The sequence below is a fragment of the Streptococcus phocae genome (assembly GCF_001302265.1).
In the GTDB taxonomy this organism is placed as follows: Bacteria; Bacillota; Bacilli; order Lactobacillales; family Streptococcaceae; genus Streptococcus; species Streptococcus phocae.
Genome location: NZ_LHQM01000015.1, coordinates 1 through 48,425, shown reverse-complemented (window position 1 = coordinate 48,425; position 48,425 = coordinate 1). Strand labels below are relative to the sequence as shown.

43 protein-coding genes are annotated in these 48,425 nt (G+C 44.9%); 35 read left to right on the top strand and 8 right to left on the bottom strand.

Annotation, left to right across the window (positions count from 1 at the left end; genetic code table 11):
- Nucleotides 1-28 precede the first annotated feature (28 nt).
- The 3 genes from AKK44_RS04850 to AKK44_RS08675 are packed head-to-tail and all read left to right on the top strand — an operon-like array spanning nucleotide 29 to nucleotide 1,393.
- Nucleotides 29-223: a helix-turn-helix transcriptional regulator gene (locus AKK44_RS04850; protein WP_037595395.1), complete on the top strand. Its 195-nt coding sequence runs from the start codon at nucleotides 29-31 to the stop codon at nucleotides 221-223.
- Between the two features lie 47 nt (nucleotides 224-270).
- Entirely contained in the window at nucleotides 271-960 is a 690-nt protein-coding gene (locus AKK44_RS04845) for a CPBP family intramembrane glutamic endopeptidase (RefSeq protein WP_054278755.1), read from the top strand.
- 16 nt (nucleotides 961-976) lie between these two features.
- The gene (locus AKK44_RS08675; RefSeq protein WP_082385561.1) at nucleotides 977-1,393 is read left to right on the top strand and encodes a hypothetical protein; all 417 of its coding nucleotides are present in this window, start codon (nucleotides 977-979) and stop codon (nucleotides 1,391-1,393) included.
- Nucleotides 1,394-1,427: 34 nt separating this feature from the next.
- On the opposite strand, the gene proC is transcribed toward AKK44_RS08675, so the two are convergent.
- Together proC and pepA are read right to left on the bottom strand one after the other, a co-directional pair.
- A complete protein-coding gene (gene proC, locus AKK44_RS04835) occupies nucleotides 1,428-2,198 on the bottom strand; it encodes a pyrroline-5-carboxylate reductase (RefSeq protein ID WP_054278754.1) in 771 nt (256 codons plus the stop codon).
- Nucleotides 2,199-2,231: 33 nt separating this feature from the next.
- Nucleotides 2,232-3,299 (bottom strand): glutamyl aminopeptidase, encoded by a 1,068-nt coding sequence (gene pepA / locus AKK44_RS04830; RefSeq protein WP_054278753.1) that lies wholly within the window; start codon nucleotides 3,297-3,299, stop codon nucleotides 2,232-2,234.
- A gap of 497 nt (nucleotides 3,300-3,796) precedes the next feature.
- Here pepA and AKK44_RS04825 point away from each other — a divergent pair, with 497 nt between their 5' ends.
- The 4 genes from AKK44_RS04825 (at nucleotide 3,797) to AKK44_RS04810 (ending at nucleotide 5,548) form a co-directional block, all read left to right on the top strand.
- Nucleotides 3,797-4,084: a DUF4651 domain-containing protein gene (locus tag AKK44_RS04825; protein ID WP_201777503.1), complete on the top strand. Its 288-nt coding sequence runs from the start codon at nucleotides 3,797-3,799 to the stop codon at nucleotides 4,082-4,084.
- Nucleotides 4,078-4,395 carry a thioredoxin family protein gene (locus AKK44_RS04820; protein WP_054278751.1) on the top strand — a complete coding sequence of 106 codons (318 nt, stop codon included), beginning with the start codon at nucleotides 4,078-4,080 and terminating at the stop codon, nucleotides 4,393-4,395. Before AKK44_RS04825 ends, AKK44_RS04820 begins: the two co-directional genes overlap by 7 nt.
- A 19-nt stretch (nucleotides 4,396-4,414) precedes the next feature.
- Nucleotides 4,415-5,047, top strand: coding sequence for a YtpR family tRNA-binding protein (gene ytpR / locus AKK44_RS04815; protein WP_054278750.1), 633 nt, complete (start codon nucleotides 4,415-4,417; stop codon nucleotides 5,045-5,047).
- A 105-nt stretch (nucleotides 5,048-5,152) separates the two neighbouring features.
- Nucleotides 5,153-5,548, top strand: coding sequence for a single-stranded DNA-binding protein (locus tag AKK44_RS04810; RefSeq protein WP_037595411.1), 396 nt, complete (start codon nucleotides 5,153-5,155; stop codon nucleotides 5,546-5,548).
- Between the two features lie 135 nt (nucleotides 5,549-5,683).
- Here AKK44_RS04810 and AKK44_RS04805 read toward each other — a convergent pair whose 3' ends face one another.
- The 3 genes from AKK44_RS04805 to hslO are packed head-to-tail and all read right to left on the bottom strand — an operon-like array spanning nucleotide 5,684 to nucleotide 8,185.
- Nucleotides 5,684-6,325, bottom strand: a complete 642-nt coding sequence (locus AKK44_RS04805; RefSeq protein ID WP_054278749.1) for a deoxynucleoside kinase — start codon at nucleotides 6,323-6,325, stop codon at nucleotides 5,684-5,686.
- Between the two features lie 23 nt (nucleotides 6,326-6,348).
- Nucleotides 6,349-7,326 (bottom strand): tRNA dihydrouridine synthase DusB, encoded by a 978-nt coding sequence (dusB, locus tag AKK44_RS04800; RefSeq protein ID WP_054278748.1) that lies wholly within the window; start codon nucleotides 7,324-7,326, stop codon nucleotides 6,349-6,351.
- Nucleotides 7,313-8,185, bottom strand: a complete 873-nt coding sequence (gene hslO / locus AKK44_RS04795) for an Hsp33 family molecular chaperone HslO (RefSeq protein WP_054278747.1) — start codon at nucleotides 8,183-8,185, stop codon at nucleotides 7,313-7,315. The genes dusB and hslO overlap by 14 nt, the downstream gene beginning before the upstream one ends.
- 226 nt (nucleotides 8,186-8,411) lie before the next feature.
- On the opposite strand from hslO, the gene AKK44_RS04790 reads away from it, so the two are divergent.
- A complete protein-coding gene (locus tag AKK44_RS04790; protein ID WP_054278746.1) occupies nucleotides 8,412-11,531 on the top strand; it encodes a DUF7604 domain-containing protein in 3,120 nt (1,039 codons plus the stop codon).
- Nucleotides 11,532-11,638: 107 nt separating this feature from the next.
- Here AKK44_RS04790 and AKK44_RS04785 read toward each other — a convergent pair whose 3' ends face one another.
- A complete protein-coding gene (locus AKK44_RS04785; protein WP_054278745.1) occupies nucleotides 11,639-12,844 on the bottom strand; it encodes a YSIRK-targeted surface antigen transcriptional regulator in 1,206 nt (401 codons plus the stop codon).
- Nucleotides 12,845-13,204: 360 nt separating this feature from the next.
- Between AKK44_RS04785 and AKK44_RS04780 the strand changes: the two genes are divergently transcribed.
- The 7 genes from AKK44_RS04780 to AKK44_RS04750 all read left to right on the top strand — a co-directional run bounded on the left by AKK44_RS04780 (nucleotide 13,205) and on the right by AKK44_RS04750 (nucleotide 24,621).
- Nucleotides 13,205-16,786 (top strand): DUF7604 domain-containing protein, encoded by a 3,582-nt coding sequence (locus AKK44_RS04780; RefSeq protein ID WP_054278744.1) that lies wholly within the window; start codon nucleotides 13,205-13,207, stop codon nucleotides 16,784-16,786.
- A gap of 266 nt (nucleotides 16,787-17,052) precedes the next feature.
- Nucleotides 17,053-19,311 (top strand): pilin N-terminal domain-containing protein, encoded by a 2,259-nt coding sequence (locus tag AKK44_RS04775; RefSeq protein ID WP_054278743.1) that lies wholly within the window; start codon nucleotides 17,053-17,055, stop codon nucleotides 19,309-19,311.
- Between the two features lie 33 nt (nucleotides 19,312-19,344).
- Nucleotides 19,345-20,193 carry an MSCRAMM family protein gene (locus AKK44_RS04770; protein WP_236686657.1) on the top strand — a complete coding sequence of 283 codons (849 nt, stop codon included), beginning with the start codon at nucleotides 19,345-19,347 and terminating at the stop codon, nucleotides 20,191-20,193.
- Between the two features lie 90 nt (nucleotides 20,194-20,283).
- Nucleotides 20,284-21,177: a class C sortase gene (locus AKK44_RS04765; RefSeq protein ID WP_054278741.1), complete on the top strand. Its 894-nt coding sequence runs from the start codon at nucleotides 20,284-20,286 to the stop codon at nucleotides 21,175-21,177.
- A complete protein-coding gene (locus tag AKK44_RS04760; protein WP_054278740.1) occupies nucleotides 21,164-22,024 on the top strand; it encodes a class C sortase in 861 nt (286 codons plus the stop codon). Before AKK44_RS04765 ends, AKK44_RS04760 begins: the two co-directional genes overlap by 14 nt.
- A complete protein-coding gene (locus AKK44_RS04755; protein ID WP_054278739.1) occupies nucleotides 22,017-22,853 on the top strand; it encodes a class C sortase in 837 nt (278 codons plus the stop codon). Before AKK44_RS04760 ends, AKK44_RS04755 begins: the two co-directional genes overlap by 8 nt.
- A gap of 361 nt (nucleotides 22,854-23,214) precedes the next feature.
- Entirely contained in the window at nucleotides 23,215-24,621 is a 1,407-nt protein-coding gene (locus tag AKK44_RS04750; RefSeq protein ID WP_054278738.1) for a short-chain fatty acid transporter, read from the top strand.
- Between the two features lie 73 nt (nucleotides 24,622-24,694).
- On the opposite strand, the gene AKK44_RS04745 is transcribed toward AKK44_RS04750, so the two are convergent.
- Nucleotides 24,695-25,606 carry a LysR family transcriptional regulator gene (locus AKK44_RS04745; RefSeq protein WP_054278737.1) on the bottom strand — a complete coding sequence of 304 codons (912 nt, stop codon included), beginning with the start codon at nucleotides 25,604-25,606 and terminating at the stop codon, nucleotides 24,695-24,697.
- A gap of 120 nt (nucleotides 25,607-25,726) precedes the next feature.
- Here AKK44_RS04745 and AKK44_RS04740 point away from each other — a divergent pair, with 120 nt between their 5' ends.
- The 16 genes from AKK44_RS04740 (at nucleotide 25,727) to AKK44_RS04665 (ending at nucleotide 42,331) form a co-directional block, all read left to right on the top strand.
- Nucleotides 25,727-26,911 (top strand): acetyl-CoA C-acetyltransferase, encoded by a 1,185-nt coding sequence (locus AKK44_RS04740; RefSeq protein ID WP_054278736.1) that lies wholly within the window; start codon nucleotides 25,727-25,729, stop codon nucleotides 26,909-26,911.
- 11 nt (nucleotides 26,912-26,922) lie between these two features.
- Complete coding sequence (locus AKK44_RS04735; protein ID WP_037595431.1) at nucleotides 26,923-27,582, top strand: CoA transferase subunit A; 660 nt, start codon at nucleotides 26,923-26,925, stop codon at nucleotides 27,580-27,582.
- A gap of 2 nt (nucleotides 27,583-27,584) precedes the next feature.
- Nucleotides 27,585-28,226, top strand: a complete 642-nt coding sequence (locus AKK44_RS04730) for a 3-oxoacid CoA-transferase subunit B (protein WP_054278735.1) — start codon at nucleotides 27,585-27,587, stop codon at nucleotides 28,224-28,226.
- A 686-nt stretch (nucleotides 28,227-28,912) separates the two neighbouring features.
- On the top strand, nucleotides 28,913-29,284 hold the full coding sequence (locus tag AKK44_RS04725; protein ID WP_054278734.1) for a RidA family protein: 372 nt from the start codon (nucleotides 28,913-28,915) through the stop codon (nucleotides 29,282-29,284).
- Between the two features lie 16 nt (nucleotides 29,285-29,300).
- Complete coding sequence (locus AKK44_RS04720) at nucleotides 29,301-30,323, top strand: PTS fructose transporter subunit IIC (RefSeq protein WP_037595437.1); 1,023 nt, start codon at nucleotides 29,301-29,303, stop codon at nucleotides 30,321-30,323.
- A 410-nt stretch (nucleotides 30,324-30,733) separates the two neighbouring features.
- The gene (locus AKK44_RS04715) at nucleotides 30,734-31,057 is read left to right on the top strand and encodes a hypothetical protein (protein WP_054278733.1); all 324 of its coding nucleotides are present in this window, start codon (nucleotides 30,734-30,736) and stop codon (nucleotides 31,055-31,057) included.
- Nucleotides 31,047-33,047 (top strand): V-type ATP synthase subunit I, encoded by a 2,001-nt coding sequence (locus tag AKK44_RS04710; protein ID WP_054278732.1) that lies wholly within the window; start codon nucleotides 31,047-31,049, stop codon nucleotides 33,045-33,047. Before AKK44_RS04715 ends, AKK44_RS04710 begins: the two co-directional genes overlap by 11 nt.
- A gap of 1 nt (nucleotide 33,048) precedes the next feature.
- Nucleotides 33,049-33,528, top strand: coding sequence for a V-type ATP synthase subunit K (locus AKK44_RS04705; protein WP_037595440.1), 480 nt, complete (start codon nucleotides 33,049-33,051; stop codon nucleotides 33,526-33,528).
- Between the two features lie 71 nt (nucleotides 33,529-33,599).
- Nucleotides 33,600-34,184 carry a hypothetical protein gene (locus tag AKK44_RS04700; RefSeq protein ID WP_054278731.1) on the top strand — a complete coding sequence of 195 codons (585 nt, stop codon included), beginning with the start codon at nucleotides 33,600-33,602 and terminating at the stop codon, nucleotides 34,182-34,184.
- An 11-nt stretch (nucleotides 34,185-34,195) separates the two neighbouring features.
- Nucleotides 34,196-35,206 carry a V-type ATPase subunit gene (locus tag AKK44_RS04695; RefSeq protein ID WP_054278730.1) on the top strand — a complete coding sequence of 337 codons (1,011 nt, stop codon included), beginning with the start codon at nucleotides 34,196-34,198 and terminating at the stop codon, nucleotides 35,204-35,206.
- Nucleotides 35,196-35,516: a V-type ATP synthase subunit F gene (locus tag AKK44_RS04690; protein ID WP_037595443.1), complete on the top strand. Its 321-nt coding sequence runs from the start codon at nucleotides 35,196-35,198 to the stop codon at nucleotides 35,514-35,516. The genes AKK44_RS04695 and AKK44_RS04690 overlap by 11 nt, the downstream gene beginning before the upstream one ends.
- A 109-nt stretch (nucleotides 35,517-35,625) precedes the next feature.
- Entirely contained in the window at nucleotides 35,626-37,401 is a 1,776-nt protein-coding gene (locus tag AKK44_RS04685; protein WP_054278729.1) for a V-type ATP synthase subunit A, read from the top strand.
- Nucleotide 37,402: 1 nt separating this feature from the next.
- On the top strand, nucleotides 37,403-38,782 hold the full coding sequence (locus AKK44_RS04680; RefSeq protein WP_037594935.1) for a V-type ATP synthase subunit B: 1,380 nt from the start codon (nucleotides 37,403-37,405) through the stop codon (nucleotides 38,780-38,782).
- 28 nt (nucleotides 38,783-38,810) lie between these two features.
- Nucleotides 38,811-39,434, top strand: a complete 624-nt coding sequence (locus tag AKK44_RS04675; protein WP_054278728.1) for a V-type ATP synthase subunit D — start codon at nucleotides 38,811-38,813, stop codon at nucleotides 39,432-39,434.
- A 302-nt stretch (nucleotides 39,435-39,736) separates the two neighbouring features.
- Nucleotides 39,737-41,029 carry an adenylosuccinate synthase gene (locus AKK44_RS04670; RefSeq protein ID WP_037594938.1) on the top strand — a complete coding sequence of 431 codons (1,293 nt, stop codon included), beginning with the start codon at nucleotides 39,737-39,739 and terminating at the stop codon, nucleotides 41,027-41,029.
- 258 nt (nucleotides 41,030-41,287) lie between these two features.
- Nucleotides 41,288-42,331, top strand: a complete 1,044-nt coding sequence (locus tag AKK44_RS04665; protein WP_054278727.1) for a BMP family lipoprotein — start codon at nucleotides 41,288-41,290, stop codon at nucleotides 42,329-42,331.
- 107 nt (nucleotides 42,332-42,438) lie between these two features.
- On the opposite strand, the gene AKK44_RS04660 is transcribed toward AKK44_RS04665, so the two are convergent.
- Nucleotides 42,439-43,212 (bottom strand): glycyl-radical enzyme activating protein, encoded by a 774-nt coding sequence (locus tag AKK44_RS04660; RefSeq protein WP_054278726.1) that lies wholly within the window; start codon nucleotides 43,210-43,212, stop codon nucleotides 42,439-42,441.
- 127 nt (nucleotides 43,213-43,339) lie between these two features.
- Here AKK44_RS04660 and AKK44_RS04655 point away from each other — a divergent pair, with 127 nt between their 5' ends.
- The 4 genes from AKK44_RS04655 to AKK44_RS04640 all read left to right on the top strand — a co-directional run bounded on the left by AKK44_RS04655 (nucleotide 43,340) and on the right by AKK44_RS04640 (nucleotide 48,384).
- Nucleotides 43,340-44,086: a DeoR/GlpR family DNA-binding transcription regulator gene (locus AKK44_RS04655; protein WP_054278725.1), complete on the top strand. Its 747-nt coding sequence runs from the start codon at nucleotides 43,340-43,342 to the stop codon at nucleotides 44,084-44,086.
- 18 nt (nucleotides 44,087-44,104) lie between these two features.
- On the top strand, nucleotides 44,105-45,061 hold the full coding sequence (locus AKK44_RS04650; RefSeq protein ID WP_054278724.1) for a sugar-binding transcriptional regulator: 957 nt from the start codon (nucleotides 44,105-44,107) through the stop codon (nucleotides 45,059-45,061).
- Between the two features lie 203 nt (nucleotides 45,062-45,264).
- Complete coding sequence (locus AKK44_RS04645; RefSeq protein WP_054278723.1) at nucleotides 45,265-47,682, top strand: glycyl radical protein; 2,418 nt, start codon at nucleotides 45,265-45,267, stop codon at nucleotides 47,680-47,682.
- A gap of 33 nt (nucleotides 47,683-47,715) precedes the next feature.
- Nucleotides 47,716-48,384 carry a fructose-6-phosphate aldolase gene (locus AKK44_RS04640; protein WP_054278722.1) on the top strand — a complete coding sequence of 223 codons (669 nt, stop codon included), beginning with the start codon at nucleotides 47,716-47,718 and terminating at the stop codon, nucleotides 48,382-48,384.
- The last annotated feature ends 41 nt before the right edge of the window (nucleotides 48,385-48,425 follow it).

Here is a 48,425-nt window from a genome sequence, read left to right as displayed (position 1 = left end):
ATAGTTTACTTTACGTTTTGGAGGCAATATGAAAAATCGTATTCAAGAACTTCGGAAATTGAGACGAATTAGCCAAGAAGAGCTTGCGGTTGCGATGAATGTTACCCGGCAGACCATTATTTCATTGGAAAAAGGTCGGTATAGCCCATCCATCGATTTGGCTTATAGGCTTTCTGTTTTTTTTGGAATGACGATTGAGGAACTTTTCTTGTTTGAAGATTAGTTAATGGTTGTGACCATCACTAAACGCACTTGATTGAGGAGAAACGAATGAAAAATGAACAATCCCTTGTGACAAGAGTCATCCGCAAACTCAAATGGTTTTTTTTAGCCTTACTGATTTTTATTGTGGAGCAGCTACCCTTGCTGTTCATTCGAAAGAATCAGCCACTTTGGCAAATCTTACTCTTGGCTAGCATCATCATAGTCATGGTTGGTGGGGTATATTACCTAGCACGCCGAATAAACCTGCTGGGGAATCGCTTATTGCCAAAAGATGAGAATCGTTTTTTATGGATTATGGTCGGAACCTTAGCCCTTTTTGTCGTAAAACTGATTGGAGGATTCTTATTAGTGCTTGAGAACGGTCAAAATGCCAATACCGCTAATCAGGCCGCCATTGAAAATGCACAATTACACCCTGTTTTTATCGTTCTTATTTTAACGATCATGGCTCCTGTTGTTGAGGAGATTGTCTTTAGAGGCTTGCTTTATGGCAAGCTATTTGGAACGGAGTCTTATGTTGGATTGGTTTTTAGTAGCATCTTGTTTGGACTGATTCATATGCTGACTGATTTAAGCAGTTTAGGCAGCTGGTTTATTTATGGTGGTATGGGCTTGGTTCTTGGTTTCATTTACCATAAAACGAAAAAACTAGAATACACCATCCTTGTTCATTTTTTAAATAATGGGATTGCGGTGTTGTTAATGTGGTTGCTTCCATATCTTACAAAGCGTTAACAGTAGGAGGTTTGAGATGAAAAAAAAGGTTAGTCAATGGCAATACATTTATAAGATGCTTGGGCATATCTTTGTTGCTTTGGGACTTTTCTTGGGCGTGTTGGGATTTTTCTTACTCATACAACAAAAGCTAATAGGGGTTGTCTTGTTTTTAGGTGGAGCCATCTGCTTGATATTTGCTAGTCTCTGTTATTATGTGTTTTCAGAACCAATTTCCCTAAAAGAACACCTGATTCAAGTAAATGATGAGCGTAATCGTTTAATCAATCAACGAACAGCAGCCTACTGCTTTTACATTTTTTTCATCGTTTTTCTCTTAGCGCCCTTGCTATTCCCAAATCTCACTTTAAAAGAGGTTGTTTCTTATAAGGTTCCGATTATCTTTTGTTATATTTATTTACTTATCAGAAGTTGGTTACTGAATCGGATGTGAGCCCTTCTGAAACGAAAAAAACTTGTAGCACTTGCTACAAGTTTTTTGCTTTTTCGATCGTTTTGTCAATCGCAGAGCAAACAGAGTGAGTGAGCCCTGTTTTTTCTAACTCTAATAAGCCTGCAATAGTTGTGCCTCCAGGGCTACAGATTTTATCAATAAAATCGTGAGGGCTAGCGTCGCTCGCTAGCAAATGATTGGCACTGGCTGCGACGGTTTGAGCGACTATCTCAAGTGCTTTTTCCTTAGGCAATCCATGTTTTAGCCCTGCCTTTGCCATTGCTTCGATAAACAGATAAATATAAGCAGGACTAGAGCCAGCTAGCGCTGTAAAGGTGTCAAAGTCAGCCTCAGAAATGTCAAACGTTGTGCCAAAACTGTCGGTTAAGTGCCTGGCCATGTTTTTGAGGTCCTCATCCACCAAGTCGTTATAGGTCAAAGCAGTGGTGCTTTGAAGAATCTGAGCATTCATATTAGGCATGATGCGCAATAAGGGCAACTCACAACTAGTGAGCTGTCCTAGCCTCTCTAGGCTCACCCCAGCTGCCATGGACATGATGGGCTGATGAAAACGTAGTGGTTTAAGCACGCGCTCAAACTGCTGTGGCTTGATCCCTAAAATGACCAAGTCAACCTGGTCAATCAAGTCCTGATGAGAGGTCGCATAGGCAAGCCCGAGTTCTTCGGCGATTTCTTTTGAACGGCTCAGTGATGAGCCAGACACAATAATGTGGTGCGGTGTTTGTTTGAGTCCTTGGATAATGGCTGTAGCCATTTTGCCGACTCCGATAAATCCAATGTTCATAATAATCCTGCTAAAGCTTGCGCTTAGCCCTTCCTAGTAGTTCTTGATCAAATCAACCGTTGAGCGGTCAAGTCTTGTCACGATGGCCTGTAAGAAAGCTTGCGCTTCGACAAAGTCATCTAAGGCATAGAGGCTTTGATGCGAGTGAATATAGCGTGCGCAGACCCCAATAGTGGTCGAAGGCACACCACCGTTTTGGAGGTGGGCAGCACCTGCATCAGTCCCGCCTTTACCACAATAGTACTGGAAGCGAACACCAGCCTCCTCAGCAGTAGTCATCAAAAAATCACGCATGTCTTTGAGCATGACGTGGCCAGGATCATAGAAACGCAAGAGCGTCCCTCCACCAATCTTGCCAGGACTGCCATAGATGTCACCAGCAGGTGAACAGTCGACTGCAAAAAAGAGTTCTGGGTCAAATGCCGTGGTAGACACATGTGCGCCGCGCAGTCCGACCTCTTCTTGAACATTAGCACCAGCAATCAGGGTATTAGACAGCTGTTTTTCCTTCAGAGATTCGAGTAATTCCGTGACCATCAAACAGCCAAAGCGATTGTCCCATGCCTTTGAGATGATGTTTTTCTTGTTGGCAGTGAGGATTGTCTCTGATGTTGGCACGATAATATCCCCAGGAGTGATGCCAAAGCGCTCGGCTTCCGCCTTATCCGAAAAGCCACCGTCAAAAATCATGTCATCGATACTAGGAAGTGTGGCAGAGCCATTAGCCCCACGTAAAAAATGAGGGGGCACAGAGCCTGATATTACGGGAATTGCCACTCCAGTGCGCGTGTAGAGAGTATAGCGCTGAGAGCTCACCACGAGTGGGTTCCACCCTCCGATACCAACGACGCGCAAGCTACCGTCTGGCTTGATCTCGCTAACCATAAAGCCAACCTCGTCCATGTGAGCAGCCACCAAGACACGTGGTGCTTGCTCCTCTAGGCTATTTTTGATGCCAAAAATCCCTCCCAAGCCATCGGTTTCAACCTGGTCCACCAATGGTGTGATTTTTTGCCTCATGTAATCACGGACAGAATGCTCGTAACCAGCAATCCCATCGAGTTCTGTTATTTCTTTGATTTTCGAAAATAAGTCTGTCATTTCACTAGCTCCCCTTCGTTCTTGTAAGAATCATCTCTTTATTTTACCATGTTTTAGAAGAAAAAGGGCCAGCCAGTTATAAGGGCATAAAAAAAGCCTAAAGCTTTAGCAGTCTTTAGGCAGTGGGGTAATTGGTTTAGAGACAGGTTGAGTACGGGTGGGTTTGTGGAGAGAGCTAATCAAAAAAATCATCAAGCAAAAGCTGACCAACAAAAAGAGCGAAGCCGATACGATGCGAAAAGACTCCTGTTGCATGAAAAAAGATGATAGTAGTGTCTGGCTCATAGGAAAACCTCTTTTTTAACAAAATGTGTCGTGATTAGGCCTTGCTTAACGAAATAATAAAGCAGGATTAATCCCTTTGTAAGTCTATTGTAATCGCCTGATAGGCTCTTGTCAACCCCTTTAGCGTGCTTTTTATATTACATTATCTTTTATCGGAGATTGTTGGTGTTTACTCTAGCTTATTTCTGCCGTTTTGTGATAAAATGAAGGGTATGAATACGAAAAATACAGGAATACTCTCTGGGCTTTTAGGTTTGGGTTGTCTGATTGGTTTGGGGATGTTGGCCAAAGAAACCTATCAGGAAAGGCAGCGCCAAAAAATCCTATCAGAGTTGCGGGATTTTTTCACTAAAAAAGGCCCTATCGCCGTTTTATATGTCGATGCAGCAGCTTCAAGCTCAGAGACAACGACTGGTGGGGTCGTCATGACAGATGGTCAGGCCTATACCTACACCTATCACAAGGGACACATCAACACCGAGGAGGATACCACATGTTAACACCAGCGTCTTATGACGAACTTGCACAACTGATTGAAACAACGGACAAGATCGTCCTGTTTTTTACGGCGGATTGGTGCCCAGATTGCCAGTTTATTTATCCAGTGATGCCTGAGATTGAGGCTGAGCATGCGGAGATGACGTTTGTTCGAGTTAACCGTGACCAGTTTGGTGAGGTAGCTGAGCAGTGGGCTATTTTTGGCATTCCTAGTTTTATAGTGATTCACAAAGGCAAAGAAGTGGGTCGATTGGTCAATAAACTGAGAAAAATAAAGGCTGAAATCAATGCGTTTCTAGCAGCCTACGATTAAGAAAAAGAAGGACATAATAATGATTTTTGCATACAATAAAGAACAAGTTGGCGATGTTTTGATGGTTATCTTGCAGGATAAAAAAGACATCGCTCGTCAGGTCGAGCGTCGAGGTAGAGTAGCACGTGTCTTTGACACAAAGACTGGTAACACCCTAGCTTGGAACATTTTTGACGTTTCTGAACTCATGACAATCACAGGCAATGGTCAGGTCTTTTTGTCAGACCAGGAAGTGGCTATCTTAAACGAAGAGTTGGCTAAAGAAGGTTTTGACGAAAGGTTCGAGGCGAGTCAAGGTCCAGTATTTGTGGTTGGTCAGATTGTTGAGATGCTAGCCCATCCAGACAGCGACCACCTCAATATCTGTCAGGTGCAAATCGCTTCTGATAAGACCGTTCAAATTGTCGCAGGGGCTCCTAATGCCGCTGTTGGCTTAAAAACCATCGTAGCCCTTCCAGGTGCCATGATGCCGAATGGTAGTTTGATTTTTCCAGGAAAACTGCGTGGCGAAGATAGTTTTGGCATGATGTGCGCACCGCGCGAGCTTGCTTTGCCAAATGCGCCACAAAAGCGTGGCATCATCGAGCTATCTGAGACAGCTGTAATTGGCGAAGCCTTTGACCCAGCAAAACACTGGCAGGGTCAAGCCTAAGGAGCAAATCACCATAACACAAAAATAGCAGATTTACCTGCTATTTTTTTAGTTTTTTAACGATTTTGCCTCGCCTTTTCGAATAATAAGATGAGGGGGTAAGAAATGTATAATAAAGTAATTCTTATCGGGCGTTTGGTTAGTCAGCCTGAGCTAATCACAACAGCTACTGGAAAGTCTGTGTCACGGGTGTCTGTGGCGGTTAATCGCCGTTTTAAAAAGACAACGGGTGAACGCGAAGCAGACTTTATCAATCTAGTGGTTTGGGGGCGGCTAGCTGAGACCCTGGTTTCCTACGCCAGCAAGGGGAGTTTGCTGTCACTGGATGGGGAGTTGCGCACACGCAAGTATGATAAAGACGGCAAAAACCACTACGTCACAGAGGTTTTGTGCCAATCTTTCCAGCTTTTAGAGAGCCGAGCGCAGCGAGCCATGCGAGAAAATAGTGTCGCTAACGACCTGGTTGATCTAGTCCTAGAAGAAGACGAGCTTCCTTTTTAATCTCCTACCTTATCATGACGAATCGTCCAGAAACCTACCTTATCACTGGGCAAAAAGCAATATGCCTTGTCTTGGCTAAGGCTTAGATCACAAAAAAGACAAGACCAATAACGGTTTTGTCTTTTTTGATAGCTATCACAAGAGGTCTAGCTGTCTCAACTGTTCATCGACCATGTCAAGGACCTTGCTGAGGTCTTCTGGATTTTGAACAAAGTCAAGGCTGTCGCCGTCAATCTTGATTTTTGGAGAGATGTCATAGTTGTCATACCAGGTTGGGTACTCGCTGTGCACTTGCTTGTAGTAGGCATGGAGCTCTGGGTTGTCTTGGACTTGTTCGAAGCTACGGCCACGTTTTTCGATGCGCTCGAGCATCTTTTCAAAGGAAACGTCGATATAGACCAAGAGGTCAGGGCGTTTTTTAGGCATGCCATCTAGCTCTTCGAGCATATTGGCTAACAGTTCCTTGTAGATGTCAAGTTCTGTCTTTGTGACGTTGCCATTTTTGTAATTGATGGTCAAAAAGAGCTCATCTTCAAAAATAGAGCGATCCAAAATATTGTTATCCTCGCGGTAAGCCTCTTTGATGGACTTAAAGCGTTTGTTCAAAAAGAAAATTTGAAGCAAAAAAGCATATTTTTTAGGGTCTTGGTAATAAAGGTCAAGGACAGGGTTGTTATCAACCGCCTCATAAAAAACGTCCGTTCCCAAATGTTCTCCAAGTGCAGCAGCTAGTGAGCTTTTGCCTGCACCAATTGTTCCGGCTAGTACAATCAACATGTTTCTCCTTCTATTGTCTGTCGTTAGCGTACTTGTGCAAAAATGGCCTCAACTTCAGCTAAAGTATCGGCGCGTGAAACAGCCCCACGGACCTTGGCAGCACCTGCCGTGCCACGGAGGTAGTGAGGTGCCAGCCCGCGAAATTCACGGACGGCAATAGATTCCCCTTTGAGGGCAATCAAGCGCTTGAGGTGGTCCTCAGCGATGTCTAGTTTTTTGGTGAAAGGAAGGTCTGGCAATTCCTCACCCGTTTCAAAGAAATGGTTAATCTGGGTAAAGAGGTGAGGGTTGTTCATGGCTGCGCGGCCAATCATCACTGCATCCACACCGATTTCTTCGATCATGAACTTGGCGTCTTGGACAGAACGCACGTCTCCATTTCCGATAAAGGGAATGGTCGTGATGGCCTGTGATACGCGTGCTAGGGTATCGTGGTCACAGCTACCTGTGTACATCTGCTCACGAGTACGTCCGTGCATGGCAAGAGCTGAGACGCCTGCTGACTCAGCAGCTAGGGCGTTTTCGACAGCCAGTGAGCTATCCGACCAGCCAGTACGCATTTTGACGGTTAGCGGGATATCTAGCACTGAAGTGACTTCTTTGACGATGTGGTAGATTTTGTCTGGGTCTTTGAGCCATTTGGCGCCAGCTTCGTTTTTGACGACCTTGTTGACAGGGCAGCCCATATTGATGTCGACAATATCCGCCTTAGTGTTTTGTTGGATAAAGTCCGCAGCTCGTTTAAGCCCTTCGGCGTCGCCTCCAAATAATTGAATGGACACGGGGTGCTCATTGTCGTCGATATGGAGCATGTGCAGGGTTTTTTCATTGTTGTAGAGCAGGCCCTTTTCAGAGACCATCTCCATCACGACTAACCCAGCGCCAAATTCTTTGGCAATGGTACGAAAAGCGGAGTTGGTCACGCCAGCCATAGGGGCTAGCACGGTACGGTGAGGGATAAGCACCTCACCAATCTTGAAAGACGAATTAAGCTTTTTCATTGATGAGAGCCTCCAGGTCAGTGTCGTTAAAATAATAGGTTGTGCCACAAAATTGGCAAGTAATCTCGGCACCCTTGTCCTCGATGATCATCTCTTTTAGGTCTGAGACTGGCAGAGTCATCAACGCCGACTCAAAGCGCTCTCTTGAGCAGTCGCACTGAAAGCTCAGCTCATCTTCGGCTAGGCGTTTGTAGTCATCCTCACCGTAGATAGCGTTAAGGAGCGCCTCGACATGATCCTCAGAAGCCAGCAGGCTAGAGATGGCAGGCATGGTTTGCAGACGCTTTTCATAGCGAGCGATTTCCTCGTCAGAAGCCCCAGGTAAAGCCTGAAGCATAAAGCCACCAGCTACCTTGACCTTGTCGTCTTGGTCCAAGAGGACGTTGAGTCCGATAGCAGACGGGGTCTGCTCAGACTCGGTGAGGTAGTAGGCAAAGTCCTCGCCAATCTCTCCGGTAATCAAAGGGGTCGTCGAGGTATAAGGGTTTCCCGTACCATAGTCGATGATGGTTACAAAGTGACCATTCCCCATGAAAGGTCCGACCAAAACCTCGCCGGTAGAGGTTTTTTTGATGTCGACACCAGGGTTTTGGATGTAGCCTTTGACATGGCCCTTAGTATCGGCAACAGAGATGATGTGGCCAAAAGAAGAGTCTCCGATGACTTTGACGGTGATTTTACTGTCGCCTTTTTGATTCGCCGCTAAGATTTGATTGGCAATCAGGGTGCGGCCAAGAGCAACTGTCGAAGACGATAAGGTGTTGTGTTTTTCCTGAGCTGTTCTGACCGTCTCAGTGCTATCAAGAACATAAGCTCGAAAAGCACCAGACGCAGAAATTGATTTAATAATTTTATCCATAACTATGATTATACCATAAAGCGCAAAGAGCACTAGAAAAAAGCCCAGGTAAAAACCAGGATATGCTAGCGTGCCTTGATTTCAGGTTTTTTCCACATCAAAAGGGTAATAAAAGATTGCATGTTTGTATAATTCAATTCATTACAGTAAAAAAATCTTATTTCGGGAAAGAATAGGCTATAATGATTGTTTAACACGTTAACATTGTTAACTCTGAAAGAGAGCCATGCCAAAAAAAAACACCCATAAATTCATCAGTCTAGTAGTTACTGCAGGGCTTATTTTGTCTCAATTTGTACTTCCCTTAGGTCAGCTCAGTCTGCTAACAGGCTATTCTGATACTTCCGAGACTAATCTAGTCACTAAAAAAACGGTGCCAAAGACAGAAACGCTCGATTCAGACCGGAACGATGTGACCATCACAGCCAGTAGTGGCCAGACCGTTTTAGCAACTGAGTCAGTGATTGCTCGCCTTAACCAGCGCAAAACCCCTACAGACCTAGATCAATATTACAGAGCCTTTGCGGAGATGTCTCAAGCCTTAGCCGGCGAAAATCTCAGACTTGTTGACATCCAGGCCATCGAGACTGCTTATCCAGGGGATTCTGATCAGCTGGAAACCCAGCTTGCTTTTGAGCAGGGCCTTGCTCTCAACGGTTTGTCGGACAAAACGCTGAGATTAGGTATCCTCACTAGTGATGGGCAGCCGATAACGTTGATAGACACAGATAAAACCAATCAGACCCTGGTTACAGCAGATAAAAAACAGCTCCTATCTGGGTTAACCTACACGGCTCCGAAAGCTCATCAACTCATCATAGCCACCACCGAGCCGCTAGAAATAGCAACGACTCTTGAGCTATCAGACTATGGCAGTTTGACCTTGGACAGCACGGTTGCAATCAAGAACGTCAATCATCAACCCAATCCTCAACACAGAGACATTACTGTCAAGGTTTTCTTGCCTAAACTAGGCTCCATCGAAAGCACCAGTGATTCGGCAGACTTTACAGAGGTTACCAGCCTGAGTAGTCTGTTTACCTGGCAAACTAAGTTTGGCGTTATTGACTATCAGTCTGATGACTACGATGTTGTCAAGGTAGCCTATCAACGAGCCCACACCAGTAGGATCTTAGAAAATCAGATGCTGTTTGGCGACTATAAAGTAGCCCCTCAGACTGATGATAAAGGACTCTCTGCACAAAATGTAATCAACATCTACCTTAGCTCGAAACAGCCTCTGAGCTTTCTGCCTATGCTGACGCAACAAGCAGGTATCCTAGAGCCAAGAGGCTTCAGAGCTGCCCTAAGCAGGGGAAACTCAGCCCCGCCAAGCTTTCGCAGGTCACTACTGCCAGGTCCTAGGGCTTTAAAGCCAGTCCTCAAGGCTGAAACCAGTGACACAGAAGTCATCGAGCACCACAAGCGCATCGATTACCTAGGAGATAATGGTCAACAGGCGGATAATCCTGATACCTCAGTCGATGATGCAGGTCAAACAGGGGAAACCTCAGACCTGTACCGCCTCTATCTGGATATGACAGGACGAAAAGAAGCCCTGGATGTGCTCGTCGTTGTTGACAAATCAGGAAGCATGCAAGACCCTATCGGGACAGACTATCGCTACCAATACCAACATTACTCTCTTAATCGTTACAACCGCTGGGTCAATAACGGCCTGGTGAGATTTGACAGCTACCAAGGGCGCCAGTACCAACCTACAAATGGCGATGTATACTATTACAGAGGGCGTGTCAATGTTGACACCAGTGGGACTCGAGACGCAGCCGTTAAGACGGCGCTCCTGGGAGGAGAAGGACTGCTACAAAAATTTTTAAACATCAATCCTAAAAACAAGGTTGCGGTTGTTGGCTTTCAAGGAAGTGTTGACTACCAACAAGGAAACTGGCAACCAACCCTTAACGGAGGGTTTAATCAGCCCTCGGTAGCTGATAGCCGAGATGCCCAAGTGCTAAAACCATGGGGTAGTACGGCAGAGCTTGATTCTGGCAAGCTAACAGCCCTAAACAATAACGGTACCAACTACCACGCGGCTCTACTAAAGGCCAGTACCATGCTGACAGAGCTAAAAGATGACGGCCGTCGCAAAATCATGATTTTCATCAGTGATGGGGTGCCCACCTTTTACTTTGGTGCTGACCAGTACCGTGCAGGAAATGGTAGCTCAAGAGATAAAAACAACATCGCAACAGTGCAAGAAGGCACCAAGACAGCTATTGATGTCTTTAAAGCACAGCATCCTGACGTGACCACCTACGCACTAGGGGTTTCAAAAGACATCAACAGCAATACTGCCAGCTCTAGCCCAGTTGTGCTCCGCTATCTCTCGGGGGAGGCTAACTATTCAGGTATCACAAATGTTGACACCTTGGCGACCACCCTAAACGATATCGTGGAATCTAGCAAGGTCTCTAATATTACCATCTCGGATGATCTGAGCCAGTACGTGGACTATTACGCTAAGCAACCAGACCTTTTGGTCACAAAAATCTCAAAAACCAATCCCTCGGACAAGGAAATCCTTTACCAAGATAAAGAAATAACAGATAAGGGCAAAGCTATCATCAAAAGCGTAGGCTTTGAGACGGCTAGCAGTAACGCTAGCTCAGGCAGAGTGAGCCTGGTTTTTAACCCTACTTACAGGGTCGATGACAACTATACCTACACGGTGTCCTTTAACGTCAAGGCCTCTGACAAAGCTTATGAGGCATATAGAGATGGAAAAGGCACTTATCCTGACACAGGGGACAAGGATACCGACTATGATGGTAAAACAGCTAGTTCGGGTAAAAAAGGCTTGCCCACAAACACTAATGCAGGCATTCATTATACTGCTGATGGCCGCCCATATGACCTGACCTATGGGCACCCCGTTCTCCAGATAACCCCGATATCTCTGCCTTTACTCAAGGTTGACGCCAAAAACAAGGAGCAGACCCTTGACGGTGTTGCCTTTGAGCTACGAACGGACGATAAAAAAACAATCTGGGCAAGTGGAACAACCGCAATGGATGGTAAGCTTACCTTTGATTACCTCCAGAGAGGGAAAACCTACTACCTCTATGAGAAAAAGGCCAAGGAAGGCTACGCCCTGCCCAGTGCGCCCTGGACCATTCGTCTAGCTGATGACGGAAAAGTCACCGTCCTCGACCAGGCAGGTGCTAGCCTCACGCTAACAGGTGACAGATATGTTCTTAACAACCAAAAAATCAACCTCCCTACCACAGGTGGACCAGGAATTTTCCTCTATCTCTTGATAGGGCTCATGGCCGCAAGTTTGTCGGCTCTAGCCTATTATGGCACCAAGCGATACGGTCAAATCTAACAAAAAAGCCAATCACAGTCTAGGTGATTGGCTTTTTGCTGCTGCAGTCAATAAAAGAAGCAATCGCGCGTGACGACAGAAGTCTGTGGCGATTGTTTGGGTCTGGTTTATTTGTGGTTTTTACGGTAATTGGTGAGGTATTCGTTTGAGGTCATGCCAGTGTATTTTTTAAAGGTTTTGTAAAAGTGCGTGGTGTCATAGAAATGAAGCATCTTGGCCACTTCGCCGACTGGCATGCCACGTTTGAGGAGGATTTTGGCCTCCTGGACCTTGGATTTTAGGATATAGCTTTGTAGAGAGATGTCTGAGTAGCGCTTGAAAATTGATCGTAAGTGAGACTCAGAGATGTAGAGGTGACTAGCGATGTCTGAGACCTTGAGCTTGGAGTATATGTGACTACTCACATAGTGGAGAATGCTGTCAAAAATCTGTTTTTTATCAGAGGTACTCTTGTTCGCCAAGGACTCTGAAAAACTAATAATAGCAGCAGCCCGCACCCGTAATACTTCGATCAGGTCGATAGCCTCTTCGGTCAGTTTCATAAAGTGCTTGGCTAGCTCGTAGTTTCTCGCCACATCGGTACTCTCCGCAAAGCTCAACTCTAAGAGCTTGGTCAAGTAGACAATAGAGAGATTCTTTTCAGCACGTAAAGCTGAGATAGACGATGAGGATATCCCTGAAAGGGAGAGTTTGTTGATTTCTTTGCGCAACAGGTCGGTGTTGCCCAGCTTGACCAGGCTGATGATATGATTGAGGTAGCTGAGCGTGTTTGGCAAATGAGATGATGTGGAACCCTCTAACTCAAGATTAGCAATGGTTTCTGGGTCTGTGAGGATTTCTTTGGATTCTTTGATGAGCTTGGCAACGGCCTGCTTGCTGGTTTTTTCAAAGGAGGTCTGGAAAAAAGCGTCCACCGTAATGATCAGGCTAAGGATATCCTCCGCTGAAAAGCAAGGGACTGATTTCATATAAGCCATGAGGCATTCCTTATGCTTGCCGGGATGACTTTCCAAGAATCGCTCTACCAGACCTTCCTGATAGGCCGTTTCTAGGCGGCGCGTGTAGAAAGGTCCTATTGATAGAAAGTGCTTACACACCGGAAATACTAAAAATGTCTCCTCCAAAAGGCCCTGATAACTGTCAAAGTCATCCTTTAAGGTCAGATTGAGCTGATCAATGACTTGGTAGTAGGGCACTATATAGCGATCGCTACCATAGGATTGGATGAGTTCGCTTTTTTTTGAAATTACCAAAACTGGTAATTGAGATAGGGTATGCAGAGCATGAACATGCTTGAAATCAAGAGAAGTCAAAGTTTTGGCCACCTTTATTGTTATTAGTACTTTCGAGCAAACTATCAAGTATTCTAATAAAAAGCAGGTGTCTTGTCAATGGAATAGATTTTGACAAAAGCGTTATTTCGGTAAAAAAGAGAATAAAAAGTAAAAAATGAAGCAAACTATTTATTACCATATTATAGCGGTATTTATTGATTTAACAAGCATTCGCTAATATTACTGCTTAGACAATATTGAAAATAGCGTTTAAAAGAGTAAAAACTGACTATTTAATAAAATCGCTACCATTTGCCAGGATTAAATGGTTAAATAGAGTATGATATTGTTGAAAATATTTGTAATGGAAACAAAAAAAGAGAGAGTTACCTAAAAATAATGAAAAAAATAGATTATAAACTAATCAGCCTGGTAGCCACTGCAGGGCTTATTTTTTCGCAGTTGGCCTTGCCTGTAGCTCAAGTTGCCTCAATGACAGAACACGTAGAGACGCATCAGAATCCGTCTGGACAAAGGGCGTCGCCATCAAGTGCAGATTTAGCCCCCAAAGAACCTGAAAAGGCTCGGTCGTCCCCAACAGTGGTCTCAACTAAACAGACGGGTGATATCACGGTCACACTAGATGCTGAAAAATCTGCAGAAGGCTTTGAGAAAGCAACGGCATCACTAGCTAGTCTCGAAACCTCAGACGCCACCAAGCGTAATGACCAAGACCTGGACAAACTGTCACAGGAGTTGAAAAAGCAATCCTTAAAAATCACAGATGCGCAAATCATAGACCTCACGAATCTCCCCGCCTCGGATAACCTCGGCGTGACCCTAACCTTTAAAGACGGGCTAGCGCTAGCAGGTTTAACCGAAAAGGATAAGAACCTCAAAATCGGTATCCTCACGAATGAATCTGATGAGGTGAGCGTGGTGGATGCAGAGAAAGTTGCTCTGGCTAAAGAGGAAGGTCAGGCTCAAAAGGTTACAAAATTATCCTATAAAGGAAAAGTAACCCAGCCGAGCACCCGTATCATTATCGCAAGGACAACAAAACTCCAAGAAAAAACAGAGTTAGACCTCGAGGACTATGGGAAACTCGTCCTAGATGGGACAACAGAGCAAGAAAAAACAGACCAGCTCAGTCCCTACCGCAAGCCTGTCACGATTAAGGTCTTGCAACCAAAGGAAGATACCATAGAAAGCACGTTTGAGTCTGCCGACTTTGAGGAAGTTGAGACGATTAAAAATCTCTTTGTTTGGCAAAAAGAGTTTACCATTATCGACTACCTGTCTGACGACTACAAAGTTGTTAAAACAGAGTATCAAAAAGCAAACACTGAGACATTTGAGACAAAAGAAATGCTCTATGGCAACTACGAAGCCGTCAACCATGCGCGCGATGGCAAGTATTCAGAAAACGTGATTAAGGTCTACCTACGCTCAAGCAAACCACTCGATCTCGCTCCGATGTTACCGGCAAAAGTAGCAAGAAGCTTTGGGTCAGCACAAAGTGGAGGAGAGGATGGTAAGACAGTCAAACGGTCTCGCTTTAAACGCTCACTATTACAAGCCCCAGTTCCTCGAAGTGCTCGAAATAAACGGAGTGTTCAACCAAGAAGTGTTGAGCCGGAAAAAAAAGTTGATAAGGGCAATATCGAGCATCATAAACAAATTGATTACCTTGGTGATAGTGGTGATAATAAAGACACAACTGTAGACGATAATCCTAAAGATAAGGAAGAATTAGAAGATCTTTACCGCCTATATCTTGACATGACTGGAACTAAGGAAGCCCTTGATGTACTTGTTGTTGTTGATAGATCAGGAAGTATGAAAGAGCCTCTAGGAAGTGATATCAAGTATGAGTATCAACACTATGAAATGACCCAATATGGATGGGATAATAAAGGTGTGGTAAATTTTAATGAATTTAAGGGATACAGTTATTATCCAAATAACACTTCTATTTATTACTATAAAAAACGAGTTAATGTAGATAAAAGTGGTGCTCGCGATAGAGTAGTAGAAAATGCTTTGTTAGGAACTTCAGGGCTATTACAAAAGTTTTTAGATATAAATTCTGAAAATAGATTAGCGGTTATTGGTTTTCAAGGTAGTGTTGAATACCCAAAAGGCATTTGGCAAAAAACAGCTAATGGAGGTTTTTATCAACCATTAATTGAGGATAGTAATGATGCGGAAGTTTTGAAAGAGTGGGGGAGCTCAGCCTATTTGGAGCCACATAAGTTAGGTGCACGTATCAATAATGGTACTAACTACCATGCTGCTCTGTTAAAAGCTAGTGAAATGTTTAAAGCTGTTAAAAATGATGATAGACGAAAAATTATGATTTTCATCAGTGATGGTGTTCCTACTTTTTATTTTGGAGAAAATAGATATCGACATGGAAATGGGAGTGCGGCAGATATAAATAATGTTATAGCATCTCAAACCGGTACTAATGTTGCTATTGATAACTTTCGAAAAGATAATCCACAGGTTACTACTTATTCGTTAGGTGTATCAAAAGATATTAATAAAGAAACAGCAAGTTCTAGCCCAGTAGTTTTGAGATATCTTTCAGGGAAAGACTACTACTACGGTATTACAAAGACGGGCGAAATAGAAAATACCTTGAGTACAATTGTTGAAAATAGTAAAATTTCTGAGTTAAAGATTTCAGACAATTTGAGTCGATATGTTGATTATTATCAAAAACAGCCTGATGTAAAGGTTACCAGAAAACTAAAAACGAATGATAAAGTTGAAGTTTTATACGAAAATAAAAGCGTAACTGAGATAGGAAAAGAAGTTATACAAGAGGTTAAGTTTGATAATATAAAAACAAAAACCAGCTCAGGAAAAGTTACGTTAGTATTTCACAAAAATTACAGAATAGACGATAAGTATACATATACTGTATCTTTTAATGTAAAAGCCTCAGATGAAGCCTATGAAAAGTATAAAAATTTGGAAGGCAAATACGATGAGCAAGGGAATAGCGGAACGGACTACCTGGAGAATAATACTAGCTCTGGTTATGATGGTCTAAGGTCTAATGACAACGCTACTGTAGATTATATGGCTGATGGTCGTCAACATAATCTCCCATATAAACACCCCGTTATTCAAGTTCGTACGGTTCCGATGACCATTGAAAAAGTGGATGCTAAGGATCCTACTATTAAACTTGATGGTGTTAAATTTGCTTTGTACAGAGAAAATGACAAAGCGAAAGAAAAAGTCTGGGAGAAAGGAACCACTAAAAATGGTCAACTAACCTTTAAATACCTTCAAAAAGATAAAACTTATGACCTGTATGAAACACAAGCTAAACCAGGTTATGCTCTACCGCAGGAACCATGGAAGGTTATGGTGGATAAAAAAGGTAAGGTGACTGTCACAGACCAAGAAGGTAAAGAAGTTGAGGTTAAAGAATCTAACAAACAACCAGTTGATAAAGAAAAAGGCAATACCTTTGTGCTTAAAAACCAAAAACACTTCAATCTTAAAATCTTGAAGCGTGATGGTAGGGACAAGGAAAAAGGTCTCACTGCAACTTTTGGTTTATATGATAAGGATGGTAAAGAACTTGTAAAAAACTCTAAAGGTGAGGAGCACAAACTAGAAACTCAAGGCAAAGACCACAGCCTAGAGTTTGAAGGTATTAAATCTGGTAAATACATCCTTAAGGAAGAAAAAGCACCTGAAAATTATTACACCATTCCTGAGGTTACTTTGACGATAGATGAAAAAGGAAAAGTAACGATTGATGGCAAAGGTAAGAACTTTATAGAGCTGAACAATCCAACCAAAGACATTACTCAAATTGAGATAACGGTGAAAAACTTTAAAAAAGGTGAGTATCCTAAGACTGGTGGTATGGGTAGGACTGTATTTACTCTTGTGGGTGTGTCTGTGATGGCAGGTGCTTTGGCGATGATGCTGAGACGTAGGGCTGTTAGGCACTAAGGCGTAAGCGTCTAGCACATAAGTGGTCTAGCTGGTGTCGTGAGTCGTGAGGCGTGTGGCGTGTGTCACATGACCGTTGACAAGCCAGCAGGCTAGGGGTTGCCTCTAGGGTGGCCATAAATACGTTAGTAACAAAAAGATATCCAAACAGCACAATTCTTTGAAAAAGGGGGGAGTCTATTCAGACGATTTCAAAGATACATGGCAACACGGTTGACCCAGGTCAACACCGAACAAACCAAAACACATAACATAAGGAGAGAATAGTGAAAACAAAATTATTAAACATATTAGCAGCGGCGCTGTTGGTATTTGGAGTGCTGATGCCAGCGTTTGCGGTAATGGCGAGGGAGAATGAAGCTAAACCTGCAACTAAAACCCAAACGGTTACTTTACATAAAATTGTAATGGATAAAGAAAAATTTAATGCGAAAAATCAAAAAGGTGAAGAAATATTCCCAGGAGTAGAAGGTTTTGATGGCACAAAGTATATTGGTAGAAAATTAGAAGATGCTGTAGAAGGGAAAGAACAAAAATCCACTATAAAAAATTTCTTTGGAGATTCTTCTAAAGAAATTTCAGGTGCCTATTTTGCATGGCAAAAGCAAGATGAATATTCTGGCAAGTGGCGCTATATTAACTACTTAGGTCAAATGTTAGAAGACAAGAGCAATAAAGAACAAGAAGAATATTATAAGAAGCATCTTCACGGTATGTTAACAGGTAACGAAGGAGCAAAATTTAATACAGGCAGTTTACCAGAAGGAAAGTACAGAATTGTTGAAGTTAAAGAAAAATCTACTTACATGGGGGAAAATGGAGAAATTTTAGCAGATTCTAAAGCTGTACCTGTAGAGATTGAATTGCCTATTGTCAATAAAAAAGGTATAGTGAAAGATGCTCATGTATATCCTAAAAATACAGAGGATAAGCCAGAAATTGCAAAAGGTTTTGGTCAAAATAAGGATTTGATGAGTGAAGATGGCAAGACAAATATTGAAGGTAGAGCGCAATACAACAATCAAACTACATTCAGAGCAACAGCATCCATTGGTCAAATAATTCCATATGAAGTAAAAACAAAAGTAAATGCAGGAACTGAGTATGGCAAGTTGGTCTGGAAAGATAGTATGACCAATGGTCTTACTTTGGAGAGTGGCAGTATTATTATTAATGCTAAGTATTCAGAAGACCTAAAACAAAATTTACAAATGCAAGCGGATAGCGATTATAAAATTGTAGCAGATGACCGAGGATTTACTTTATACCTAACAAAAGAAGGTCTAAAAAAAGTAACTGAGGTTACAAAACCTAAAGATGCAGAAGGAAAAAGTCTTAATAATGGAAAAGATGTTGAGTTTACGTTAACTTACTCTGCAACGGTTAATGGTAACGCTATTGTAGATGTTCCTGAAAAGAATGATATTAGGTTAGAGTATGGTAACAAGCCATATGTGGAACAAGGTCCTACAGCAGTAACCCCTCAGTCAGAAAAATTAACAGTCACAAAAAACTGGAAACCTGATAATACTATTCTAAATGATGTTGTAGTGACGTATATCTTGCAAAAAGGTGATGACAAGTATGCTGTAACATTATCTAATGATACTAAAGAACAGGTGTTTGATTTAGGTGCTGGTGTTAAATTTAATGCAACAGGGGGGTTTAATGGAGTATTTACTGGATTAAGTCAAAATGATGGTTTGTGGCAAATATATGAACGTGTAGCTGGATATAATGCAGAAATAAAAGATCCTAACAATATTGGTTCAATTACAAATCAAGCTATTATTACTAATACTAAAGATAAAGAAAACCCAACTCCTCTACACCCAACTTCTCCAGAAGTGGCTGTAGGTGGAAGACGTTTCGTGAAGACTGATTATAAAGATACAGGTGCTAAACGTTTACCAGGAGCAGTTTTCTTTGTGAAGAAAGGTGAACAATATCTAGTTGCCAAGGACGACTCAGTTAAAGCCAATAGCAAAAAAATGCTTGAAGAAACTAAAAAAGAGTTGGACAAGAAAGTTGCTGATTATAATAAATTAACTTCAGAAGAACAAAAGGGTACTAATGGGGAAAATATAAAGAAAGCGATTAATACAGCTCAAAAGGCATATAATGATGCCTTCAACCAAGCTTCGTTGAAATATGAATGGGCTGAGGAAAAAGGAGAAGCGACTGAATTTATCTCTGATGGGGATGGTCGATTTGAAGTTTCTGGTTTAGCCTATGGGTCATATGAACTAGAAGAAAAAACAGCTCCTGTTGGTTATGGGAAATTGTCAAATAATGTAAAATTTGAAATTAATAAAGGTTCTTATAAAGGTTACGAGAAAGAAATGAAGTATGAATTAGTAGCCGAAAAAGCACCTGATGCACACGCTCTTCAAATCAAAAACCGTAAAATAACCATCCCTCAAACCGGTGGTATCGGTACTGTGATCTTTACCGTTGCTGGTTTGGCAATCATGGTAGGTGCGGGCTATGTGATGGTTCGTCGTCGTAACCACGACCAAGCGTAATTGTTTGGGAGGCAAAGGAAAGGAGGTCACGCAGTGAAAAAACGGTTATGGTTTCAGTTGTTCTGGTCAGTTTGTGCGCTAGTGTGCTTGCTGGCTTCTCCGATTTTTGCGGCGACCAAGGATTCTGCGGTGACGATTCGTATCGAGCCTAAAACTACGGACACGCGCTTGTTGCTCTGGGCTTTGCCTAAGGGTGGTGAAAAGCCAGACATGGCGGCCTTATTTGCTCAATCAGATGCCCAGTTGACGACAGCCTATCATCATCCTTTAGAGGCTGTTATCAACAAAGGCACATCTGAGGTGCTGTTGACCAACTTAGCTGACGGAGTGAGCTACTATGTCCGTGAAGCTGAGGGTGTCACTAAGGACGAGGTCCTTGTGCCCTTTGTCGTGACGGTCACAGCTGGTCGAGACCAAATCGTCCAGGCGAAAAAAACCACCCCTCAAAAGCGTGGCTCCTACCAGTTTGTCAAGGTGTCTTCGCAGGGTGGGACGCTACAGGGTGCCACCTTTGAGATTTGGCAAAACCTCAAGAGCAAGGCAACGCCTGTCCTAAAGGCTGGCAAGCCCTATCTGGTAACCTCAGATAAAAAAGGCCTCTTTGAGGTGGGAGACCTGCCCTTTGGCAGTTACTACCTCAAGGAAATCAAAGCCCCTAAGGGATACCTCTTGTCCCAAAAACCGGTGGCCTTTGAGGTGACCAACTATTCCGCAAAAGCCAAACCAACAAAAGTCATCAACACGCCTAAGACCCCACCCCCAGGGATCGAGGTACCATACACTGGTAACGCGGTGATGATTGTGGTTGCGCTAATTGGTTTTGCCATGTTTATGCTAGGTGCTTATCTGGTCAAACGTGACAAAAAGCGCCGTCCTGAGTGATCATCCACTCGGACTACCAAAAGCCAGTCTCCCTCGGTGAGGGGCTGGCTTTTTGGGCTAATGAGACACAATGATAGAAAGGTGGCAGATATGTCAACCACAACAAAGAAAAGGCTAGGGGCGACACGTCAGTCCTGGCTGAGGCGTAATGGCCTGTTTCTGCTGATATTTCTATTAGGGCTAGCCATTCTCCTCTATCCGCAAATTTCGCGGATCTACTATACCATCGACTCCAATAATCAGGCGAGACAGTTTGATAGCGACAAGTCCCAGCTAGACAAGGCAGACATCGACCGCAGGATCAAACTGGCTGAGGCTTTTAATGCCAGTCTCCACGATGTTAGCCTCAAGGACCCCTACTCTGACGAGGAAAAAACCGCAGGTCGGGCAGAATATGCCCGCATGCTGGAGCTCCATGAGCAGATGGGGCATGTGGAGATCCCTCGGATCCATGTGGACTTGCCCATCTATGCGGGGACCAATGAGGAGTCCATCTCCAGGGGCAGTGGCCACCTGGAGGGGACGTCACTTCCTGTTGGGGGCATAGACACCCATACGGTCTTGACCTCCCACTCGGGGCTACCGTCTGCTAAGCTCTTTTCTGACCTGCCTAAGGTCAAAAAGGGCGACGTCTTTTACATTCACAACATCAAGGAAATCCTGGGCTACAAGGTCGACCAGATTAAAACCATCGAGCCTGATGATTTTTCACAGCTCTTGATTGTGCCTGGCAAGGACTATGCGACACTTTTGACCTGTACGCCGATAGGGATCAACACCCACCGCCTCATCGTGCGTGGGCACCGTATCCCATATGTGGCTAAGGCCCACCACAAGGCACAGGCAGAAAACAGCAACTGGTACCTCTACCTCATCATCGGGCTCTGCTTGTTGTTATTGTTGCTCATATTGGCATGGCTGTGGTATCGTCGTCGGAAAAAGGCAAAGGTTGTTGAGAAGGGAGCCTCTCATGGCAAAAACTAAGTCAGCTGGGCAAAAACAGCCCTTTCTCGTGCGGTTTGGACTGCCCTTGCTCTTTATTTTGGGGCTTTTGATTGCCTCATACCCGATGGTTTCAAACTATTACTACCGTATCAAACAGGACCAGTCGGTCTCGTCCTTTGAGACGGCTAAAAGTAAGGTCGACCAGGCCGACATCAAGAGGCGGATCACTCTGGCTCAGGCCTATAACGCGACGTTAGACCCTAGTCGGATCAATGACCCTTACACAGATCTAGAGAAAAAAGGGGTGGCAGAGTATGCCAAGATGCTCGAGCTAAACGAGCAGATCGGTTACGTGGAGGTGCCACGGATTGACATCAACCTGCCCATCTATGCAGGGACCAGCGAGGAGGTCCTCCAAAAGGGCGCAGGGCACTTAGAGGGGACATCGCTACCTATTGGTGGCAAGGACACCCACACGGTCATCACGGCCCATACAGGCCTGCCTCAGGCCAAGTTGTTTACCGATGTCCACAAGATGAAAAAGGGCGACCTCTTTTTCATCCACAATCTGGAGCGGACCTTGGCCTATCAGGTGGATCGGATCATGGTGGTTGAGCCTGATGATTTTACCCCTGTTTTGGTTAAAAAAGGCAAGGACTATGCTACTTTGTTGACCTGCACGCCCTACGGTATCAATAGCCACAGGCTCTTGGTGCGTGGGCACCGTGTGCCATATCGCAAGGCGGTGGAAAAAGCGCGTGCGCAACGCCCATGGTATGCCCATCGTTGGATTATCCTTGCTGTGCTGTTTTTTGTTATACTAGTCATAGGATGTTTGATATTCTGGTATCGCAAGCGACGCAGAAAGGATGTAACGAGTGAATAGACGAACGGTTTTTGGCTACCTGTTGATGGTGGTGGGGCTCTTGTTGCCCTTGGCTTTATTGACCATGATGTCTGCTAGTCAGCTCATGGAGCAGGCCTCTTATCGCCAGTTTCAGGACGCGCAAAAGGACTGGACCAAGGCCCAAAAAAAGTGGGTAGGCAACTACCACCAAGAGCGACAAAAAACAGACCCCGCAACGTCTGACCCTTTTGTCGAGTCCAAAACACAGGAGGAGCAAAGTCCTTTTGAGGACGGCATCATTGGCTATGTCACCATTCCAAAGATTGGCTCGACCCAGCCCATTCGTATCGGTGCTAGCGAGAGCCATCTGGAGCGTGGGGTAGCTCAGGTGACAGGCACAGACCTACCTGTCGGAGGCAAGGGCAAGCGCTCTGTCATCGCTGGGCACCGTAGTTGGTATAATGACCAGCGCTTTCTCAGAATCGCTGAGCTGGCTCCTGGGGACAAGATTACCATCGACCTAGGGGTGCGACGTCTGGAGTATGTGGTGCAGGAGGTGGTGCTGATCGATGCCACCGACTGGCAGCAGCTCAAGGCCAAAAAAGGTCAGGATATGCTGACGCTACTGACCTGCAACCCACTCTACCCGCCCTTTAACGAGCGTCTCCTGGTCAATGCCACTCGAGTACTACCAAAGGTGTCGGCACAAAAGGCTTCCAAGCTCAGCCAGCCCAACCAAATCACTCCTAAAAAGGAGCGGTTTGGGCCCAATCCTGTTTTTGTCTTGACAGGGATTGGTTGGCTGTTACTTTTGGTGGTCTGCTATGCCTTTTGGTCTCGCTGGAAGGGCTCGCGCCAGACAGTTTAAAGGAAATTAGTCCTGCCTCGGCAGGGCTAATTTTTTAATGCCCTGATTATTTTCTGACAACGGATTGGTTGGTTTTTTCATTGCACAGGTGTGCAAAAAGAGGCATGAGATAGCTATTTTTGGTAAACTATAATCTGAAGTTATGGTTTATATAAAAAATTGCTATTTGATTATTTATGCAAGCGGTGTCATTATAGAAGTAACCTTTGAAACATTTTTCACAGAGTCGCTACCAGCAGGTGAGTAAAACGTAGTTGTTGGACGCTTGTCTTGCCTGTCTATTTAAACACTGAAATTGAAACGCTTACACATATGGTGACGCTTGGGGGAAGTTTCTGGATATTTGAAAGGAAATGTTGGAATGAAGGACATAAAAAACAAAAAAAGTTTTATGGATCGCTATATTGACGGCTTTATGAAGTGGATGCCAGAGTCGCTCTTTATCTGTTTTATCCTGACTTTTCTCGTGATCGGTATGGCAGTCTTTATGACGGATACGCCGTTTATTGGTACTGAGAAAACAGGCGGGATTATCTATGGTTGGGTAAATGGTTTCTGGGGACTCTTGTCCTTTGCTATGCAGATGACCATCTTGCTTGCAACTGGTAATGCGGTAGCAAGTTCACCTCCTGCCCACAAAATGTTCAAGTTTTTGGCAAAATTGCCTAAATCACGCACACAAATCTTTATCTTCTCAATCATTGTAGGGTCTATCTTTGGTTTCTTACACTGGGGATTGGGAATGATGGTTGCCATCGTGTTTGGTAAGGAATTGTTGGTGCAGGCTCGTCAAAAAGGGATCAAAGTGCACACGCCATTGTTTGTGGCAACTCTGTTCTTTACGTTCTTGCCTGCGACATCTGGTCTATCAGGTGCGGCGGTTCTTTACTCAGCAACTCCAAACTACCTACGTAACAGTGTGGCAGAAGCTTACAAACAATTGGTTCCTGAAAGTGTGCCATTGACGTCTTCTGTCTTGAACGTTCACTTTATTAGCTTGTTGATTGTGTGTATGTTGGTGCCACTATGCTTTGCCTTGTTTGTGCATCCTAAGGATGAGTCAAAAATCGTTGAGCTTGATGACGACATCTACATGAACAGCATCAACGGTACAGCGCATATCGAGATTTCACGCAACACACCTGCTGAAAAAATGAACTCATCACGTCTTGTGATGTACATCATTGGTAGTGCCATCTTTGGTTACAGCGTGTACCAGTTCTCTATTGTTGGTTTGTCAGGTCTTGACCTTAACAGCTTTAACTTCCTCTTCCTTGGTTTGGGATTACTCCTTTGTGGTCAACAAGGTCCTGAATACTACGCAGCACTCTTTAAAGATGGTGTGATGTCATCTTGGGGCTTGGTGTTGCAATTCCCATTCTATGCGGGTATCTTTGGTATCATCCAAAGCACTGGCTTGGGTCTTGAGATTTCACACTTCTTTGTTAGCATCTCTAACGGCACAACATGGCCAGTATTTGCTTACCTCTACTCAGCATTGCTAAACATTGCGGTGCCATCAGGTGGTTCTAAGTTCGTTATCGAAGCGCCTTACATCGTGCCTGCATCTATCGAGGTTGGTAACGACCTGGGTCGTATCTTGCAAGCCTACCAGTTGGGTGACGCTACTACAAACCTAATCGTGCCATTCTGGGCATTGTCATACTTGTCAAACTTCAAGTTGAAATTCAATCAAATCGTTGCCTACACCATTCCATGTGTATTGGTCGTGTCTGGTATCGTGATTGTTTACCTATTAGCATTCTAAACACTATATCTAAAAAACATCTGATTTTGAATCAGATGTTTTTTTGGTGTATACTGATGGCTGGGCCTTATGGCTAAAAGCGCCTGCTGGCAAAATAGTCCAAGATGGTATTTTTGATGTAGGATTTGAGGTGGCTGGTTTTGTCTTTTTTGAGGGAGGTTAGCACCACCTCCCATTTTGGGTGCTCTTTGAGCTGGATTTCGACCAAACCTTCCATGTCGGCAAAGTAAGTGATGGGTCTTGGTAGGATGGTCACGTAGGAGGAGTGTCTGGTGCTGTTGAGCAAAAAGTCCCAGGACGCCGAGTGCAGTTTGATGTTTGGGCTGACCTTTTCACGCTCAAAGAGGGTCTTGAGCTGGTGATAAATCATAAAGGTCTTGTCAAAAGTGACCAGGCTATCTCGGTGGAGGTCCTTGATGGAGATTGAGGTCATGCCCTTAAACTTGTCCTCCAGTGTTTTTTCGCTCATGTAAAGGCAGAGCTGGTCTCGCAAGAGGATGTCAATATCAGCTAGAGCAGGGTCCAGAGCAGTCGGGGTCAGTAAGATAGCAAAGTCCACTTCGTTTAAAAAGAGTTTCTTTTGCAGTTCATAGGCGCCGGTCTCGACAATGGTAAACTTGACATCGGGATTTTCCTCGATGAGCTGAGGGATTAACTCTGAAAAGATGAGCCCTGAGATGAGCTGCGGAATACCGATGACAATCTCGCCCTTGTATTTTTTGGATTCGTTACGCAGGTCAGCCATGAGCTGCTCGTGCGAGGAGATGACGATTTTGGCATTTTCGTAAAAACGCTCTCCCACAGAGGTCAGTCCAATGAGGCGCCCTTTTTTACGGTTAAAGAGGGTGATGTCCTCTTCGCTTTCGATGGTTTTGATGTAGTTGCTGAGGGCAGGCTGAGAGATGTGGCTTTTTTGCGCTGCTTTTGTCAGGTTGAAGTCACAGTTAACAATTTCAACAAAATAAATCAGATTTGTAATGTTCATGGTAGTCCTTTCCTCTATAACTTTTTCTTATGGTAAATATAACAAAATGATATTTGAATATTATATTATAAATTATATAATATTCATGTAAGCGTTTCAATAGCAAAAAGGAGAAAAAAGATGTCTAAAGAAGCAGTTATCGTATCAGCATATCGCACACCGATTGGTGCCTTTGGCGGATCATTTAAAAATGTGTCTGCTGTTGACCTAGGTGTGACAGTTGTTAAAAAAATCCTTGCAGAAACAAACATTCCATCTGATTTGATTGACGAAGTCATTTTCGGAAATGTCTTGCACGCAGGACTTGGACAAAACGTTGCTCGTCAGATTGCTTTGAACTCTGGTCTTCCTCATGAGACTCCAGCCTTTACCATTGATATGGTGTGTGGATCTGGTCTTAAAACAGTGGAACTTGGGGCTCAAAAAATCCAATCTGGAAATGCGGATGTGGTTTTAGTCGGTGGTGCTGAAAACATGAGCCAAGCAGCTTATGTCTTGCAAAACCATCGTTGGGGCTCACGTATGGGCGACAGCAAAGTTGTTGACACTATGATCAAAGACGGTCTTAGCGATGCTTTCCACGGTTACCATATGGGAATCACTGCTGAAAACGTGGCAAAACAATACGGCTTGACACGTGAAGAACAAGACCAGTTTGCAGCAAACAGCCAACAAAAAGCGCAAGCAGCTATCGAACAAAACAAATTTAAAGAAGAAATCGCTCCTGTAACAGTTCCACAACGTAAGGGTGAGCCACTTGTGATTGATCAAGATGAGTACCCTAAATTTGGCACAACTGTTGAAAAACTAGGCAAATTAAGACCTGCCTTTGTGAAAGAAAACGGAACAGTTACTGCTGGTAACGCATCAGGTATCAATGATGGTGCTGCAGCCCTTCTATTGATGAGCAAAGACAAAGCAGAAGAGCTTGGTTTGCCAATCTTAGCGACTGTAGTGAGCTATGCAAGTGCTGGTGTTGACCCAAGCATCATGGGATGTGGTCCTATCCCTGCATCACAAAAAGCTTTGGCAAAAGCAGAATTGACAATCGATGACATCGACTTGGTTGAAGCTAACGAAGCCTTTGCATCTCAAGCACTTGCTGTGGCAAGAGATCTTGGTTTGAAAGATGAAAAAGTAAACGTTAACGGTGGTGCTATTGCTCTAGGTCACCCAATCGGAGCATCTGGTGCACGTATCTTGGTAACCTTGATTTCTGAAATGTCTAAACGTGACGCGAAATATGGTCTTGCAACATTGTGTATCGGTGGCGGTCAAGGTCAAAGCGTTATTGTAACCAGATAAGGGAGAAAAACATGCAAAAACAAAAACATATTACCATTGAAGAAGCAGTTGCTCAAATCAAAGACGGTGATACGATCATGGTCGGAGGCTTCATGGCAAATGGAACGCCTGAAGCATTGATTGACGCTCTTGTTGCTAAAGGGACAAAAGACTTGACCTTGATCTGTAACGACGCAGGCTTTATCGACCGTGGTGTTGGTAAAATGGTTGCTAAACACCAGTTCAAGAAAATCTATGCAACACATATTGGTTTGAACAGAGAAGCAGGTCGTCAAATGAACGAAGGCGAAACTGAAATTGAGTTGATTCCACAAGGAACTTTTGCAGAAAAAATCAGAATCGGTGCTTACGGTATCGGAGGATTCTACACACCAACTGGTGTTGGAACTTTGGTTGCTGAAGGCAAAGAAACAAAAGAGATTGATGGAGTGACTTATCTGTTGGAACTTCCATTCAAAGCTGACTTTGCATTGGTCTTGGCTAATAAAGCTGACGAGCTTGGCAATCTTCAGTACAGTGGATCAGAAAATAACTTTAATCAATTGATGGCGGCATGTGCAAAAACAACTATCGTACAAGCTAGAGAAATCGTTCCTGCTGGTGAGTTACAGCCTGAATTTGTTCACACGCCACATATTTTTGTTGATTATCTTGTGAAAGAAGGAGCATAATTATGGCAGTTGAATTAAGTAAAGAAGAGATCCAAAACAGAATTGCAAAACGTGTGGCACAAGAGCTAGAAAATGGTTCTTTGGTCAACTTGGGTATTGGTTTGCCAACAAAGGTTGCTAACTTTGTCCCAGATGACATGGTGGTATACTTCCAGTCAGAAAACGGCTTTATTGGCTTGGGTCCAAAATCTGATGACCCTAACTCAACGATTGTTAATGCTGGTGGTCAGCCGGTAACGGTTTACCCAGGTGCAGCTTTCTTTGACAGTGCGACATCATTTGGAATTATCCGTGGTGGACACGTTGACTTGACCGTGCTTGGAGCATTGGAATTAGCTGAAAACGGCGATATTGCGAACTACCTCATCCCAGGAAAAATGGTTCCAGGTATGGGTGGTGCGATGGACTTGCTCGTTGGTGCTAAGAAAGTTATCGTAGCGATGGAGCACACAAACAAAGGCAGACACAAAATCCTTAAAGAGTGCACATTGCCATTGACCGCTAAGGGTGTGGTTGACATGATCATCACTGAGATGGGTGTTTTCAAGGTAACTCCAGAAGGCATCCAAGTGGTTGAAATCAGTGACGACTTTACCTTTGACGAAGTGCAGGCAGCAACTGGCGTGCCATTGATCATGGATTAATAAATAGTAATATTCTTACGAACACAAGACTAACTTTAACGTGTCAGATGACACACATGATACCAAACTTAGACTTAAATATTTTTACAGTAACATAACACCTATTGGTTTTTAAATTGAACGAGATAAAAAGGGATTCCCTTTTCCATCTGTCAACCTCCTTTATTTTATAAACAGTACAAAAAAAGAATACTCTAGTAGCGATAGATGCCTATCATTACTAGGGTATTCTTTACCGAATGGCCAGATTGATTTTGGTGCGGGTGCGCGGGTTTCTTGACCTTGCCTTTGGACCCTTTGTCAGAAAGCTTTGACACAATCTCCACGATGACTTTCTGACGGTGGCGTCCTTGTCTGAGAAAGCCGTTAACTGGCACGGACAAATTTAGCAATCCCAAGCATTTGTGCTGTGAGATCTTTGTTTTTCGAATGATTTATTGATGGACAGCCTGTATCTTTGCTTGTCGTCACTCTGTGTGATCACGAAGGTCGACCCACGAACTTCTTTGTGATTAGGGGTGACGACATCTTTGTGCCTATTGAACTTCCTGTCATGGATTATGATGGTTTCTACTATAATTAAATAGCTCAGCGGCATCATAAAAAATGATTAAATGTATAATTTTTTCATTGAATGTGTATTCGGTTTCAGGTAAAATCTAACTATACATTAAAGGAGGTTCATTATGATAAGATACCCAGAAGCCATTGGGCCTTATTCAATATATACAATTCAGGGAAATGTCCTGTACACGTCTGGTCAGTTGCCAGTGATTCCAGAGACAGGTCTTTTGGCTGAAGGCTTTGAGGCTCAGTGCCGTCAGGCATTTGCCAATGTCCGTGCCATTTTAATGGAGCAGGGTCTTGATTTTGCTCAGGTCTTTAAATTGACCATTTACCTGTCTGATTTGTCGCACTTTGAGGTGCTCAATCAGGTGATGAGAGAGCTCTTTGCGGAGCCTTATCCAATCAGGACAGCCTACCAGGTAGCTCGTCTGCCAAAAGAGGCTCTGATAGAGGTAGAAGCAATGGCAACAGTAACACAGAACACACAATAGATTGGTGGAATATAAGATGGATATTATGATTGGGACGGGTCTTTTAATTCTTGTTTTAGCGATATTTACCTTGTTTAACTACAAGGCACCTTATGGGGCTAAGGCGATGGGGGCTTTGGCTTCGGCAGCATGTGCCTCCTTTCTGGTAGAGGCTTTTCAGGATTCCTTTTTCGGAAAGGTTCTAGGCTTTCAATTTTTGAGTGAGGTTGGCGCAGCCAACGGCTCACTATCAGGTGTTGCAGCAGCCATTTTAGTAGCGATTGCAGTGGGTGTTAGTCCAGGCTATGCCGTTTTGGTCGGTTTGTCCGTTTATGGGACAGGGATTATTCCAGGCTTTATTGCGGGGTATGTGGTTTCGTTTCTGATTAAATGGATGGAAAAAAACATCCCTGGTGGTTTGGATTTGATTTCGATCATCATTATCGGAGCCCCCCTAACCAGGGCCTTGGCCAAGCTCATCACGCCAGTCATTGAGAACACCTTGCTCACCATTGGGGATATTTTGACCTCTAGTGCCAATAGCAATCCGATTGTGATGGGGATTATCCTCGGAGGGACGATTGTTGTTGTGGCGACGGCTCCCTTGTCATCAATGGCTTTGACAGCCATGCTCGGTTTGACAGGGATGCCTATGGCGATTGGAGCTTTGTCAGTCTTTGGCTCGTCGTTTCTAAATGGTGTCTTGTTCCACAAGCTTAAACTAGGAGAGCGCAAAGACAATATTGCCTTTGCCATCGAGCCCTTGACGCAGGCCGATGTCACCTCTGCCAACCCGATTCCGATTTATACGACCAACTTTTTGGGCGGGGCGGCTTGTGGAATCTTGATTGCTTTGATGAAACTGGTCAATGACACACCAGGAACAGCAACCCCGATTGCTGGCTTTGCGGTGATGTTTGCCTACAATCCCCTAGCCAAGGTTTTGATCACAGCTGCAGGCTGTATCGTGCTGAGCCTCATCGCAGGCTTTATCGGCGGAACGGTTTTTAAAAACTTTAAGCTGATTACTAAGCAAGAACTCCAAGCGATGGATAACTAAGGTACCATTTTGGTATCGTAAAAATAATTTATGATTTGACAGGTATTGAGGACTTTTAAGCCCTAAATAGGGAGCAGCCATCTGGGAGAGATCGCTGTTACCCGCGACGCTATTTGGGGCTAAAGGGTCCTCAATGTCATGACTGCTTATCCTCTTAGAGATGAGACCAGACATCTTATCAACAAGAAGACCAATAGCAATTAGTCTTCACCACAAAAGAATAGGGTTGTTCCTTAGCAGAGCTTTTTGCCAAGGACAACGCCAGAATACTATGATTAAAACAGATCCATATTAAGAGACGCTCCTCTAGCATGAGGTAGCGCCCTTAAATGGGTCTTGTTTTCTAGCCTTTTTTGGGTCATTGTGTGGAAATGAATGGCATGAAACGATAAATGTAAGGAGTTAAGTAAGTGACAACATCGATTTTATCAATTATGAGTAGCATTGAGCAGGAGGCTCAGCGTGTTTACGACAGCTACGACGTTCAAAAAAAAGACTTGGTTGCTCAGCGGCAAAGAGAGCTAGAAGAGCTTGCCAAGCATTATGAACAAGAAACGCAACAATTAGTGATGGACAAAGAAGCCTTGCTTGCTCAGCACAAAAAACAGTTGACACAGGACGTGGAACAAACGATTGAACAACAGACCGCAAGTATCCAATCCTTATTGGCAAGCAAAAAAGCAGACTTGATCACGCAGATGGTGGATAAGGTGGTAGAAACATATGGCCATTAGTCAAATGAGAAAGCTTTCTCTGATTGGTGGCAAAGAAGTTGTGGATGACTTGTTAGAGACCCTCCAGCAGTCCCAGCTCGTCGAGGTTAGAGACCTCAAGCAGCTGGACGATTGGCGTGAAGCCTATCAGGAAAAGCGTGTCACCTTGCCACAACTCTACTACCAATCAGGTCATGGTCACAATGACCTCATGGGAGAAGATGCCCTGCAGTATTTATTGCAACGGCAGGATGAATTGGAGCAGTGCATGGCACAGCTTGAGGCTTTTTTACCAAAACTAGGCAAGATTGCCTCACTGCGTCAGCCTGAAAGGAGCCTGTCTTTTGAGGCTTTTGAGCAAAAGGCACTAGAAATCCAAGCCCAGAATGTCCTCCAAGAGGTCAAGGGGAAACTTACCAGGCTCAAACAGCTGGAGCAAGGCATGGCCTCTCTCCAGCAACAGGCAGATGAGGTCAGTAAGTGGGAAAAACTCAATGTCCTGCCTGATGAGCTGGCCAATAGCCGATTTATTTCAGCTAGGATTGGGACTATCCCAAGTACCAAGGATGATAGTTTTTACCACGGTTTGATGGCCAATCGTGATATCGAGGTCGAAGAGGTCTTTCGCACTGCCCTCGAATACGGTGTGATTGTCTTTTGGAACAACAAGAACCAGCCTGATTTGGACAGCTATCAGTTTAAACCGTTGACCTATGCCTATAAGGCTTTGCCCAAGGACCAGCTGACCATTTTTAACAAGCAGTTAGTAGCCATGCAAAACGAACGCAAGGGCCTGCTTGAGCAACTCGCGGTTTCACAGGAGAACTTGGCGCATTTGCAAGTCGAGACCGACTATATCCTCAGTCTCTACCTGCGTCAAAAAACCAAGCAAAAACTAGCCAGCACGGCGCATTTGGTTGCTCTCGAAGGCTGGGTTGAGGCCTGCCATCTCGGCAAGCTCCGCCAGATGATTGCGAGGCGCTTTGGCGATGCCATTTACGTCAAGGACAGCGAGGTTCCAAAAGAAGACTGGGAGCAAGTGCCAATTAAACTGCGCAACCACGCTCTGGTTGAGCCGTTTGAGATGGTCACAGAGATGTATGCCCTGCCTAAGTATCACGAAAAGGACCCGACACCCTTTTTAGCACCTTTTTACTTTACCTTTTTTGGCATGATGGTAGCTGATTTGGGCTATGGGGTCTTGTTGTATCTGCTGACTGCTTTGGCACTAAGGGCCTTTACATTGTCTAAGGAAAGCCGACGCTCACTCAAGTTCTTCAACCTTTTAGGAATCTCGGTTGCCATTTGGGGCTTGATTTATGGCTCTGCCTTTGGCTTTGAGCTACCAGTTGCCCTTTTATCTACCAAGTCAGATATCATCAGCATTATCATCTTGTCATTGGTCTTTGGCTTTGTGACCTTGATTTTCGGTCTTTTGTTAGGCGGTTTTCAAAAATATCGGATGAAAGACTATGCCGGGGCCTACCATTCGGGCTTTGCTTGGGTCTTTATCCTGATTGGGATATTGCTTTTGATTCTGGGAAATGTTTTACCAGGGCTCGCTTATCTCACAGTTATCGGCAAGTTTTTGGCCATTGTTAATGTGGTCGGTATTCTTCTGGCCTCGGTTATCCAGGCCAAGGGCTTGTCTGGCTTAGGCAGTGGTCTTTATAACCTATATGGCGCTAGCGCTTTTCTAGGCGACATGGTGAGCTTTACACGCTTGATGGCCTTGGGCCTATCTGGGGCAAGTATTGGCTCAGCCTTTAACATGATTGTTGGGATTTTCCCACCGATAGGGCGCTTTAGCATTGGCATTATCGTTTTTATCCTGTTACATATGATTAACCTTTTCTTGTCGATGTTATCAGGATATGTTCATGGTGCCCGTCTAATCTTCGTAGAGTTTTTCGGCAAATTTTACGAAGGCGGAGGCAAAGCCTTTACCCCATTCACACTGGCCGAGAAATACGTCAAAATCAATCAAGAAACACAATTGGAGGAAAAATAACATGGAACATTTAGCACACTTTTTTACAGCAAACGGCGGTATCTTTTTTGGAGCCTTAGGTATCTTTTTAGCAGTAGCCTTGAGTGGTATGGGCTCAGCTTATGGTGTTGGTAAGGGCGGACAAGCAGCGGCAGCGCTTTTAAAAGAAGAGCCAGAGAAGTTTTCTTCAGCCTTGATCTTGCAACTGTTGCCAGGGACACAGGGCTTGTATGGGTTTGTTATTGGATTGATGATTTACATCAAATTAACACCAGACCTTTCAGTTGATAAAGGCATCGCATACCTTTTTGTTGCCCTTCCGATTGCACTTGTGGGTTATTTTTCAGCAAAACACCAAGGAAATGTTGCGGTAGCAGGCATGCAAATTTTGGCAAAACGTCCTAAAGACTATATGAAAGGCGCTATCTTAGCTGCTATGGTTGAAACTTATGCCATTCTTGCCTTTGTTGTTTCGTTTCTTCTTTACATCAAAATCGGCTAACAATGTGTTGCTAAATCACAACAGCCAGGCCATTGCCGTGGCCTAATCTGAAGGAGAAGGAGGAACTGTATGTGAGTGACATTACAACCTTAAAAAACGCCATTATTGAGCAGGCGACCCAAGAAGGGCAAGCCATGCTAGCATCAGCAAGTGCTCAAATAGAAGCGGATTTTCAAACGCAAAAAACAAAACTCTTAAGCGATCTAGAAAGCAAGCGAAATCGTCAGCTCAAAGAGCTTGACCTGCGCTTTCAAGTCGATAAACAACAACTCAAACACCAAGAACACCAAACCCTACTAGCCGTTAAGCAAGAAGCCATCCGTGAGCTCTTTGAGGCGACAGCCGTAGCCATGGCAGACTTGTCTCATCAAGAAGAGCTAGAGCTTGTCACCCGTTTGTTAAAGGGCTACAAGGATCAAGCTATCCAAGTAACTTTAGGAGAGCTGACCAAGGCCAAACTGGGCCAAGAAGGCTTAGCCAAACTCCAAGAGCAATTTTCGACTGCCAGTATGGCAGAAACTGTTATTGCCAACCAAGCGGGCTTTGTGGTATCTGTCGGTCAGGTTGATGACAACTACCTCTACCGCGATCTGTTAGCATCTGTCTTTAAAACAGAAAGAACCCTGATTGCTACTGTTTTGTTCAACGAAAATTAGGAGTGCGTATTATGGATGTCAATCAATTTTCGCAGATAAACACAAGCATCAGCGTCAAAGAAAAAGACCTCATCACCCCGCAACATTTTGACAAACTCCTTGCGGCGAGTGATAAAAAAAGCATGGCCATTTTGCTGCAATCAACCCCTTACCAACTGTCTGAGGACGACCTGGACGATTTGGACAAGATTGAGCAAAGCCTGATGGCAGAGCTGATAAAAACCTATCAGTGGGCCTATGAGGAAACTCCTAACAAGGGCATCGTTCAGCTCTTGTCTCTCAGGTACACCTATCACAACCTTAAAGTGCTTTTAAAGGCAAAAGCCTGTCAAAAAGACATGAGCAGGCTCTTGTTGCCGATTGGCGAGCCAGAGTTGCCTGTTCTGGACCATCTGGTGACGACTCTGAGTTCAGATGCCTTTCCAGAAACCATCATCACAGAATTACAGGGCATCTGGTCAGACTATCAGGACTATCAAGATTTGCGCGTGCTTGAAATTGGTGCTGATTTAGCCTATTTCAAGCACTTGACCTTGATTGCTGAGGCGCTTGGAGACACGCGCTTCCAAAAAGCAGTGACCATTATCATCGACCTTTACAACATGATTACCGTCAGGCGTGCGCGTGATCAGCACAAGCCCGTCAGCTTTATGAAACAACTCTTATCAGACGAGGCGAGCCTGTCTAGTCAGGACTATATCTCCCTAACTTCTGGTGAGGATATGATTGCGTGGTATCATCAGCTCAACGGCAATGACTTTTCGCTGGCTCTCAAAAGCTATGAGGACAAGATACGCCAGGGCACCATTACCGCAGTAGACTTGGAACATTTGGCAGACGACTTGCTCTTTCATCTCTTTGATGAGGCTAAATACACGAGCGACAGTCCTTACAGCCTAGCACGCTTTCTACTAGGCAAAGAAATGGAAGTGACCAATCTGCGCCTGCTTTTGTCTGCTATGGTGAATCAACTGCCAATGACACTTGTAACAGAAAGGATGAGGCCGATCTATGGTCAGTAAAACCCATAAAATTGGTGTGGTTGGTTGTCGAGATGCTATTTTGCCCTTTCGCATGATTGGTTTTCAAACCTTTCCGGTCAAACAAGCACAAGATGCCATCAATACCCTGAGAAAATTAGCACGAGAGGATTTTGGGATTATCTATTTAACAGAAGATATTGCTGCTGAAATTCCAGAGACAATTGCTTATTATGATAGCCAGCTAAAGCCTGCCCTGATTTTGATTCCTACCCATAAGGGGTCTTTAGGAATCGGTCTAAAACGGGTACAGGACAATGTGGAAAAGGCTGTCGGTCAAAACATATTGTAAGACGCAGCTTCTCACCACTCTGAGGAGAGTCCTTGCTTAGGCGGGGCTTTTCATCAGAGTTCATGGTGGCAGAAGGGTCTTTCATTCAGAATATATGAGGAGGAAAACCTTGAGTCAAGGAAAAATTATTAAAGTTTCAGGACCATTGGTAGTGGCTTCTGGAATGGAAGAAGCAAATATCCAAGATATCTGCCGTGTTGGGCATCTTGGTTTGATTGGTGAAATTATTGAAATGCGCCGTGACCAAGCTTCTATACAAGTTTACGAAGAAACGTCTGGCATCGGCCCAGGCGAGCCTGTCATTACGACAGGAAGTCCCTTGTCTGTTGAGTTGGGACCAGGCTTGATTTCAGAGATGTTTGATGGGATTCAGCGCCCGCTAGACCGCTTTAAAACGGTCACACAGAGTGATTTTTTAATCCGTGGTGTTGACATTCCTAGTCTTGACCGTGAGGTCAAATGGACCTTTACACCGAGTGTCGAGGTGGGGTGTGAGCTTGTGGCAGGAGACATTGTAGGGACTGTTCAGGAAACAGCCGTTATCGAACACCGCATCATGGTGCCTTTTAAGGTGGCAGGAAAACTAAAAACCATTCAGGCGGGAGATTTTACGGTCGATGACATCATTTATGAAATCGAGCAAGCAGATGGCTCTATTTACCAGGGAACCTTGATGCAAAAATGGCCAGTCCGTCAAGCCAGACCAGTCGCTAAAAAACTCATTCCTGTTGAGCCATTGATTACAGGACAACGTGTTATTGACACCTTTTTCCCTGTGACAAAAGGTGGTGCGGCAGCTGTTCCAGGTCCTTTTGGAGCGGGTAAAACGGTCGTTCAGCACCAAGTGGCTAAGTTTGCCAATGTGGACATCGTGATTTACGTTGGTTGTGGCGAGCGTGGTAATGAAATGACCGACGTTTTGAATGAGTTTCCTGAATTGATAGACCCAAATACTGGTCAGTCCATCATGGCACGCACGGTCTTAATTGCAAACACGTCTAACATGCCTGTGGCAGCGCGTGAAGCGTCCATCTATACAGGGATTACCATTGCAGAGTATTTCCGTGACATGGGCTATTCCGTAGCCATCATGGCAGACTCTACCTCTCGTTGGGCTGAGGCCTTGCGTGAGATGTCGGGTCGTTTAGAGGAAATGCCTGGGGATGAGGGCTACCCAGCCTATCTTGGTAGCCGTATTGCGGAGTACTATGAGCGTGCAGGCCGTGCTCGTACCTTAGGAAGCGATGGCCGTGAAGGGACCATCACCGCTATCGGAGCAGTTTCGCCTCCTGGAGGAGACATTTCAGAGCCTGTTACCCAAAACACGCTACGTATCGTCAAAGTCTTTTGGGGCTTGGACGCGCCTTTGGCGCAACGCCGCCATTTCCCAGCGATTAACTGGCTGAGCTCATACTCTTTGTATAAGGATGACATTGGCAGCTACATTGACAAGCAACAAGGCACCAACTGGGCTGAGAAAGTCACCCTAGCCATGAGCATCTTGCAACGCGAGTCTAGTCTAGAAGAAATTGTGCGCTTGGTTGGGCTTGACTCCCTTTCTGAGCAAGACCGCCTGACCATGGCGGTCGCTCGTCAGATTCGTGAGGACTACTTGCAACAAAATGCCTTTGACACGGTAGACACCTTTACGTCATTCCGCAAGCAAGAGGCCATGTTGACTAATATCTTGACCTTTAACGAGGAAGCTAGCCGTGCTTTGGAGCTAGGGGCTTACTTTACAGAGATTATGGAGGGAACTGTCGAGGTCAGAGACCGCATTGCCAGAAGCAAGTTTGTCTCTGAAGACAACCTAGACAGCATCCTAGCCTTATCGGACACCTTAAAAACTGCCATTCATCAGATTTTAGAGAAAGGAGGTATCTGAGATGAGCGTGATTAGAGAATATCGGACAGTCAGTGAGGTAGTTGGACCTTTGATGATTGTTGATCAGGTAGCTGGTGTTCACTACAATGAATTGGTTGACATCAAGCTACACAACGGTGAGACGCGCCAAGGGCAGGTCCTCGAGGTCCATGATGACAAAGCCATGGTACAATTATTTGAAGGCTCTAGCGGCATCAACTTGGCCAAGGCCAAAGTACGCTTTACCGGACACCCTCTGGAATTGGCCGTGTCAGAAGACATGGTTGGCCGTATCTTTGATGGCATGGGTAAACCAATCGATGGTGGTCCAGAGTTGATTGCTGAAAAGTATCTAGACATTGATGGCCAAGCCATTAACCCAGTGGCGCGTGACTACCCAGATGAGTTTATCCAGACTGGTATTTCAGCAATCGACCACCTCAACACCTTGGTGCGCGGGCAAAAACTCCCTGTCTTTTCAGGGTCAGGCTTGCCGCACAATGAGTTGGCAGCACAGATTGCCCGCCAAGCAACTGTTTTGAACTCAGATGAGAATTTTGCCGTGGTTTTTGCAGCCATGGGAATCACCTTTGAAGAGGCTGAGTTTTTCATGGAAGACCTTCGTAAAACAGGGGCCATTGACCGTTCTGTCCTCTTTATGAACCTAGCCAATGACCCAGCGATTGAGCGGATTGCGACCCCTCGTATCGCTTTGACCACAGCGGAGTATTTGGCTTATGAAAAAGACATGCACGTCTTGGTCATCATGACAGATATGACCAACTACTGTGAGGCCTTGCGTGAAGTCTCTGCAGCCCGTCGTGAGGTGCCAGGACGCCGTGGGTATCCAGGTTACCTCTATACCAACCTGTCAACCCTATACGAGCGTGCGGGTCGTCTGGTCGGCAAAAAAGGCTCTGTGACACAGATTCCAATTTTGACCATGCCAGAAGACGACATCACTCACCCAATTCCAGACTTGACAGGTTACATCACTGAGGGGCAAATTATCCTATCAAATGAACTCTATAACAGTGGTTACCGCCCTCCGATTAACGTTTTACCATCCTTGTCACGTCTCAAGGACAAAGGGTCAGGCGAAGGTAAAACACGTGGTGACCACGCCGCAACCATGAACCAGCTCTTTGCCGCCTATGCCCAAGGCAAGCAGGCCAAAGAACTTGCCGTGGTTCTTGGTGAGTCAGCCCTTTCTGACACGGATAAACTATATGTGGCCTTTACAGACCGCTTTGAAAAAGAATACATCAATCAAGGTTTCTACACCAACCGTAGCATCGAAGACAGCCTCAATCTAGGTTGGGAACTGCTGTCCATCTTGCCGCGAACTGAGCTCAAACGCATCAAAGATGACATGCTTGACCAGTACCTACCAGCCCAGTGATTGATCGTTACAGAAAGGAGTGACGCTGATGGCACGATTAAATGTCAAACCCACTCGCATGGAGTTGAGCAATTTAAAAAATCGTCTCAAAACCGCCAAACGTGGCCATAAGCTGCTCAAAGACAAGCGTGACGAGCTCATGCGCCGCTTTGTCGGCCTCATTCAGGAAAACAACAGCCTGCGCCGTGATGTCGAGGAAGCTCTGGTGGCCAACATGCAAGACTTTGTCCTAGCAAAGTCTCTCAAAAACGACCTCATGATTGAGGAGCTCTTTGCAGTTCCTCGACGTGACGTTGACCTTTTTATAGAGGTTGAAAACATCATGAGCGTCCATGTGCCCAAGTTTCACGTGCAAGCAAACGACGCCAAAGACAGTGAGCAAGGGGAGTTTTCGTATAGCTACCTCGCATCTAATAGCCAAATGGATAACACCATCGAAAAAATGGACAAGCTCTTAGATAAGCTCCTGCGCTTAGCAGAAATCGAAAAAGTCTGCCAACTGATGGCAGACGAAATCGAAAAAACACGCCGTCGTGTGAATGGCTTGGAGTATTCGATCATCCCGCAGTTAGAAGAAACCATTCATTACATCGAGCTCAAGCTCGAAGAAGCTGAGCGGGCAAATCTTGTGCGGATCATGAAGGTCAAATAAGTCCAGCAGGCACACAACCAAACAGTCTTTTAGCCTAACCGAGCATCTGATTTCCCTTTAAAGGAAGTCAGATGCTTTTGATTAGCAGAAATCAAAGCTAAAATGTTCGTTTTTTTAAGAAGAATCAGGAAAAGGAAAATGCCATTTTATCTTTTTTCTTAATAATGCCGTGGAAAGTTGGCGAGAAAAATCATTATTTGCTATAATGAAGTGTAAGATATACTTGCAGGTGAGATTCCTGCCATATTTATCAAGAAAGGTGAAGGCCTTATTCGGCAGCTGAAAAGGCCTATATCGAATATATGACATCAGTAGTAGTAGTTGGTACCCAATGGGGTGATGAAGGTAAAGGAAAAATCACTGACTTTTTATCTGCAGATGCAGAGGTGATTGCACGTTATCAAGGTGGTGACAATGCTGGACACACAATCGTTATTGACGGCAAAACGTTCAAATTGCATTTGATTCCATCGGGCATTTTCTTTCCCGAAAAAATCTCGGTTATCGGTAATGGTGTTGTGATTAACCCAAAATCTTTGGTAAAAGAGTTGGCCTACCTACATCATGAAGGAGTGACCACGAAAAATCTGCGCATCTCAGACCGTGCGCACGTGATTTTACCTTACCACATTCAGCTTGATCAATTACAAGAAAACTCAAAAGGCGACAACAAAATTGGCACGACCATCAAAGGGATTGGCCCTGCCTACATGGACAAGGCGGCGCGTATCGGTATCCGTATCGCTGACCTCTTGGACAAAGACATTTTTGCGGAGCGCCTAAGAATCAACCTAGAAGAAAAAAATCGCTTGTTTGAAAAAATGTATGACAGCACGGTTTTAGACTTTGATACCATTTTTGAAGAGTATTATGCCTATGGTCAGCAAATCAAACAATACGTGACAGATACCTCAGTTATCCTAAATGACGCCCTAGACTCAGGTAAGCGTGTCCTTTTTGAAGGGGCACAAGGCGTGATGCTAGACATCGACCAAGGGACTTACCCATTTGTGACCTCATCAAACCCTGTTGCTGGTGGAGTGACCATCGGATCAGGTGTCGGCCCAAGTAAGATTGACAAGGTTGTTGGGGTCTGCAAGGCCTACACCAGCCGTGTTGGAGACGGACCGTTTCCAACAGAGCTATTTGACGAAGTCGGTGATCGCATCCGTGACATCGGGCATGAATATGGCACCACTACGGGACGTCCACGTCGTGTGGGTTGGTTTGACTCTGTTGTGATGCGCCATAGCCGTCGCGTGTCAGGTATTACCAATCTGTCACTCAACTCGATTGACGTTTTGTCAGGTCTTGACAAGGTTAAAATCTGTGTGGCCTATGACCTGGACGGTGAGCGTATTGACCATTATCCAGCAAGTCTCGAGCAACTCAAGCGTTGCAAACCTATCTACGAAGAGTTGCCAGGATGGTCTGAGGACATTACAGCTGTCCGTAGCTTAGAGGATCTACCAGAAAATGCTCGCAACTATGTTCGCCGTGTCGGTGAGCTGGTTGGTGTTCGCATTTCGACCTTCTCTGTCGGCCCAGGCCGTGAACAAACCAACATTTTAGAAAGTGTTTGGGCATCCATATAATAACATTAGAGATCGGACCAGTGCATTGTGTCGGTCTCTTTTCTAGTTAGCAGCTGTAACCATCACAATAAAGTACTTTCACGCAAAAAGATCCAAAAAGGTTCGGATTTTGCACCAAAAATAAGATTTTTTGAAAAAAAGAGTGTTCTCTCATTGGAATTTTTGCTATACTAATTCCTCATTCTTTGACAAGACCGGAAAGAATGACAATTCTCATCGAACATCACATTATTAAAAATTTAGGAGGTTCATTATCACATGAACAAAAAAATGGTAACCCTTGGACTAGCTTCAACCGCATTGTTAATGCTTGGTGCGTGCTCAAACCGCTCTAAAAACTCTGCATCAGAGCCAAAACTCAAAGTGGCTATGATTACGAATCAGACAGGGATTGACGACAAATCGTTTAACCAGTCTGCTTGGGAAGGGCTAAAAGCCTGGGGCAAGGACAACAACTTGACCAAAGGCCAAGGCTTTGATTATTTCCAATCAAGCAACGAATCAGAGTACACCACCAACCTTGACTCTGCAGTGTCTAGTGGTTACAACCTTGTTTTTGGAATTGGATTTCCTCTACATGACGCGGTAGAAAAAGCTGCTGCGAACAACCTTGACAGTAACTTTGCCATTGTTGATGACGTCATTGAAGGCAAGCCAAATGTCGCAAGCATCACCTTTTCAGATAACGAAGCAGCCTACCTAGCAGGTGTTGCTGCGGCAAAAACAACCAAAACAAAACAAGTCGGCTTTGTCGGTGGTATGGAAGGCACGGTTGTCAAACGTTTTGAAACCGGATTTGAGGCAGGTGTCAAGGCTGTTGACCCAAGCATCAAGGTCAGAGTAACCTATGCTGGATCTTTTGCAGATGCTGCCAAAGGAAAAACCATCGCCGCAGCCCAATACGCTGAAGGCGCAGATGTGATTTACCAAGCCGCTGGCGGAACAGGAGCTGGTGTCTTTAACGAAGCAAAAAGCATCAACGAAAAACGCAACGAAGCAGACAAAGTCTGGGTTATCGGTGTTGACCGCGACCAAAGAGAAGAAGGCAATTACACGTCTAAAGACGGTGAAAAAGCTAACTTTGTCTTGACCTCTAGTATCAAAGAAGTCGGTCAAGCCCTCCGCCAATTTGCTAAAAAAACAAGCAAGGGCAACTTCCCTGGTGGCAAAGTGACAACCTTTGGTCTTAAAGAAGGTGGCGTTAACTTGCTAACAGATACCCTACCAAAAGAAACTAAAAATGCTGTTGAAACGGCTAAAAAAGCAATCATCAAAGGCGACATCACTGTTGCAGAAAAATAAGCTTAGCGCATTTTAATCATTTGAACAGATGATGCCGCATAAAAAGCACCTGCTTTCCTCTTTTATAGGAAGCCAGGTGCTTTTTTGATTGCAGGTGATGATAGTGTCTAAAAATAGCAATGAATGCCATGGTCTAGAAAAACGTCTTGGTAGTCTTGTAAGTCTTCGGGGTGGTAGGCTTTTACCTCAGCCATTTGATAGTCTCTCCCTAATAGTTTGTACTTGTTTTCGCCAAACTGGTGGAAAGGCAGGAGCTGTACCTGATTGATATTTAGTTGGTTAAAAAGCTGACTAAAGGCCTTGGCATCCTCTAGCGAGTCATTAAAATCTGGGATTACAGGAATGCGCAGCACGATTTCCTTGCCAGCGGCAAAGGCGTAGTGGATGTTTTTGATGATAAGGTTGTTGCGCACACCAGTTACCTCACGGTGTTTGAGGAGGTCATAATGTTTTAAGTCGGTATAGATAAAGTCCACGTAGTCGATAAGCGATACAAACTGCTCGTGTTTGGCAAAGGCTGTTGTCTCAATAGCTGTGTGGAGCCCTGCTTTTTTAGCAGCCTTTAGCAAGGCTAAGGCAAAATCAAACTGGGCAAACAGCTCGCCACCAGATAAGGTCATGCCCCCTCCAGACTCCTCGTAAAAGTCAATGTCTTTTAAGACCTCGTCAATCACCTCATCAACGGTTTTTAGTGACCCTACAGTCTCGGTTTTACTCCCATCAACTGTCAGCATCTCCTCAGGAGCCTTTTGTTGTGATTCGGGATTGGCACACCATGGGCAGCGCAAGGGACAGCCCTTGAGAAAGACCGTGGTCCGTATACCTGGCCCGTCATGGATGCTAAAATGCTGGATATTAAACACGATGCCTGTTGTGGTCATAACTGCTATTCCTTTCATTACACCCTAATCATACCAAATAAACGTAAATAAATCAATTACGAATGAAAGTGATTTCAGCTTTTCTTTTAAGGGCATAATTGATATAATGAAAAAAAAGAGGTGAACCATGAACCGTTTAGAACAAATTATCCAACTCGTATCACAAAAGAAAAAAATAGATGTCAATACCCTATCTGAACAGCTAAAAGTCTCCAAGGTGACCATTCGAAAAGACCTTGATAAGCTTGAAAGTAAGGGCCTTTTAAGGCGTGAGCATGGCTACGCCGTGCTAAATAGTGGTGACGATTTAAACGTGCGCTTGTCCTATAATCACAACATCAAACAGCGCATCGCAGAGCGTGCCGCCCAGTTGGTGCAGGACAACGACACCATCATGATTGAATCTGGCTCCACCTGTGCCTTGCTAGCAGAGGTTCTTTGCCAAACCAAACGAAACATCAAAATTATCACCAATTCCTGCTTTATTGCCAGCTACATTCGCCAGTACAGCAGTTGTCAGATTTTACTGTTGGGTGGTTACTACCAGCCCAATTCTGAAGTGACCGTAGGCCCCTTGTTAAAGGAAATGATTTCCTTATTTCACGTTGACCGTGTCTTTATTGGCACAGATGGCTTTGACCCTGAAGTGGGATTTATGGGCAAGGACATGATGCGCTCAGAAGGGGTCAGGTATATGGCAGAAGCCGCTGAGCAGTTGATTATTTTGACCGACTCCAGCAAATTTACCAAGCCTAGCCTGGTTCACCAGCTCTCTCTCGAGGATGTGAATCGTATCATCACAGACACAGGCCTTGACCCGGATACACAGGAGCTTTTGGCAGGACATGACATTGTTATGGACTTTGTGTCCTAGGTAAAGGAGAAGCACGTGATGAAAGAAGACCGCCACCGCCTCCTAGCAAAGATTGCTTACCTGCACTACATTGAGGGCAAGAGCCAAACGACCATCGCCAAAGAGCTAGACATTTATCGCACCACTGTTTGCCGAATGTTAGCTACCGCTAGGGAACAGGGGCTTGTGCGAATCGAGATTGCAACAGCAGATAGTCATTTGTTTGCCCTTGAGGAGCGCGTGAAAAACCGCTATGGGCTGAACAAAATTGACCTTGTCAGCCACCCAGCAGATGCCAGCTCCAGAGAAATCAGAGAAGCCCTGGCCACCACTGCAGCAGCCATCTTGCGTAGCAGGGTCAAAGAAGGCGACAACATTGGCTTATCCTGGGGAGCGACCTTATCAGCGATTGTGGATAAGCTAGATGCAAAAGTGGTCAAAGACAGCCTTATCTGTCCCCTAGCTGGAGGGCCCAGTCACCTCAATGCCAAGTATCACGTCAATACCTTGGTCTACCGCTTGGCCAGAGTTTTCCACAGTCAGGGAGCTTTTATCAATGCCACCGTGCTGCAAAATGATGCCACAGAGGCTCAGAGCATACTGACCTCCAAACCATTTGAGAGCATCTCAGCCTGCTGGCAAGAGTTAGACATGGCTCTGATTGGTATTGGTGGCGAGCCAGCTCAGACGGCAGACAGCCAGTGGCGGGATTTGCTGTCTAGCGAGGACATCAGCCAGCTCCAAGTCGAGGGAGCAGTGGGTGAGATTTGCTGCCGCTTTTTTGACCAGACAGGGAACCCCGTCCACCAAAATTTACAAAACCGCACGATTGCCATTAGTCTTGACCAACTGTCGCGTGTGCCTGAGACAATTGCTGTCGCAGCAGGAAAGTCCAAGGCAAAAGCCATTCTAGCTGCCTTAAAGGCAGGATTTATCAGTCATCTCATCACAGATGAGGCTACCATAGAGGCGGTATTAGCCTTAGATGTAGACTAATCTCATGTCATCAGCCAAAAAAGCTCTGCCTTTTCTGGCTTTTTTTGTTGGGTTTAGCTAAAAAGCTAACGCTAAATTGCACAATCGTGCAATTTCAAACAAGTCTTTGAATTCCTAGGTAGAGATGTGCAAACACAGACAGATATGGTAAAATAATTACGAAAGAAAGATTTGTATTTACGAAAGAAAATAGGAGACAGACTATGACTGCGACAACACCTTCTTACTTTGGGCAACTCACCGACAGAATGAACCGTTACCGCGAGGCTGTTTTAGATAAAAAACCTTACATTGATGCAGAGCGTGCTATCCTGGTCACCCAGGCCTACAAAAAGCACCTCAACAAGCCTGCTAACCTCAAACGAGCTTACATGTTGCAAAACATCTTGGAAAACATGACCATCTACATCGAAGACGAAAGTTTGATCGCAGGAAACCAAGCGTCCTCAAACAAAGATGCCCCAATTTTCCCTGAGTACACATTAGAGTTTGTCATGAACGAGCTAGACCTCTTTGAAAAACGAGATGGCGATGTATTTTACATCACCGAAGAAACCAAAGAGCAGTTGCGTGAGATTGCTCCTTTCTGGGAAAACAACAACCTGCGTGCCCGCTGTGGCGTGCTCTTGCCAGACGAAGTCCAAGTCTATATGGAAACAGGCTTCTTTGGCATGGAAGGCAAGATGAACTCAGGGGATGCTCATTTGGCAGTCAACTACCAAAAACTCTTGACCTTGGGGTTAAAAGGTTTTGAAGAACAAGCGCGTGCAGCCAAGGCAGCCCTTGATTTGACCATTCCAGAAAGTATTGACAAATACCATTTTTACGACTCTGTCTTTATCGTGATTGATGCGGTCAAGACCTATGCAGAGCGCTATGCCAAATTGGCAAGACAGCTAGCTCAAACAGCTAGCCCAGAGCGTCAAGCAGAGCTCCTTGAGATTGCGCGCATCTGTGACAAGGTTCCTTACCACCCAGCTGAGACCTTTGCAGAGGCTGTGCAGGCGGTCTGGTTTATCCAGTGTGTCTTGCAGATTGAGTCTAATGGACATTCCTTGTCTTATGGGCGTTTTGACCAGTACATGTACCCTTATGTTGAGGCCGACTTGACATCAGGTCGTGAGACAGAGGACTCTATTGTTGAGCGCTTGACCAACCTCTGGATAAAGACCCTGACCATTAACAAAGTCCGCAGCCAAGCCCACACCTTCTCATCAGCAGGTAGCCCTCTTTACCAAAACGTGACCATTGGTGGCCAAACCCGTGATAAAAAAGACGCGGTGAACCCACTATCTTACCTAGTGTTGCGCAGTGTGGCACAGACTAAACTGCCACAACCAAACCTAACCGTGCGCTACCACAAAGGCTTGGACAATACCTTTATGAATGAGTGTATCGAGGTGATGAAACTAGGCTTTGGCATGCCAGCCATGAACAATGACGAAATCATTATCCCTTCCTTCATCAAAAAAGGTGTCCTAGAGGAGGACGCTTATGACTACTCAGCCATTGGTTGTGTAGAGACCGCTGTTCCAGGCAAATGGGGTTATCGTTGTACCGGCATGAGCTACATCAACTTCCCTAAAATCTTGTTGATTACCATGAATAACGGAATTGACCCAGCATCAGGCAAGCGCTTTGCCACAGGACATGGGCACTTTACCGACATGACCGACTACGCCCAGCTCAAAACCGCCTGGGACGCTACCTTGCGAGAAATCACTCGCATGAGCGTCATCGTTGAAAATGCCATCGACCTAGGCCTTGAGCGTGAGGTACCAGATATTCTTTGCTCAGCCTTGACCGATGACTGTATCGGTAGAGGCAAGACCCTAAAAGAAGGCGGAGCTGTCTACGACTATATCTCTGGCCTACAAGTGGGAATTGCCAACCTGTCAGACTCACTAGCAGCGCTGAAAAAATTAGTCTTCGAAGAAGGTCGCCTTACTCCATCAGAGCTCTGGCGTGCCCTAGAGACAGACTTTGCAGGGGCGCGTGGTGAGGAGATCCGTCAGATGCTGATCAATGACGCACCGAAATATGGCAATGATGATGACTACGCAGACAGCCTTGTGGTTGAAGCCTATGAAACCTACATCGATGAGATAGCTAAGTATCCAAATACCCGCTATGGACGTGGGCCAATCGGTGGCATCCGCTACTCAGGGACTTCCTCAATATCAGCCAATGTCGGTCAAGGAAAAGGTACCCTAGCCACACCAGACGGCCGTCATGCGGGCACTCCGCTAGCTGAAGGGTGCTCACCAGAGCACAGCATGGACAAAAAAGGCCCAACCTCAGTCCTCAAATCCGTCTCAAAATTACCAACGGACGAAATCGTAGGCGGTGTCCTTCTCAACCAAAAAGTCAACCCACAAACCCTAGCCAAAGAAGAAGACAAAATGAAACTCATGGCGCTCTTGCGCACCTTCTTTAACCGACTACACGGCTACCACATCCAGTACAATGTGGTCTCTCGTGAGACCTTGATTGACGCTCAAAAAAATCCCGACAAGCACCGTGACTTGATTGTCCGTGTGGCAGGCTACTCAGCCTTCTTCAACGTCTTGTCAAAAGCTACCCAAGACGACATCATCGAGCGTACTGAGCATATTTTTTAAGCCTAGACAAACAGCACAGAAAGCGTGAAATTCATGGAATATATGTTAGACACTTTAAACTTAGACGCCATTAAAAAATGGAGCCACATCCTGCCCTTAGCAGGGGTCACCTCAAACCCAACCATCGCTAAAAAAGAAGGCGACATCGACTTTTTCCAACGGATTAAGGATGTCCGCGCCATCATTGGGGAGGCACCGTCTATTCACGTACAGGTAGTGGCACAGGATTATGACGGCATCCTAGCAGATGCTGCTCAAATCCGTAACCACTGCGGGGACAATGTTCACATCAAGGTCCCAGTCACCACTGAGGGACTAGCGGCCATTAAAACCTTAAAGGCAGAAGGGTATCACATCACAGCAACTGCCATCTACACCACTTTCCAAGGACTGCTAGCCATTGAGGCAGGCGCAGACTACCTCGCCCCATACTACAACCGTATGGAAAACCTCAACATTAACCCAGACGAAGTCATCGAGCAACTCGCCCAGGCAATTGCCCGTACTGGCTCATCTAGCAAGATTCTGGCAGCTAGTTTTAAAAATGTTGGTCAAGTCAACAAGGCCTTTGCCCTTGGCGCCCAAGCCATCACCGCGGGTCCAGATGTCTTTGAGGCAGGCTTTGCCATGCCAGCTATCCAAAAAGCCGTTGACGATTTTGGCAGCGACTGGGCAGCCATCCACAACCGTCACAGTATCTAATTACAAAAAATCCCTAGAACACTGAACTGCACCCCAAAAGT

Excerpts from the sequence above, each read along its gene's own strand:
- AKK44_RS04650 (WP_054278724.1), top strand. The coding sequence starts at position 44,105 with ATGAAAGAAGACCGCCACCGCCTCCTAGCAAAGATTGCTTACCTGCAC.
- AKK44_RS04765 (WP_054278741.1), top strand. The coding sequence starts at position 20,284 with ATGTCAACCACAACAAAGAAAAGGCTAGGGGCGACACGTCAGTCCTGG.
- proC (WP_054278754.1), bottom strand. The coding sequence starts at position 2,198 with ATGAACATTGGATTTATCGGAGTCGGCAAAATGGCTACAGCCATTATC.
- AKK44_RS08675 (WP_082385561.1), top strand. The coding sequence starts at position 977 with ATGAAAAAAAAGGTTAGTCAATGGCAATACATTTATAAGATGCTTGGG.
- AKK44_RS04690 (WP_037595443.1), top strand. The coding sequence starts at position 35,196 with ATGGTCAGTAAAACCCATAAAATTGGTGTGGTTGGTTGTCGAGATGCT.
- AKK44_RS04660 (WP_054278726.1), bottom strand. The coding sequence starts at position 43,212 with ATGACCACAACAGGCATCGTGTTTAATATCCAGCATTTTAGCATCCAT.
- AKK44_RS04735 (WP_037595431.1), top strand. The coding sequence starts at position 26,923 with ATGCAAAAACAAAAACATATTACCATTGAAGAAGCAGTTGCTCAAATC.
- AKK44_RS04810 (WP_037595411.1), top strand. The coding sequence starts at position 5,153 with ATGTATAATAAAGTAATTCTTATCGGGCGTTTGGTTAGTCAGCCTGAG.
- AKK44_RS04750 (WP_054278738.1), top strand. The coding sequence starts at position 23,215 with ATGAAGGACATAAAAAACAAAAAAAGTTTTATGGATCGCTATATTGAC.
- AKK44_RS04760 (WP_054278740.1), top strand. The coding sequence starts at position 21,164 with ATGGCAAAAACTAAGTCAGCTGGGCAAAAACAGCCCTTTCTCGTGCGG.
- AKK44_RS04745 (WP_054278737.1), bottom strand. The coding sequence starts at position 25,606 with ATGAACATTACAAATCTGATTTATTTTGTTGAAATTGTTAACTGTGAC.
- AKK44_RS04725 (WP_054278734.1), top strand. The coding sequence starts at position 28,913 with ATGATAAGATACCCAGAAGCCATTGGGCCTTATTCAATATATACAATT.
- AKK44_RS04850 (WP_037595395.1), top strand. The coding sequence starts at position 29 with ATGAAAAATCGTATTCAAGAACTTCGGAAATTGAGACGAATTAGCCAA.
- AKK44_RS04675 (WP_054278728.1), top strand. The coding sequence starts at position 38,811 with ATGGCACGATTAAATGTCAAACCCACTCGCATGGAGTTGAGCAATTTA.
- AKK44_RS04645 (WP_054278723.1), top strand. The coding sequence starts at position 45,265 with ATGACTGCGACAACACCTTCTTACTTTGGGCAACTCACCGACAGAATG.
- AKK44_RS04720 (WP_037595437.1), top strand. The coding sequence starts at position 29,301 with ATGGATATTATGATTGGGACGGGTCTTTTAATTCTTGTTTTAGCGATA.
- AKK44_RS04680 (WP_037594935.1), top strand. The coding sequence starts at position 37,403 with ATGAGCGTGATTAGAGAATATCGGACAGTCAGTGAGGTAGTTGGACCT.
- AKK44_RS04730 (WP_054278735.1), top strand. The coding sequence starts at position 27,585 with ATGGCAGTTGAATTAAGTAAAGAAGAGATCCAAAACAGAATTGCAAAA.
- AKK44_RS04655 (WP_054278725.1), top strand. The coding sequence starts at position 43,340 with ATGAACCGTTTAGAACAAATTATCCAACTCGTATCACAAAAGAAAAAA.
- AKK44_RS04640 (WP_054278722.1), top strand. The coding sequence starts at position 47,716 with ATGGAATATATGTTAGACACTTTAAACTTAGACGCCATTAAAAAATGG.
- AKK44_RS04695 (WP_054278730.1), top strand. The coding sequence starts at position 34,196 with ATGGATGTCAATCAATTTTCGCAGATAAACACAAGCATCAGCGTCAAA.
- AKK44_RS04825 (WP_201777503.1), top strand. The coding sequence starts at position 3,797 with ATGAATACGAAAAATACAGGAATACTCTCTGGGCTTTTAGGTTTGGGT.
- AKK44_RS04820 (WP_054278751.1), top strand. The coding sequence starts at position 4,078 with ATGTTAACACCAGCGTCTTATGACGAACTTGCACAACTGATTGAAACA.
- pepA (WP_054278753.1), bottom strand. The coding sequence starts at position 3,299 with ATGACAGACTTATTTTCGAAAATCAAAGAAATAACAGAACTCGATGGG.
- AKK44_RS04845 (WP_054278755.1), top strand. The coding sequence starts at position 271 with ATGAAAAATGAACAATCCCTTGTGACAAGAGTCATCCGCAAACTCAAA.
- hslO (WP_054278747.1), bottom strand. The coding sequence starts at position 8,185 with ATGGATAAAATTATTAAATCAATTTCTGCGTCTGGTGCTTTTCGAGCT.
- AKK44_RS04705 (WP_037595440.1), top strand. The coding sequence starts at position 33,049 with ATGGAACATTTAGCACACTTTTTTACAGCAAACGGCGGTATCTTTTTT.
- AKK44_RS04710 (WP_054278732.1), top strand. The coding sequence starts at position 31,047 with ATGGCCATTAGTCAAATGAGAAAGCTTTCTCTGATTGGTGGCAAAGAA.
- dusB (WP_054278748.1), bottom strand. The coding sequence starts at position 7,326 with ATGAAAAAGCTTAATTCGTCTTTCAAGATTGGTGAGGTGCTTATCCCT.
- ytpR (WP_054278750.1), top strand. The coding sequence starts at position 4,415 with ATGATTTTTGCATACAATAAAGAACAAGTTGGCGATGTTTTGATGGTT.
- AKK44_RS04740 (WP_054278736.1), top strand. The coding sequence starts at position 25,727 with ATGTCTAAAGAAGCAGTTATCGTATCAGCATATCGCACACCGATTGGT.
- AKK44_RS04805 (WP_054278749.1), bottom strand. The coding sequence starts at position 6,325 with ATGTTGATTGTACTAGCCGGAACAATTGGTGCAGGCAAAAGCTCACTA.
- AKK44_RS04670 (WP_037594938.1), top strand. The coding sequence starts at position 39,737 with ATGACATCAGTAGTAGTAGTTGGTACCCAATGGGGTGATGAAGGTAAA.
- AKK44_RS04780 (WP_054278744.1), top strand. The coding sequence starts at position 13,205 with ATGAAAAAAATAGATTATAAACTAATCAGCCTGGTAGCCACTGCAGGG.
- AKK44_RS04665 (WP_054278727.1), top strand. The coding sequence starts at position 41,288 with ATGAACAAAAAAATGGTAACCCTTGGACTAGCTTCAACCGCATTGTTA.
- AKK44_RS04790 (WP_054278746.1), top strand. The coding sequence starts at position 8,412 with ATGCCAAAAAAAAACACCCATAAATTCATCAGTCTAGTAGTTACTGCA.